Source organism: Streptomyces sp. AA1529 (genome assembly GCF_000280905.1).
Lineage (GTDB): Bacteria > Actinomycetota > Actinomycetes > Streptomycetales > Streptomycetaceae > Streptomyces.
On the sequence record NZ_ALAP01000008.1, the window covers coordinates 55874 to 113544 of the forward strand.

The 57671-nt window shown below is 72.4% G+C and carries 48 protein-coding genes (2 of these 48 running past the window's edge); 34 read left to right on the forward strand and 14 right to left on the reverse strand.

What is annotated here, in order from left to right; all coding sequences use genetic code 11:
* The 4 genes from A949_RS0100990 to A949_RS32005 form a co-directional block, all read right to left on the reverse strand.
* A protein-coding gene (locus tag A949_RS0100990; protein ID WP_019354142.1) for a 3-hydroxyacyl-CoA dehydrogenase NAD-binding domain-containing protein crosses the window boundary here: on the reverse strand, nucleotides 1-888 show its 5' portion. It extends 69 nt beyond the left edge of the window; the window shows 888 of its 957 coding nt (coding positions 1-888); the start codon lies at nucleotides 886-888; its stop codon lies beyond the left edge, outside the window.
* 115 nt (nucleotides 889-1003) lie between these two features.
* Complete coding sequence (locus A949_RS0100995; protein ID WP_019354143.1) at nucleotides 1004-1900, reverse strand: 3-keto-5-aminohexanoate cleavage protein; 897 nt, start codon at nucleotides 1898-1900, stop codon at nucleotides 1004-1006.
* A 90-nt stretch (nucleotides 1901-1990) separates the two neighbouring features.
* Nucleotides 1991-2920, reverse strand: coding sequence for a TetR/AcrR family transcriptional regulator (locus A949_RS0101000; RefSeq protein ID WP_019354144.1), 930 nt, complete (start codon nucleotides 2918-2920; stop codon nucleotides 1991-1993).
* Nucleotides 2921-3044: 124 nt separating this feature from the next.
* Nucleotides 3045-3305 carry a hypothetical protein gene (locus A949_RS32005; protein ID WP_019354145.1) on the reverse strand — a complete coding sequence of 87 codons (261 nt, stop codon included), beginning with the start codon at nucleotides 3303-3305 and terminating at the stop codon, nucleotides 3045-3047.
* Nucleotides 3306-3447: 142 nt separating this feature from the next.
* Between A949_RS32005 and A949_RS32010 the strand changes: the two genes are divergently transcribed.
* A complete protein-coding gene (locus A949_RS32010) occupies nucleotides 3448-4107 on the forward strand; it encodes a TetR family transcriptional regulator (RefSeq protein ID WP_019354146.1) in 660 nt (219 codons plus the stop codon).
* Nucleotides 4108-4135: 28 nt separating this feature from the next.
* On the opposite strand, the gene A949_RS36005 is transcribed toward A949_RS32010, so the two are convergent.
* Nucleotides 4136-5278, reverse strand: a complete 1143-nt coding sequence (locus tag A949_RS36005; RefSeq protein WP_019354147.1) for a helix-turn-helix transcriptional regulator — start codon at nucleotides 5276-5278, stop codon at nucleotides 4136-4138.
* Between the two features lie 106 nt (nucleotides 5279-5384).
* Between A949_RS36005 and A949_RS0101020 the strand changes: the two genes are divergently transcribed.
* Complete coding sequence (locus tag A949_RS0101020) at nucleotides 5385-5801, forward strand: DUF3224 domain-containing protein (protein ID WP_019354148.1); 417 nt, start codon at nucleotides 5385-5387, stop codon at nucleotides 5799-5801.
* A gap of 96 nt (nucleotides 5802-5897) precedes the next feature.
* On the opposite strand, the gene A949_RS0101025 is transcribed toward A949_RS0101020, so the two are convergent.
* Together A949_RS0101025 and A949_RS0101030 are read right to left on the reverse strand one after the other, a co-directional pair.
* Entirely contained in the window at nucleotides 5898-7220 is a 1323-nt protein-coding gene (locus tag A949_RS0101025; RefSeq protein WP_019354149.1) for an MFS transporter, read from the reverse strand.
* A 233-nt stretch (nucleotides 7221-7453) separates the two neighbouring features.
* Nucleotides 7454-8239: a DeoR/GlpR family DNA-binding transcription regulator gene (locus A949_RS0101030; protein WP_019354150.1), complete on the reverse strand. Its 786-nt coding sequence runs from the start codon at nucleotides 8237-8239 to the stop codon at nucleotides 7454-7456.
* A 148-nt stretch (nucleotides 8240-8387) separates the two neighbouring features.
* Here A949_RS0101030 and A949_RS0101035 point away from each other — a divergent pair, with 148 nt between their 5' ends.
* The 5 genes from A949_RS0101035 to A949_RS0101055 all read left to right on the forward strand — a co-directional run bounded on the left by A949_RS0101035 (nucleotide 8388) and on the right by A949_RS0101055 (nucleotide 14046).
* Nucleotides 8388-9077, forward strand: coding sequence for an HAD family hydrolase (locus A949_RS0101035; protein ID WP_026004228.1), 690 nt, complete (start codon nucleotides 8388-8390; stop codon nucleotides 9075-9077).
* A complete protein-coding gene (locus A949_RS0101040; RefSeq protein ID WP_019354152.1) occupies nucleotides 9074-10177 on the forward strand; it encodes a 2-hydroxyacid dehydrogenase in 1104 nt (367 codons plus the stop codon). The genes A949_RS0101035 and A949_RS0101040 overlap by 4 nt, the downstream gene beginning before the upstream one ends.
* Complete coding sequence (locus A949_RS0101045) at nucleotides 10174-11658, forward strand: FGGY-family carbohydrate kinase (RefSeq protein ID WP_019354153.1); 1485 nt, start codon at nucleotides 10174-10176, stop codon at nucleotides 11656-11658. Before A949_RS0101040 ends, A949_RS0101045 begins: the two co-directional genes overlap by 4 nt.
* Nucleotides 11659-11752: 94 nt before the next feature.
* On the forward strand, nucleotides 11753-13507 hold the full coding sequence (locus A949_RS0101050; protein WP_019354154.1) for a dihydroxyacetone kinase family protein: 1755 nt from the start codon (nucleotides 11753-11755) through the stop codon (nucleotides 13505-13507).
* Between the two features lie 47 nt (nucleotides 13508-13554).
* On the forward strand, nucleotides 13555-14046 hold the full coding sequence (locus A949_RS0101055; RefSeq protein WP_019354155.1) for a ribose-5-phosphate isomerase: 492 nt from the start codon (nucleotides 13555-13557) through the stop codon (nucleotides 14044-14046).
* A gap of 248 nt (nucleotides 14047-14294) precedes the next feature.
* Here the strand turns inward: A949_RS0101055 and A949_RS0101060 are convergent, their stop codons facing one another.
* Nucleotides 14295-14498, reverse strand: a complete 204-nt coding sequence (locus A949_RS0101060) for a cold-shock protein (protein WP_019354156.1) — start codon at nucleotides 14496-14498, stop codon at nucleotides 14295-14297.
* Nucleotides 14499-14803: 305 nt separating this feature from the next.
* On the opposite strand from A949_RS0101060, the gene A949_RS0101065 reads away from it, so the two are divergent.
* The 6 genes from A949_RS0101065 (at nucleotide 14804) to A949_RS0101095 (ending at nucleotide 24144) form a co-directional block, all read left to right on the forward strand.
* A complete protein-coding gene (locus tag A949_RS0101065; protein ID WP_019354157.1) occupies nucleotides 14804-15643 on the forward strand; it encodes a menaquinone biosynthetic enzyme MqnA/MqnD family protein in 840 nt (279 codons plus the stop codon).
* A 147-nt stretch (nucleotides 15644-15790) separates the two neighbouring features.
* Nucleotides 15791-17596: a serine/threonine-protein kinase gene (locus A949_RS0101070; RefSeq protein ID WP_019354158.1), complete on the forward strand. Its 1806-nt coding sequence runs from the start codon at nucleotides 15791-15793 to the stop codon at nucleotides 17594-17596.
* 52 nt (nucleotides 17597-17648) lie between these two features.
* The gene (gene mqnC / locus A949_RS0101075) at nucleotides 17649-18890 is read left to right on the forward strand and encodes a cyclic dehypoxanthinyl futalosine synthase (RefSeq protein ID WP_051019351.1); all 1242 of its coding nucleotides are present in this window, start codon (nucleotides 17649-17651) and stop codon (nucleotides 18888-18890) included.
* 58 nt (nucleotides 18891-18948) lie between these two features.
* A complete protein-coding gene (locus A949_RS0101080) occupies nucleotides 18949-19647 on the forward strand; it encodes a demethylmenaquinone methyltransferase (RefSeq protein ID WP_019354160.1) in 699 nt (232 codons plus the stop codon).
* Between the two features lie 759 nt (nucleotides 19648-20406).
* Complete coding sequence (locus A949_RS0101090) at nucleotides 20407-22710, forward strand: hypothetical protein (RefSeq protein ID WP_158687522.1); 2304 nt, start codon at nucleotides 20407-20409, stop codon at nucleotides 22708-22710.
* Between the two features lie 183 nt (nucleotides 22711-22893).
* Nucleotides 22894-24144 carry a geranylgeranyl reductase family protein gene (locus A949_RS0101095; protein WP_051019355.1) on the forward strand — a complete coding sequence of 417 codons (1251 nt, stop codon included), beginning with the start codon at nucleotides 22894-22896 and terminating at the stop codon, nucleotides 24142-24144.
* A gap of 77 nt (nucleotides 24145-24221) precedes the next feature.
* Here the strand turns inward: A949_RS0101095 and A949_RS0101100 are convergent, their stop codons facing one another.
* Both A949_RS0101100 and A949_RS0101110 read right to left on the reverse strand, forming a co-directional pair.
* On the reverse strand, nucleotides 24222-25271 hold the full coding sequence (locus A949_RS0101100; RefSeq protein ID WP_019354163.1) for a DUF5954 family protein: 1050 nt from the start codon (nucleotides 25269-25271) through the stop codon (nucleotides 24222-24224).
* 238 nt (nucleotides 25272-25509) lie between these two features.
* The gene (locus tag A949_RS0101110; protein WP_026004231.1) at nucleotides 25510-26313 is read right to left on the reverse strand and encodes a C40 family peptidase; all 804 of its coding nucleotides are present in this window, start codon (nucleotides 26311-26313) and stop codon (nucleotides 25510-25512) included.
* A gap of 754 nt (nucleotides 26314-27067) precedes the next feature.
* Here A949_RS0101110 and A949_RS0101115 point away from each other — a divergent pair.
* The 16 genes from A949_RS0101115 (at nucleotide 27068) to recQ (ending at nucleotide 46093) form a co-directional block, all read left to right on the forward strand.
* Nucleotides 27068-27427 (forward strand): NADH-quinone oxidoreductase subunit A, encoded by a 360-nt coding sequence (locus A949_RS0101115; protein ID WP_019354165.1) that lies wholly within the window; start codon nucleotides 27068-27070, stop codon nucleotides 27425-27427.
* Between the two features lie 14 nt (nucleotides 27428-27441).
* Nucleotides 27442-27996 (forward strand): NuoB/complex I 20 kDa subunit family protein, encoded by a 555-nt coding sequence (locus tag A949_RS0101120; RefSeq protein ID WP_026004232.1) that lies wholly within the window; start codon nucleotides 27442-27444, stop codon nucleotides 27994-27996.
* Nucleotides 27997-28171: 175 nt separating this feature from the next.
* Complete coding sequence (locus A949_RS0101125; protein ID WP_019354167.1) at nucleotides 28172-28921, forward strand: NADH-quinone oxidoreductase subunit C; 750 nt, start codon at nucleotides 28172-28174, stop codon at nucleotides 28919-28921.
* Nucleotides 28922-30253: an NADH-quinone oxidoreductase subunit D gene (locus tag A949_RS0101130; protein WP_019354168.1), complete on the forward strand. Its 1332-nt coding sequence runs from the start codon at nucleotides 28922-28924 to the stop codon at nucleotides 30251-30253. It begins immediately after the preceding gene.
* 11 nt (nucleotides 30254-30264) lie between these two features.
* Nucleotides 30265-30984, forward strand: a complete 720-nt coding sequence (gene nuoE / locus A949_RS0101135) for an NADH-quinone oxidoreductase subunit NuoE (protein ID WP_078534612.1) — start codon at nucleotides 30265-30267, stop codon at nucleotides 30982-30984.
* A 5-nt stretch (nucleotides 30985-30989) separates the two neighbouring features.
* Nucleotides 30990-32378, forward strand: coding sequence for an NADH-quinone oxidoreductase subunit NuoF (nuoF, locus tag A949_RS0101140; RefSeq protein ID WP_192817114.1), 1389 nt, complete (start codon nucleotides 30990-30992; stop codon nucleotides 32376-32378).
* Nucleotides 32375-34888 (forward strand): NADH-quinone oxidoreductase subunit G, encoded by a 2514-nt coding sequence (locus tag A949_RS0101145; RefSeq protein ID WP_019354171.1) that lies wholly within the window; start codon nucleotides 32375-32377, stop codon nucleotides 34886-34888. The genes nuoF and A949_RS0101145 overlap by 4 nt, the downstream gene beginning before the upstream one ends.
* Complete coding sequence (nuoH, locus tag A949_RS0101150; protein WP_019354172.1) at nucleotides 34885-36309, forward strand: NADH-quinone oxidoreductase subunit NuoH; 1425 nt, start codon at nucleotides 34885-34887, stop codon at nucleotides 36307-36309. Before A949_RS0101145 ends, nuoH begins: the two co-directional genes overlap by 4 nt.
* A gap of 37 nt (nucleotides 36310-36346) precedes the next feature.
* Nucleotides 36347-36973 carry an NADH-quinone oxidoreductase subunit NuoI gene (gene nuoI, locus A949_RS32025; protein ID WP_237735705.1) on the forward strand — a complete coding sequence of 209 codons (627 nt, stop codon included), beginning with the start codon at nucleotides 36347-36349 and terminating at the stop codon, nucleotides 36971-36973.
* Nucleotides 36970-37902 (forward strand): NADH-quinone oxidoreductase subunit J, encoded by a 933-nt coding sequence (locus A949_RS0101160; RefSeq protein ID WP_019354174.1) that lies wholly within the window; start codon nucleotides 36970-36972, stop codon nucleotides 37900-37902. Before nuoI ends, A949_RS0101160 begins: the two co-directional genes overlap by 4 nt.
* Entirely contained in the window at nucleotides 37899-38198 is a 300-nt protein-coding gene (gene nuoK, locus A949_RS0101165; RefSeq protein ID WP_019354175.1) for an NADH-quinone oxidoreductase subunit NuoK, read from the forward strand. The genes A949_RS0101160 and nuoK overlap by 4 nt, the downstream gene beginning before the upstream one ends.
* A 13-nt stretch (nucleotides 38199-38211) precedes the next feature.
* Complete coding sequence (gene nuoL / locus A949_RS0101170) at nucleotides 38212-40107, forward strand: NADH-quinone oxidoreductase subunit L (RefSeq protein ID WP_026004233.1); 1896 nt, start codon at nucleotides 38212-38214, stop codon at nucleotides 40105-40107.
* Between the two features lie 3 nt (nucleotides 40108-40110).
* Nucleotides 40111-41769: an NADH-quinone oxidoreductase subunit M gene (locus A949_RS0101175; protein ID WP_019354177.1), complete on the forward strand. Its 1659-nt coding sequence runs from the start codon at nucleotides 40111-40113 to the stop codon at nucleotides 41767-41769.
* Between the two features lie 5 nt (nucleotides 41770-41774).
* Nucleotides 41775-43454, forward strand: coding sequence for an NADH-quinone oxidoreductase subunit NuoN (nuoN, locus tag A949_RS0101180; protein WP_026004234.1), 1680 nt, complete (start codon nucleotides 41775-41777; stop codon nucleotides 43452-43454).
* A 172-nt stretch (nucleotides 43455-43626) separates the two neighbouring features.
* Complete coding sequence (locus A949_RS0101185) at nucleotides 43627-44010, forward strand: cupin domain-containing protein (RefSeq protein WP_026004235.1); 384 nt, start codon at nucleotides 43627-43629, stop codon at nucleotides 44008-44010.
* A 178-nt stretch (nucleotides 44011-44188) separates the two neighbouring features.
* Entirely contained in the window at nucleotides 44189-46093 is a 1905-nt protein-coding gene (recQ, locus tag A949_RS32030; RefSeq protein ID WP_019354180.1) for a DNA helicase RecQ, read from the forward strand.
* 56 nt (nucleotides 46094-46149) lie between these two features.
* On the opposite strand, the gene fahA is transcribed toward recQ, so the two are convergent.
* A complete protein-coding gene (fahA, locus tag A949_RS0101195) occupies nucleotides 46150-47373 on the reverse strand; it encodes a fumarylacetoacetase (protein ID WP_019354181.1) in 1224 nt (407 codons plus the stop codon).
* Between the two features lie 293 nt (nucleotides 47374-47666).
* Between fahA and A949_RS0101200 the strand changes: the two genes are divergently transcribed.
* The 4 genes from A949_RS0101200 (at nucleotide 47667) to A949_RS0101215 (ending at nucleotide 52157) form a co-directional block, all read left to right on the forward strand.
* Nucleotides 47667-48680 carry a polyprenyl synthetase family protein gene (locus A949_RS0101200; protein ID WP_019354182.1) on the forward strand — a complete coding sequence of 338 codons (1014 nt, stop codon included), beginning with the start codon at nucleotides 47667-47669 and terminating at the stop codon, nucleotides 48678-48680.
* 318 nt (nucleotides 48681-48998) lie between these two features.
* Nucleotides 48999-50216, forward strand: a complete 1218-nt coding sequence (locus A949_RS0101205) for a LolA family protein (protein WP_026004236.1) — start codon at nucleotides 48999-49001, stop codon at nucleotides 50214-50216.
* Nucleotides 50217-50308: 92 nt separating this feature from the next.
* Nucleotides 50309-51271 carry an ABC transporter ATP-binding protein gene (locus A949_RS0101210; RefSeq protein WP_019354184.1) on the forward strand — a complete coding sequence of 321 codons (963 nt, stop codon included), beginning with the start codon at nucleotides 50309-50311 and terminating at the stop codon, nucleotides 51269-51271.
* Entirely contained in the window at nucleotides 51258-52157 is a 900-nt protein-coding gene (locus A949_RS0101215; RefSeq protein ID WP_019354185.1) for an ABC transporter permease, read from the forward strand. Before A949_RS0101210 ends, A949_RS0101215 begins: the two co-directional genes overlap by 14 nt.
* Nucleotides 52158-52510: 353 nt before the next feature.
* On the opposite strand, the gene rarD is transcribed toward A949_RS0101215, so the two are convergent.
* From rarD to A949_RS0101230, 3 genes are all read right to left on the reverse strand, one after another.
* Nucleotides 52511-53515, reverse strand: a complete 1005-nt coding sequence (gene rarD / locus A949_RS0101220; RefSeq protein WP_019354186.1) for an EamA family transporter RarD — start codon at nucleotides 53513-53515, stop codon at nucleotides 52511-52513.
* Nucleotides 53516-53806: 291 nt separating this feature from the next.
* A complete protein-coding gene (locus A949_RS0101225; RefSeq protein ID WP_019354187.1) occupies nucleotides 53807-54940 on the reverse strand; it encodes a thiamine pyrophosphate-dependent enzyme in 1134 nt (377 codons plus the stop codon).
* Nucleotides 54933-56861, reverse strand: a complete 1929-nt coding sequence (locus A949_RS0101230; RefSeq protein ID WP_019354188.1) for a 2-oxoacid:acceptor oxidoreductase subunit alpha — start codon at nucleotides 56859-56861, stop codon at nucleotides 54933-54935. The genes A949_RS0101225 and A949_RS0101230 overlap by 8 nt, the downstream gene beginning before the upstream one ends.
* A 480-nt stretch (nucleotides 56862-57341) precedes the next feature.
* Here A949_RS0101230 and A949_RS0101235 point away from each other — a divergent pair, with 480 nt between their 5' ends.
* Nucleotides 57342-57671, forward strand: partial view of an NADH-quinone oxidoreductase subunit A gene (locus tag A949_RS0101235; RefSeq protein ID WP_019354189.1) — the 5' portion only. The gene runs 42 nt beyond the window's last position; only the first 330 of its 372 coding nucleotides appear in the window; the start codon lies at nucleotides 57342-57344; its stop codon lies off the right edge, out of view.

Sequence of the window (57671 nt, forward strand, 5' to 3'; positions counted from 1 at the left end):
GGCGACCAGGTCGGCGATGCTGCGCCCGGCGGCGGCCTCCTCGCAGCCCGCCACCATCGCGTCCCGCAGCGCGCGGTCCAGTTCGGGCGCCTCCAGCCTGGTCCACGGCGACTTCAGGGACGGCCCGAAGTGGTCGAGCATATGGCCCATGCCCCCTTCGCCGCCCGCGAGTGCGAACGTCAGGCAGGGACCCATGAACGCCCAGCGCAGCCCGGGGCCCTCGGTGATCGAGTCGTCGATCTCCCGCACCGTCGCCTCGCCGTTGGCGACCATGTGCAGCGCCTCCCGCCACAGCGCCTCCTGCAGCCGGTTGGCGATGAAACCGGGCAGCTCCCGCTCCATCGTGATCACCGACTTGCCGGCCGCCTCGTAGAACCGCGACGCCCACTCGACGGCCGACCGGTCGGTGCGCTCGCCGCCGACCACCTCCACCAGCGGGATCAGATAGGGCGGGTTGAACGGGTGGCCCACCAGCAGCCGCTCGGGATGTGCAGCCTCGGTCTGCATGTCGGTCATCGGGTAGCCCGACGTGGAGGAGGCGATGACGACGCCCTCGGGCGTCGCCGCGTCCAGCTCGGCCAGCAGGCCGCGCTTGAGCTCCAGCTTCTCCGGTGCGCTCTCCTGCACGAACTGCGCGTCCGCGCAGGCTTCTTCGAGGGTGGCGGCGAACCGGAGCCGCTCCGGGGAGGCGCCCTCGGCGAGGCCCAGCCGGGTGAGCGCGGGCCAGGCGGCGTCCACCAGGCGGCGCAGCTTCTCGGGTGCGTCGGGCGCGGGGTCCCAGGCGGTCACGTCGTAGCCGCGCGCGAGGAAGTGCGCGACCCAGCCGCCGCCTATGACGCCGGCGCCGACGCACGTCACACGGGACACGTCGGTCGGAGGGGTGCTCATCAGGGTGCTCCTTGGGGGTGGGGAGGAGGTTCGGCGGGGCCGCCGTCGGGGAGGGGTCCGCCGGTGCGGGAGGGGCGGGCGGAATCCGCCGGCGCCGGGGAGGTGGTGCGACCGCTCAGGCGGTGCGGGGCTTGAGCCCCAGCCGGGCCCGGGCCTCGTCGGGGGAGGCGACCGTGGCGCCGAGGGACTCGGTGATCTGCACGGCACGTTCCACGAGCTGCCCGTTGGTCGCCTTGACCCCGCGGCTCAGGTAGAGGTTGTCCTCCAGCCCGACCCGCACGTTCCCGCCGAGCAGGATCGACTGCGCGACCCACGGCATCTGCATCCGGCCCAGTGCGAAGGAGGCCCACTGCGCGTTCGGCGGCAGGAAGTTGACCATGGACTGGAGCACGCCCGGGTCGGCCGGTGCGCCCCACGGGATGCCCATGCACAGCTGGAAGAGGGTCGGCTGGTCCAGCAGCCCCTCCTCCAGCAGCTGCTTGGCGAACCAGAGCTGCCCGGTGTCGAAGATCTCCAGCTCCGGCTTGACGCCGAGCTCCTGGATCCGGCGCGCACCCTTGCGCAGCATCTCCGTGGTGGAGATGTAGAGCTGGTCGCCGAAGTTGAGCGACCCGCAGTCCAGGGTGCAGATGTCCGGCAGCAGGTCCTCCACGTGCGGCAGCCGGTCCAGGCCGCCCACCAGGTCCGTACCGTCCAGCGCGCCCTTCTCCAGCGGCTGGTCGGCGTCGAGCACCAGGTCGCCGCCCATCCCGGCGGTCAGGTTGATGACGACGTCGGTACCGGTCTCCTTGATCCGCTCCAGCACCTCGCGGTACAGCTTCCGGTCCCGCGAGGGCGCACCGGTCTGCGGGTCGCGGACGTGGATGTGCACGACGGCGGCGCCGGCCTCGGCGGCCTCGACCGCCGAGGCGGCTATCTGCTCGGGGGTGACGGGCACGTGCGGGCTGCGCCCGACGGTGTCACCGGCGCCGGTGAGGGCGGCGGTGATGATGACGTTCTCGGTGATGGGCACGGTGATACCTCCGGGGGGAAGGGCGGGTCTGTCTATGTCTGTGTCTGTGTCTGTCGGCGTCGGTCGGCGTCGGCCGCGGGCCGGGTGTCGTCAGTCGGCGGTCGGGGCGAGCAGTTCGGTGCGTACGTACGCGAGCAGCGCCGCGTGCATGTCGTCCGGGCCGGTCCCGTCCTCGGCGCCGGCGGCGCTGGCCAGCACCTGCGAGGCCAGCCCGTCGACGAGGGCGGTGAGCCGCAGCGCGCTGGACTCGGGGTCGACGCTGCGGAAGACGCCCTGCGCGATGCCGCGCCGTACGACGTCGGCGACGGTGCTGCGCCACTGCCGGTAGTACTCGACGTGCAGCCGTCCGATGGCGGTGGAGCGCGCCGCCTCGGCCCACAGGTCCAGCCACACCAGCCACTGGCGTCGCTGCTGTTCGGTCCGCGGGGTCTGCAGGGCGAGGAGTTCGGCCAGTTCGGCGGCGGCGTCCTCGGTGGCCCCGGTCTCGGAGATCCGGGTCGCGCGGCTGGCGGTGTCCTCGTCCATGCACCAGCGCACCGCCGCCTCCAGCAGTTCGGCGCGGCCGGGGAAGTGGTAGTGGATCGCGGCGGTGCTGGTGTCGCAGGCGGCGGCGATGTCGGCCACCCGTACGGCGTGGAAGCCGTGTTCCGCGATCAGCCGCACCGTCTCGCGCACGATCTGCAGCGGTCGTCCGGCGGCCGGGAGCACGGCGGTCCGTGTCCCGCCGCCGGGAGCCGGTGCGGCGCTCGGGGGCTTCGGTGCGTCGGGCGCGGTGACCGCGGCGCCGCCGGAGCCCAGCAGCCAGCCGGCGTCGACCCGGCCCGCGTCGGCGATCCGGGCCAGCTCGGCCACGGTGAAGCGGCGCGAGCCGCCGAGCGAGCGGGAGAGCTTCGAGGGGTCCATCACGATGCGCCGGGCGAACTCCCGCTGGCTGCATCCGGTGGCTTCGAGGACCTCGCGGACGCGCTCGGCGATCTCGCCCGCACCGTCCTGGATCCGGTCGCCCGCTGTGTTCGGCATGCGGGCCACCGTACGAGAGTGTTGAGATAACCGCAATGAGCGGTGTGCTTTTCGCTCGGTTCTATTCCGATATTTCTGGGTGTTGCGCCTACTGACTGATGCATAAGTCAGTAGGCGCAACAGGTCATCGCCGCGGCGCGGGCGAGGGGGCCGCCGCGCCGCTCAGCCGGGCGTTCGTCCGGAGCAGTGCCGGTATCAGGGCGTAGGTGGCGACCGGTACGACGATCAGCGTGAGGATCAGCGTCCGCACCGGGAGCGGCAGGGTCGCGGTGGGCGGTCCGAGCACTCCGAGGGTGACGGTGATGGTCGGGTAGACGGCGAGCCAGGTGATCAGTGCCCGGCGGTGCGTGGACGGAGCGGATGCGGGCGGGGGAGTGACGGACATGCTTCCTCCTGGGCGCGAGAGAGGGCTGGAGCGGGACGGCGGGGTCCGGGCGGACCAGAATTCCAACCGTCTGGTTGGAGTTTGGCACCCCGGGCCTCCGGTGTCCAACCATTTGGTTGGAGTTCTCGGTTAGGCTGTCCCCATGGCCTGGGACACCGCACGCACCAAGCAGCGCCTCCTCGACGCGGCCGTGGAGGAATTCGCCGCATGCGGCCCCGAAGGCGCCCGCATCGCCCGGATCGCGGCCCGGGCCGCGATCAACAAGGAGCGCATCTACCAGTACTTCGGCAGCAAGGAGCAGCTGTTCGTCGCCGTGCTGCGGAGCGAACTGGAGCGGGTGGCGGCCGCCGTGCCGCTCGACGGCGACCAGGCCGCCGATCTGGGCGACTACGCGGGCCGGCTCTTCGACTACCACCGCGACCACCCGCATCTGGCCCGGCTGCTTGCCTGGGAGGGACTCCAGTACCAGGACCGGGTGGTCTCCGAGGCCGAACGCACCGGGCGCTACCGGGAGAAGGCCGCGGCCCTCGCCGAGGCCCAGCGCGCGGGCGCGCTGACCACCGGCGCCGCACCCGGCGCCCTCACCCACGCCGTCATCGCGCTGACGGCGTCCTTCTTCACCCTTCCGCAGGTGGCCCGCATGCTCGTCCCCGGGGACGGCGGTGCGGACGGAGCCGACGACGTGGGGGGAACCGCCGGAGGAGACGCCGCCGAAGGAGCGGCCGACCCCGACCCCTACCCCGGCGCCGCGCAGCGCGCCGCGCTGGTCGCGGTGGTGCGGCTGATGGCGGGGCAGGGCTGAGCGGCCCCGCGGAGCGCCCGGCCGGCCGTCAGGCCCCGGACGGGTAGCGGGCCGAGAGCGCCCGGACGGCGTCGACCATGGCGGCGCGCAGTGCGGGCGGCCCCACCACCTCCGCCTCGGCACCCAGGCCGAGCAGATCGGAGACGGCGACCGGCTGCGATTCCACGGCCAGCTCGACCTCCACCCATCCGTCCGCGTCGGGCGGTCCCGCCCGCTCCAGCGCACGCTCACCGGATGCGCCGAACTTCGCCGGGAGCAGCCGCAGACCCGCGGGGGAGAGCCGGACCAGGGCGGTGTACCGGCGGAGCAGCTCCTCCAGCCGGCGGGCCGACGCCTCCCAGGAGGCGGCCAGGTCGAAGCCCGCAGGCCGCTCGAAGACATCGTCGCCGAGTGCGGCCTCCAGCAGCCGGGAGATCCGGTAGGTGCGCACGTTCCCCGGCAAACCGCCCTCGTCGGCTGTGCCGCCGTCCGCGGTGCCCCGGGCCGGGCTTCCGCCGTCCGCGGGTCCCGCCCCTGCGGCTGCCTCCCTGCCCGCGGCCACCCGCTCTCCGTCCGGCTCCCCGACCGGCTCGGTGTCCGGCTCGGTGTCCGGCTCGGTGTCCGGCTCGGCGGTCACCGCCACCGCGTACCAGATGCCGCCCTTGAGGACGATGCCCAGCGGGCGCAGCGTGCGCCGTGCCTCGCCGCGCCAGCGCCGGTAGCGCACCCGCAGCTCCCGCTGTTCCCACACGGAGCGGGCGACCGTCGGCAGGAACGGCACCGGGTCCGGGTCCCGGAACCAGGCGGGCGCGTCCAGGTGGAACCGGTCCTGGACCAGCCGGCTGTGCTCGGCGAGCGGTGCGGGGAGCGCGGCGCGCACCTTGAGCTGCGCGGTCGCCAGCACGGCTCCGAGCCCCAGTTCCCGCACCGGGCCCGGGAGTCCGGAAAGGAAGAGGGAGCCCGCCTCGGAGCCGGTCAGTCCGGTGAGCCGGGTGCGGTACCCGGCCAGCAGGCGGAAGCCGCCCGCCGGGCCGCGGTCGGCGTGCACGGGGACGCCCGCGCCGCTGAGCGCCTCGATGTCCCGGTAGACGGTGCGCACGGAGACATCCAGCTCGGTGGCGAGTTCGGGTGCCGTCATCCGGCCGCGGTTCTGCAGCAGGAGGAGCAGCGAGAGAAGCCGGTCGGCGCGCATGCGGCACATTCTCCCGCTGCCGGTTCCGGTACCTGACACAAGATGTCAGGTACGGCCGCCAGGATGACCGGACACCGAGCACCACCGTCCACCGAAAGGCTTTCTCATGGCCGAGCGCACCACCACCGCCGTCTTCACCGGCTCCTCCTGGGACGAGAAGGACGTCACCGACGCCGACCGCAGCCCCCGCCTCGCGCACGCCGCCGTCGTCAACGACTACAGCGGGGGCATCCAGGCGGTGGGCACCACATGCCAGTACGTGCTCACCTACACGGCCGGGGGCGACGGCTCCTTCTGCGGTACGGAGCTGCTGACCGGCTCGGTCGACGGGCGGGAGGGTTCCTTCGCCGTCCAGCAGCGCGGCACCTTCGACCGGGAGGGCGTCATCCGCTGCGCCTTCGAGGTCGTCCCGGGCTCGGGCACCGCGGCGCTGACCGGCCTGACCGGCACCGGCGACTACGAGGTCCGTGAGGGCGAGAAGGCGGTGGAGGTGGCTTTCCGGTACCGGATCGACGGGGACTGAGACGCGGCCGGCCGCCGCCGCTGCCCCTCGTCGGAGAGGGGCAGCGGCGGCGGCCGCAGCGGAGGATCCGTGGGTCTGCCGTCCGGGCGGCGGACCCTAGGCGGGTGTGGGAGCCGAACTCTTGTCCGGAGCCGCGGCGGGATCCGGGGTGCCGGGGCCGCTCTGCTCCTCCGGCATCTTCAGGAAGAAGGTCAGCACCATGGCGATCAGGTAGAGGACGAGGAAGACGATCGTCACGCCCCCGGCGCCGACGAGCGGCAGGAACAGCGAGGCGACGGCCGGGCCCACGAAGGCGGCGCCGCCCGCGCCGAGGTTGAGGAGCGCCATGGAGCCGCCCTTGTTGTCGGGGGCCATGTTGGGGATCAGCGCCGAGATGGGGACGAAGCCCGCCAGCGTGGCGCCGTAGAGCATCCCGGCGAGCACGGCGACCCAGTAGTAGTCGGGGCCGAGCCAGGTCGGCACGAAGTACAGCACCGTCACGCTGATCGCGCAGCCCAGGGCGCCGAAGGTGGCGATGGTCGTGCGCCAGCCGATCTTGTCCGAGACGGCTCCGAAGATCAGGTTGAAGAAGATGTTGGTGCCGTAGATGATCGCCAGCAGCTGGAGCCACTTGTCGGTGCCGAAGCCGACGTCGTCGGAGAAGATCCGCGGCAGGTAGACGAGCATGCCGAACTCGGGCGCCGTGTTGATGATCCGCACCAGGCAGCCGACCAGCACGCGCGGGTGGGTCCAGATGATCGAGACGCTGTTGAACAGGGACTCGCCCGTGGTGACGCCGGGGTCGGCCAGCCGGTCGCCGCCCTCCCGCCGCTTGGCGCCGACCAGCGCGATGGCGCCGCCGACCAGGATGAGGCCGAGCGCGGTCCACAGGGTGCCCAGTTCGCCGATGGCGGGGATGGTGAAGCTGGACCAGAGGGAGCCGAGGGTGGGCAGGCCGCCGGTGAAGGCGAAGTAGAACCAGCCCACGGCGGTGCCCAGCCGGGCCTTGGGGGCGCTGCCGGTGATCCAGACCAGGAACCCGAAGGCGAAGAGCGGATAGCCGAAGCCCCGGATGCCGTAGAGGATCAGCATCATCGGGTAGTTCTCGGTGCCGAGTGCGAAGAGCAGGTAGAGCGCGTCGAAGACGGCCCAGATGGCCAGGCCGACCCACATCACCTTGCGCGGGCCCCACACCTGGGAGAGCGCGCCGGAGAACCAGGAGGCCAGCATCACGGCGACGCCGTAGGCGGTGATGACGTAGCCGGCCTTCACATCGGTGCCCGCGCCGTGGTCGGCCATGTAGGGCGCGATGAAGCCGCTCTCGACGCCGTCGCCGATCATGAACAGCAGTACGCCGACATAGCCGAGGACCAGGGGTTTCGGCAGCCCTATGCGATCGAGTAGCCCTCTCTCGGCAGCTCGGTTCGCTGGATCCGTCATCGGGGGGCCTCCGCTCTGAGGTATCCGGTTGGTGCACCGCAGATCCTCAGCCCGGCTCCGAGAAATATCAAGAGCTATGTTAAAAGTAACGGTCAAGTTCGTTACTGCGTAACAGCGCGGCTCGGCTCGGTAGCCGCACCGGGGCCCGGGGGCGGCCCCTCCGGCGACCGTCACCCGGCACCCACCCGGCACCCACCCGGCACCCGCCCGCCGGCTGCCCGGCCGGACGCCCGCTAGGCCGGCACCACCCGCACGTCCGTCAGCTTGCGCAGCTCCGCCACCAGGTCGTCCTCGACCGGCCGGGACAGCACCACGTGGTCGAACTCCTGCACGGGGTCCAGCCGATGCAGGGCGCTGCGGCCGACCTTGCTGTGGTCCATCAGCAGCATGCTCACCGAGCCGGACTCCCGCATCGCACGCTTGAGCGCGACGATCTCCTGCTCCTGGTGGTAGGTCATGGTGCCGGTGATCGCGGAGGTGGAGACGACGGTCAGGTCCACCGAGAAACTCTTGATCATCTCCAGTGCGGAGAGCCCGATCCAGGAGTCGTGGGTGCGCGAGTACTCGCCGCCGATCGCGATCAGCCGCACGTCCTCCACGTGCCGCAGCTCCTCGGTGATCAGCCGGTAGTTCGTCACCACGGTCAGCGGTCCCACCTGCGGCAGCAGCTTCGCGAAGGCGAGCGCGGTGGTCGAGTCGTCCAGCATCAGCGACATCCCGGGCGCCACGAACTCCAGCGCGGCCCTGGCCAGCGCCTCCTTCTCGCCCGTGTGCGCGTGCAGCCGGAAGTCCGAGCTGGACTCGAAGACGGTGGAGGGCTGGGCCGAGACCCCGCCGTGGTATTTGCGCAGGATGCCGCGGTCGGCGAGTTCGGCGATGTCCCGGTGCACGGTCATCACGCTGACGCCGGTCAGCTCCGTCAGCTCCGCCACCGAGGCGTCACCCTTGGCCAGCACGTGGTCGACGATCTGCTGCTGACGCTTCTGGCGCGCCGCGCGCGCCGCTGAGTGGGCGGTCATGGGGACCATCCTGCACCCCGTACCGTGCGTTCCGGTCCGCAGGCCGTCGGCGGCCTCACACCGCCCCCGATGCCCGTACCAAGTGATGAGTGACAGATAACAGAACCAGTGTTAATTTTCAGGGAGCCGAAGGTGAGGAGTTCCGGCCGTGGCCGATGCAGTGGTGTTTGACATGGACGGAGTGCTCGTCGAGAGCGAGCATCTCTGGGAGCGGCTGTGGACCGCGTTCGCCGCCGAGCGAGGCAAGCAGTGGGGACCCGAGCAGACCAAGAGCTGCCAGGGGATGAGCGCCCCGGAGTGGGCCGCCTTCCTCACCGAGTTCGCCGGTGCGGGCGACAGCGCCCCCGACACCGAGCGCACCGTCGTGGACGGCATGATCAAGGCGCTCGAGGACGGCGAGATCGAGCTGCTGACCGGCGCCCGCGCGATGATCGCCGACACCGCGGCCCGCGGCCCGATCGCACTCGCCTCGTCCGCGCCGCGCCGCGTGATCGACGCCGTCCTCGCGCACCATGGAGTCGACCACCACTTCAAGGCCACCGTCTCCAGCGCCGAGGTCCCGCGCGGCAAGCCCAGCCCGGACGTCTACCTGGCGGCCGCCGACAAACTCGGCGTCCCCGCGGCGGACTGCCTGGCGGTCGAGGACTCCAGCAACGGACTGCGGGCCGCGGCGGCAGCCGGGATGACGGTCGTCGCCATCCCCAACCCCGGCTACCCGCCGGCCGAGGACGCCCTGGCCGGGGCCGCCCACGCCTCGTCCGACCACGACGACGTACGCCGCTACCTGCTCTCCCGGCTCACGGAGGGCGCCCCGCTCCAGGAAGGAGACCCGGCATGACGGACCCGACAGCCGAGCCGACCCGAGTGCTGGCCTCCGGCGACCACTTCATCGCCCCCGGGCTCTTCGTCGACGCGCTGGAGACAGCCCTGCGGGAGACGGCGCCCGGCGTCCGGCTGGAGTTCCGCACCCAGACCACCCCGTGGCCGCACACTCCCTTCGGCCCGGTCGGCAACGTCAAGGAGGCCAGCGGCACCGAGGACGAGCTGCTCGAAGCGCTCGGCGACGCCCGGGTCGCGCTCGTCCAGATGGCACCGTTCACCGAGCGGGTGATCCGCGAGGCGCCGAACCTGGAGCTGATCTCGGTGGCCCGCGGCGGCCCGGTCAACGTCGACGTGGCGGCGGCCACCCGGGCGGGCATCCCGGTCACCTTCGCCCCCGGCCGCAACGCCGCGGCCGCCGCCGAGTTCGCGCTCGGGCTGATGCTCGCCGCGCTGCGCCGCATCCCCGCCTCCGACGCGGAGCTGAAGAAGGGCACCTGGCGCGGCGACTACTACGCCATCGAGAACGCCGGGATCGAGCTGGACGGCACCACCGTCGGACTCGTCGGCTACGGCGCCATCGGCGCGATCGTCGCCCGCGTGCTGCGCGCCTTCGGCTCCACGGTGCTGGTCGCCGACCCCTACGCCGACCCGGCGAAGGCACAGGCGGACGGCGTGGAACTGGTGGCGCTGGAGGAGCTGCTGCGCCGCAGCTCCGTGGTCAGCCTGCACGCCCGGGTCACCCCCGAGACCCGGCACCTGCTCAACGCCGACAACCTCAAGCTGCTGCCCGAGGGCGCCGTCCTGGTCAACTCGGCGCGCGGCGAACTCATGGACTACGCGCCGCTGCCCGCGCTGCTCGAGTCCGGCCGGCTGGGCGCGCTGGCGCTGGACGTGTACGACGTCGAGCCGCCGCCCGCCGACTGGCCGCTGCACCGCGCGCCGAACGTCATCACCACCCCGCACCTGGCGGGCGCCACCCGGCAGACCGCCGGCCGCGCCGCGGCCGTCACCGCGGCCCAGGCGGCGGCGTACCTGCGCGGGGAGCGTCCCGAGTTCGTCGTGAACCCGGAGGTGTTCGAGACCACCGGGGCCGCAGGGCGAGGACCGCGGTCATGATCGTCGGGGTCGACGTCGGGACCTCGGTCACCAAGGCGCAGCTCATCGCCCGCGACGGGCGCACCGGCCCGGCGCACGAGGCCCGCAGCACGCTGTACACGCTGCCGGGCAACCGCGTCGAGCAGGACATGGACGAGGTCATCGGCACCGTCGTCACCGTCGTACGGGCGGCCGTGGCGGACGCCGCGCAGTTCTCCCCCGACGAGCCCGTCGAAGCCCTCGCGCTCACCGGCCAGGGGGACGGGCTGTGGCTGCGGGACGCCGACGGCCGCCCCGTGGGCCGCGCGCTGTCCTGGATGGACGGCCGCGCCGCCCCCGTACTGGACGCCTGGGCGGCCGACGGCACGGCGCGCGAGGTCCACCGGCGCACCGGGGCCGGAATGTTCCCCGGCGCCGCCGGTCCGCTCCTCGCGCATCTGGCCGAGCACGAGCCCGAGCGGCTGGCCGCGGCCGACGTGGCCGGGTACTGCGTCGACGCCATCGCGCAGCGCTTCACCGGCGCCCGGACCGTCGACGCGTCCGACGCCTCGGTCCCGTTCCTGGACGCGGCCCGCCGCACCTACGACGACGAGGCCCTGGAACTGTGCGGGCTGAGCCGCTGGCGCGGGCTGCTCGCCGAACCGGCGCCGCCCGGCGCGCTGTTCGGACTGCTGCCCAAGGTCGCCGCGGAACTCGGACTCCCCTCCGGGCTTCCGGTCAGCGCCGGCCCGTTCGACATCCCCGCCTGCGGATTCGGCTCCGGCCTGGAGCAGGTCGGCCAGGGCAACCTCATCATCGGGACCACCCTCGCCTGCCAGGTCCTCAGCTCCGACCCCGCGCCCGGCGCGGGGGACGAGGCCGCGGGCATGGTGCTGGCCACCCCGTACGAGGACCGCTATCTGCGGGTCATGCCCGCCATGATCGGCACCGCGGGACTGGACTGGCTGCTGGGCATGCTCGGGGTGCGGATCGAGGAACTCGACGCGCTGCTCGCCCGGTCCCCCTACGGCGCGGCCGGGGTCACGGCGCTGCCGTTCCTGTCCACCAGCGGCGAGCGGGCCCCCTTCGTGGACGCCCGCGCCCGCGGGCGGCTCGACGGGCTCTCCCCGCTGACCAGCCGCGCCGACCTGGTGCGGGCGCTGTGCGAGGCCGTGGCCTACTCGGCCCGGCACTGCCTGGAGACCCTCGGCGTCGACGGTGCGATCACCGCCTGCGGCGGCGGCGCCCGCTCCGGTGAGTGGGGGCGCATCTTCGCCGGTGTCCTCGGCCGGGACGTGCACGTACGCGAGGACGCCGTGGGCATCCGCGGCGCCGCGCGGGTGGCCTGGCGCGCCCTGGGCGCGGACGCTTCCGCCGGGTCCGGCGGAGACGGTGGCGGGGCCGCCGGGCCGGGCGGGGACGGCGGCCGGGTCGCCCGGGCCGACGCGGAGGCCGTCGCCTTCTACGAGGACGGCTACCGCCGCTACCTCGACACCCTGGAAACCGCCCGCCGGTCCTGGTGAGCCCGGCCCCGCCGGCCCGGCCCGCGGCCCGCGCCTCCCGGCGCCCGGGCCGCCCGGGCCGCCGCGGAGCCACCCCAACCCGCTGGAGTCCCCCATGACACGTGTATTCAACGACCCGGCCCGCTTCGCCGAGGACATGGTCCACGGCTTCACCGCGGCCCACCCCGATCACGTCCGCGCGGTGCCCGGCGGCGTGGTGCGGGCACACCGCCCCGGCACCGCCAAGGTCGCGGTGCTGACCGGCGGCGGCTCCGGCCACTACCCGGCCTTCTGCGGTGTGGTCGGTCCGGGGTTCGCCGACGGTTCCGTGATCGGCAACGTCTTCACCTCGCCGTCCGCCGCGCAGGCGTACTCCGTCGCGGCGGAGGCCGAGACCGGCGCGGGCGTGCTGTTCATGTTCGGCAACTACGCGGGCGACGTCATGAACTTCGGCCAGGCGGCCGAGCGGCTGACCGGCGAGGGCATACCGGCCCGCTGCTTCGCCGTCACCGACGACGTCGCCAGCGCCCCCGCAGCCGAGCCGGAGCGGCGCCGCGGCATCGCCGGCGGGTTCACCGTCTACAAGACGGCCTCGGCGGCTGCCGAGGAGGGCGCGAGCCTGGACGAGGTGGTCCGGGTCGCGGAACGCACCAACGAGCGCACCCGCTCGCTCGGCGTCGCCTTCGCCGGATGCACGCTGCCGGGACAGCGCGAGCCGCTGTTCACCGTCCCGGACGGCCAACTGGGCCTCGGCCTGGGCATCCACGGCGAACCCGGGGTGGCCGAGAGCGAACTGACGACGGCCGCCGACCTGGCCCGCACCCTGGTGGAGGGGCTGCTGGCCGAACGGCCCGCCGCCGCGGCCGGCGGCAACCGGGTGGCGGTCCTGCTCAACGGGCTGGGCGCCACCAAGTACGAGGAGCTGTACGTCCTGTGGGCGTCGGTGGCCGGACTGCTGGCCGAGGCCGGGCTGGAGCCGGTGCGCGCCGAGGTGGGCGAACTGGTCACCTCGCTGGACATGGCGGGCTGCTCGCTGACCCTCACCTGGCTGGACGACGAGCTGGAGCGGCTGTGGCTCGCGCCCGCCGACACCCCGGCCTACCGCCGGGGCCGGCTCGACGCAGCGGTCCCGTCCCGGGCCGGCGAGGTGGTGGCCCCGCGCCGGGCCGCCGCCGCCCGCGCCCACGACGAGCCCGCCACCGCGACCGGGGAGGCGGTCGCCGCCGCGACCGCCGCGGTGCGGGCCCTCCGGGCGGCCCACACCCTGCTGCACGAGGAGGAGGAGACCCTCGGCCGGCTCGACGCCGTCGCCGGGGACGGCGACCACGGGCGCGGCATGAGCAAGGGCGTGGACGCCGCGCTCGCCGCCGCCGAGCAGGCGCGGGAAGCGAACGCGGCACCGGCCGCGCTGCTCGGTGCCGCCGGGGACGCCTGGGCCGCGGACGCGGGCGGCACCTCCGGGGCGCTGTGGGGCGCGGGCCTGCGCGCGTTCGGCTCCGCGCTGCCCGCCGACCGCGCCCCCGAGGCTGCGGAGCTGGCGGCGGGCGCGCGCGCCGCGCTGGCGGCCGTCACCTCGCTGGGCAAGGCCGAACCGGGCGACAAGACGCTGGTCGACGCGCTCGACCCGTTCGTGACGGCCTTCGAGGAGCGGCTGGCGGCTGGCGGCTCCCCGGCCGAGGCCCTCGCCGCCGCTGCGGAGAGCGCCCGCGCCGCCGCCGAGGCCACCGCCGAACTGCGCCCGAAGCTGGGCCGCGCCCGGCCGCTCGCCGAGCGCAGCGTCGGCACCCCGGACCCCGGTGCCACCTCGCTGGCGCTGGTCCTGGGCGCGGTCGCCGCCACCGCCGGACCCGCCGCAGAACCCGCCCGCTGAGCGGCGCCGCGCCCGCGGACCGCCCACCCCCGTCAGGAGGAACCACGATGAGCAGCACCCCCGCAGCGCCCCGGCCCCTCCGTGTCGTCGTGGGCTGCGACGACGCGGGCCTCGACTACAAGGAAGCTCTCAAGAAGGACCTGCTGGGCGACGCCCGGGTGGCCGAGGTCACCGACGTCGGGGTCGGCGGCGACGGTACGGACCGCGGCCGGGCCTATCCGCACGTCGCCGTGGAGGCGGCCCGCCGGGTCGCCGAGGGCGAGGCCGACCGGGCGCTGCTGGTCTGCGGTACCGGACTGGGTGTCGCCATCAGCGCCAACAAGGTGCCCGGTATCCGGGCCGTCACCGCGCACGACAGCTATTCGGTGCAGCGCTCCGTCCTGAGCAACAACGCGCAGGTGCTCTGCTTCGGCCAGCGGGTCATCGGCCTGGAACTCGCCCGCACCCTGGCCGACGAATGGCTGGACCAGCACTTCGACGAGGGGTCGGCCTCGGCGGCGAAGGTCGCCGCGATAGCCGAGTACGAACAGGGCTGCTGACCGCATCCGGGGGCGCCGCATCCCGCGGGGGGAGGTGCGGCGCCGCCGGATGCCGATACCCGGATGCCGGCCGACCGGGTGCCGTCCGCCCGGGGCCGGGGCGCGCATGTCCCGGCCCCGGGCGGTCGCGGTTCCGGCCGCACGGGGCCGCCTCGTCCCGTAAGGCCGCCTCGTTCCGGAAAGGCACCGGAAAAGGCAGGAGCCCCCGCCGTGGGCGGGGGCTCCTTGGATACTGCAGGAGTCAGGGACTACTGCGCAGTGACGTTCTCCGCCTGCGGGCCCTTGGGGCCCTGCGTGACATCGAACGAGACCATCTGGTTCTCCTCGAGGGAGCGGAAACCGGATGCGTTGATCGCGGAGTAGTGGACGAAGACATCGGGACCGCCGCCGTCCTGGGCGATGAATCCGAAGCCCTTTTCGGCGTTGAACCACTTAACGGTTCCGGTAGCCATAAGCCCTCCTTGGGCCTATAAGGGTGTCCCTGCTCCCAGAACCCACAAAGAAGCCTGAAAACGACGAGAGCCCGCGGTCACATGCTCCGCAGGCTCTGTACTGCAAGGGAAACCAAACTGCAACTTGGCTCTGAGCCTAGCACGGTGGGGCCCGGGGTGGAAGGGCTGCGGATCATGCGCCACGCCAGCGGAAAATCCTGTACAGCCCGGTGCGGAGGAATCCGCCCGGCCGCGCCGCGGGACCCGGCGCGAGGGGGTGCGGACCGGGGCGTACTCTCCGGAGAGTGACTGCGAAACCGAGGCATGTGCGCACCCGCCCCCGCGTCGCGCACATCCAGTTCCTCAATTGTCTTCCGCTGTACTGGGGCCTGGTCCACACCCACACGCTGCTGGACCTGGATCTCACCCGGGACACCCCCGAGAAGCTCAGCGAGATGATCATCGACGGCCGGCTCGACATGGGGCCCGTCACCCTCGTGGAGTTCCTGCGCAACGCCGACGACCTCGTCGCGCTCCCGGACATCGCCGTCGGCTGCGACGGCGACGTGATGTCCTGCGAGATCGTCTCGCGGGTCCCGCTCGACCAGCTGGACGGCGCCCGGGTCGCGCTCGGCTCCACGTCGCGCACCTCCGTACGGCTCGCCCAGCTGCTGCTCGCCGAGCGCTACGGCGTCCGGCCCGAGTACTACACGTGCCCGCCCGACCTGGAGCGGATGATGAAGGAGGCGGACGCCGCCGTCGTCATCGGCGACGTGGGGCTGCGCGCGTATCTGCGGCAGCTGCCCGAGCAGGACCTCCAGGTGCACGATCTGGGGCGGCTGTGGAAGGAGTGGACGGGACTGCCGTTCGTCTTCGCGGTCTGGGCCGTGCGCCGCGACTTCCTGGAGCGGGCCCCGGAGACCGTGCGCGAGACGCACCGGGCCTTCCTGGCCTCCCGCGACCTGGCCATGGAGCAGGTCGACCAGGTCGCCGAGCACGCGGCGCGCTACGAGATCTTCGAGCCGGCCACGCTGGAGCGGTACTTCACCACGCTCGACTTCCGGTTCGGCGAGCGCCAGCTCGAAGGCGTCGCCGAGTTCGCCCGCCGCACCGGTGCGACCACCGGGTTCCCGCCCGACGTCCGGGTGGAGATGCTGCGCCCCTGAGCCCCGTCCGGCCGCCCGCGGACCGCAGCGCGCGCAGCCGCGCGGCCGGCCCCTGCGCATAGGCTGGAGCTGTCCGCCGACGTCCGCGCCGACGCGCGCGCGGACACCCGGGGGCGGGGGCGGAGGCAGCGACGAGGGGGGACGTGCATGCAGCCGCTGGAGCCGGAGGACCCGCGGCAGCTCGGCGAGTACCGGCTGCTGCGCCGGCTGGGCGCGGGCGGCATGGGCCGGGTGTATCTGGCCCGCTCGGGCACCGGCCGCACCGTGGCCGTGAAGGTCGTGCACCCGCACCACGCGGTGGACGAGGAGTTCCGGCGCCGGTTCCGGCGCGAGGTGGAGTGGGCCCGCCGGGTCGGCGGCGCCTGGACGGCCCCCGTGCTGGACGCCGGGACCGAGGGCCCGGTGCCGTGGGTGGCCACCGGCTATGTGGCGGGCCCTTCGCTGACGCGGGCCGTGGCCGAGCACGGCCCGCTGCCGGAGGCGACGGTGCGGGCACTGGGCGCCGGGCTGGCCGAGGCGCTGGCCCATGTGCACGGTCTGGGGCTGGTGCACCGGGATGTGAAGCCCTCCAACGTGCTGCTGACCCCGGACGGCATCCGGCTGATCGACTTCGGTATCGCGCGGGCCGTGGCAGGTGCCGCCTCGCTCACCTCGACCGGCGTCTCGGTCGGTTCGCCCGGCTACATGGCACCGGAGCAGATCCTCGGCCGGGGGGCCACCGCCGCCTCCGACGTCTTCGCGCTCGGCGCGGTGCTCGTGTTCGCGGGGACGGGCGAGAACCCCTTCCCCGGCGACACCTCGGCCGCGCTGCTCTACCACGTGGTGCACGGCGAGGCCCGGCTGGACGGCCTCCCCGAGGCGCTGCGCGGGACGGCGGCCCGCACGCTGGGCAAGGACCCCGCCGAGCGTCCGGCGCCGGACGCGCTGGCGGCCGAACTGGCGGGCTCCGCGGGCGGCGCCGGGGAGCTGCTGCGGAGCGGCTGGCTGCCGGCGCCGCTGGTGGAGCAACTGGGCAGGCGGGCCGCCGAACTGCTGGAGCTGGAGCCGCAGGTGTCGCAGGCCTCGGGCCCGGTTCCCTTCACCACGCCCGCCTACGGCCCGGGTGCGGCCGACGGCCGGCCCGCGCCGCTCCTGCCGCACGCCCCGCTTCCGCCGCCCGACGCCGTACCGCCGGGCTTCGGCCCGCCGGACCCCTCGTACGGGAAACCCGCCGGCGGCCTGGCGGCCGCCGCCGGACCGGCGGCGGTCCCCCCTCCGGCCGACGGCCCCGGGCCGGAGCAGTACGGCAGGCGCTCCCGGATCGTCCTGGGAACCGGTCCACCCGCCGACGGCCCCGGCGGTGCGGCAGCCGGCGGGGGAGCGGCGGAGGCGGAGGGCGGGCCGCGGCGGCGGGTGAGCTGCACGCTGGTGGTCACGCTCGCCTGTGTGGTCGCGGCGGCACTGCTGGGCACCGGCTATGTCGCCGGGCTGCTGCCGGGTCTCCGCGACTCCGGCCACGACAACACCGCCGAGCCGCCCCCGGCGGCGACGAAGCCGCCCGGCAAGGGGACGAAGGAGCCACCGGACGGGGGAGGATCCGGGGGCGGCCCGGACGGCGCCGGCGCCGGGGTGCCGGAGGAGTTCGTCGGCACCTGGCGGGGCGACCTCACCTCCCGGAAGGGGGTTCCGCTGGGCACCCTGACGGTGACGGTGAAGGAGGGCGATCCGGGGGACACCGTCGCCACCGGCAGTTCGAAGCTGGTGGGCACGGAGTGCGCGGGGCGCTGGAAACTGGTGTCGGCCACCGACGACCGGCTGGTGGTCGACGCCTCGGGCACGGAGCCCGGCTCGAAGCTGTGTGCGCGGGGCGGCTCCGCCGAGGAGTTCAGGCTGGGCGAGGACCATCGGCTGCGCTACGCGTCGCACGAGGAGAGCAGCGGATACGCGGTGGGGACACTCCGGAAAATCGGCTGAGCACCCCTGGCGTAGGCTGGTCCGGCGCCGCTGTGCTGTGGTAAGCGGCGAGATGTGTCGATTGCGCGACCTTTGGAGGGACGCCACGGTGACAGCGCACGTGTCGGAAGCCGACCTGCTCTCCGCCCTCGACCGCGCCGCCACCGGCGGGCGCGTCACCCCCGAGGAGGCCCTCGACCTCTACCGCTACGCGCCCCTGCACGCGCTGGGCGCCGCCGCCGACAAGGCGCGCCGCCGCCGGTACGCCGGGAGCGAGCACATCGCGACGTACATCATCGAGCGGAACATCAACTACACCAACTCCTGCGTGACGGCCTGCAAGTTCTGCGCCTTCTACGCCTCGCCCAAGAGCGACAAGGTGTGGATCCGCGACCTGGACGACATCCTGCGCCGCTGCGCGGAGACGGTGGAGCTGGGCGGCACCCAGATCATGTTCCAGGGCGGCCACCACCCGGACTTCGGCGTGGAGTACTACGAGGAGCACTTCGCCGCGATCAAGAAGGCGTTCCCGGAGCTGGTCATCCACTCGCTGGGGGCCAGCGAGGTCGAGCACATGGCGCGGATCTCCGGGGTGACGCCGAAGGAGGCGATCGAGCGCATCCACGCGGCCGGGCTCGACTCCTTCGCGGGCGCCGGTGCCGAGTTGCTGCCCGCGCGGCCCCGGAAGGCGATCGCGCCGCTCAAGGAGTCGGGCGAGCGCTGGCTGGAGATCATGGAGATCGCCCACGACCTCGGTGTCGAGTCCACCTCCACCATGCTGATGGGCACCGGCGAGACCAACGCCGAGCGGATCGAGCACCTGCGGATGATCCGCGACGTGCAGGACCGCAGCGGTGGCTTCCGGGCCTTCATCCCGTACACCTACCAGCCGGAGAACAACCACCTGAAGGGGCAGACGCAGGCGACCGTCTTCGAGTACCTGCGGATGATCGCCATCGCGCGGATCTTCCTGGACAACGTCGCCCACATCCAGGGCTCCTGGCTGACCACCGGCAAGGACATCGGGCAGCTCTCGCTGCACTACGGCGCCGACGACCTCGGCTCGGTGATGCTGGAGGAGAACGTCGTCTCCTCGGCGGGCGCCAAGCACCGCTCCAATCGGATGGACCTGATCGACCTGATCCGCAAGGCGGGCCGGGTCCCGGCGCAGCGCGCCACCACCTACGAGCACCTGGTGGTGCACGACGACCCGGCGAACGACCCGGTGGACGACCGGGCCGTCTCGCATCTGTCCTCCACGGCCATCGACGGGGGTACGGCCCACCCCGAGCTCGCGCTCATCGACGCGAACTGACCAGCGGGCCGGGCATGCCGACGGGCGGCGAACGAGCGGACGAGCGGACGGACGAGAAGTGACGCGGGCATCCCTGGAGAAGAAGCCGCACGAGGTCGCGGCCATGTTCGACGACGTGGCGGCCAGGTACGACCTCACCAACGACGTGCTCTCGCTCGGCCAGACCCGGCTGTGGCGGCGGGCGGTCGCCGACGCCGTGGACGCCCGCCCGGGTGAGCGGGTGCTGGACCTGGCGGCCGGCACCGGCACCTCGTCGCTGCCGTTCGTGGAGGCCGGCGCGTTCACCGTGCCGTGCGACTTCTCGCTGGGCATGCTGCGCGAGGGGAAGCGGCGCCACCCCTGGATGCCGTTCACCGCGGGGGACGCGACCCGCCTCCCGTTCGCCGACGCCGTGTTCGACGCCGTGACGATCTCCTTCGGGCTGCGCAACGTCAGCGCGGTGGACACGGCCCTCGCCGAGCTGCTGCGGGTCACCAAGCCCGGCGGCCGGGTGCTGATCTGCGAGTTCAGCCACCCCACCTGGGCGCCGTTCCGCACCGTCTACACCGAGTACCTGATGCGTGCGCTGCCGCCGCTCGCCCGGCGCGTCAGCAGCAGCCCGGACGCGTACGTCTACCTCGCGGAGTCGATCCGCGCGTGGCCCGACCAGTCCGCGCTCGCGGCGCGGCTGCAGGACGCGGGCTGGGGCCGGGTGGCCTGGCGCAACCTGAGCGGCGGCATCGTCGCGCTGCACCGCGGATTCCGCCCCGCCGGCTGACACGGCGGGAGGCGCGCGGCGCGTTCGGCGTCCGCCGCGCCCCCGCAGCCGGTGCCGGGTTGCGCTTGGATAAATCTGCTTCCGTCGCGTGGAGTTCGGCGGAACGATGGAGACGCCCCCCGTATCCGTCCGCGCACGCGCGGTGCCCACGGGTGCCGTTTCGTCCCGCCGAACCCACCGGAGCGCGCCATGCCGTCCCCTCCGCCGTCCCCGCAGCGCTGTCCGCAGTGCGGCACGGCCTCTCCCGCCGAGGCCCGCTTCTGCATGTCGTGCGGCGCCCCCACGGCACCGGCCACCCCACCCGAGGCCCCGACGGTTGCGGGGGAGCGGGGAGCACCTCCGGCCGGTTCGGGGTCCGCAGAGCCGGAAAGCTCCGCCGGTCCGGCTGCTGCTGACGCGCCGGCTGCTGCTGACGCGCCGGCTGCCGCTGACGCGGCGTCCGTGCCGGGCAGCACGCCGGTTTCTGAGGCCCCGTCCGCGCCGGGCGCTGCCCCGCCTGCTGACGTCCCGGCCGCTCCTGGCGCTCCGCCGGCCCCCGCGGCCCCGCCTGCCCCAAGTGCTCCGCCTGCCCCCGGGACACCCCCCGCGCCGGGTGCCGCGCCCACTCCACCCACTCCACCCATCCCGCCCGGCCCGCCCGGCCCGCCCGGCCCGCCCGGCCCGTCCGGCCCGTCCGACCCGTCGGCCTACGTTCCGACCCGGACCTCCCTGCCGGCCCAGCCCGCGCCGCCGGGCACGCCACCGACCGCCACCCGTCCCGTGCCGCCGACGGCTCCGCCCGCCGCCCCGCCCGCCGCGGCTGCCTGGGCACCGCAGCCTCCGCCCCCGCCGGGCACGCCCGGCGGACCGACGCCGCTCGGACTGTTCCTGGCCCGGACCGTGAAGGGCGACTGGGCCGCGGCCCTGCGGGTCGCCGCCTGGCCGCTGGGGCTGCTGCTGGTGGCCGCCTGTGCGCTCGGTCTCTGGTCCGACGACGACCTCGACGACCTCGACATCGGCTGGGGCACCCGGATGCGGGTCGCGCTGGCCGCGCTGCTGCGGGGCATCGGCGGCGGGCTCGGACTCGCCACCGACGGCACCGCCGACATCGGGGGCGGAAGCGTGGTCGGCGAGGTCGAGGTCTCCGGACTGCCGCTGCTGGCCACGGTGCTGTGGATCGGCGCGCTCGCCGTCGCGGCCCGCGTCGTGAGCCGCCGGACGGCCCCGGCCGGGCCGTCGGCCGCGCTGGAGGCGGCGCTGCGGATCGGTGCGCTGTGCGGGGCCGGCGGACTGCTCCTGGGGCTGTACGCGGCCCCGTCGTACGAGGGGCTCGAACTGAACTCCGCGCCGGGGCTCACCCTGCTGTGGGCGTTCCTGCTCTCCACCCTGGTGGCGGCGCTCGTGCTGACCCGCGGCGGGACCGGCGCCGTGACGGCCGCGGGGCCCGGAGTGCGCGCCCTGGTGGGTGCGTTGCGGACGGCGGGGCTCGCGCTGGTGTGCGTGCTCGCGCTGGCCTCCGTCGTCCTGCTCGTCGTCCTGCTCGCCTCCGCCGACGAGCTCACCGCGGACGACGTGTGGGCACTGCTGATGATGCTCCCCAACATCGGCGCGCTCGGCCTCGCCCTGGCCTGGGGCGCGCCGCTCGACGTGCGCTGGGACTTCGGCAGTTGGAACAGGGGCCGCGAGTCGCTGGGATACGGAGAGCTGAGCGACCTCGCCGGCGGCTGGGCGGTGGTGGGCGCCCTGGCCGGGGGGCTGGCCTGCGCGCTGCTGCTGGGCACCCTGGTCGCCCGCCGGTGCGCCGACCGCCGCGAGCAGCTCCTGGCCACCGGGTTCTTCGTGCTGGGCCTGCTGCTGGTCGTCGCGGTGGCCGGGGTGGGCTTCGAGGCCCGCTTCCACGAGGCGTCCGGCACCGCGGGCGGCGGCCTCGGCGACGGCGGCCTCGGTGGCGGCGGTCTCTGGGACGGTTACGGCGGCGACCCCGGCAGCGCCTCCGACGGCTTCGGCAACGACGTGAACCCCGGCGAGTCCGTCGCCTCCGGTGCCGAGGTCGGCGCAGGCATCGCCGAACTGCTGCTGTTCGCGCTGCTGTGGTCCTACGGCGGCGCACTGCTGGTCCCGTTCCTGCGCGCCCGCTTCGGACGCGGGGGCGGCCCGGGCGGCCCGCCGCGTGCGGACGCCCCGGTGCCGGGCGCCCACCACGCCCCGTACGGTGCCCCGGCCGGAGCGCCGTGGCCGGCCGGATACGCCGCCGCCCCGCAGCAGGGCGGTCCGGGCGGCGGATATCCCGCGGGCGACACGCTCGCCGGTCCCGTCCCCGGCGGCGGCGGTCCGGTGCCGCCGCCGCAGCGCCGCCGCGGTCTCACCTGGGCGGGTCTGGTCCTGGCGGCGTTCCTCGTCGTGGGCGCCGCGACCGGCGGCATTCTCCATCTGGCGGGCGGCGACGGGAAGGACGGCGACGGCACCGCGGCAGCAGAGAAGTCGGCGGCGGCCGAGAAGTCGTCCCCGTCCGCCGCACCGGAACCCGGCGACGCGAGCAGCCGGGATCCCGAACCCACCCCCTCGGCGAGCGCGTCCGGCGCCGATGCCGAGGAAGGCGGAGCGGGCGGAACCCCCGGTTCCCCGCCGCGCACCTCGCTGCCCGAGGGGTTCACCAGGGCCGACGATCCGGAGGGGTTCTCCGTCGGGGTGCGGGAGGGCTGGCAGCGTTCGGTGCAGGGCACCCAGGTCGACTACGAGGCGCCGGGCAGCGACGACTACCTGCGCATCGGGGTCATCCGCAACACGGGCCAGACCTCCTACGAGAACTTCCGCACCCTGGAGAAGGGCGCGGCCAAGCGCGACGGCTACCGGCGGCTGGAGCTGACCGCGAACACCTTCCGGGGACGGCCCGGCGCCCGCTGGGAGTTCGTCTACACCTCCGACGACACGGGCCGCACCATCCACGCCGTCGACCAGGCGTACGTGGCCGAGGACGGCACCGAGTACAGCATCTACGCCGAGAGCGGCTACGACACCTGGGACCCGGGCCGCGAACAGGTCTTCAGCACCGCGCTGCGCACCTGGGACGAGAACGGCGCCTGAGGCGGGGGCGGGGCCGCGGACGGGACCGCGCCGAGGCGGTCCCGCCCGCGCCGCATAGACTGGCGCTGTCAGCCAACCAGCCAGCATGCGGGAGTCCTCGTGGCCGACCCCCAACCCCAGGCGCACTCCGAGTCCAAGGCGCGGTCCCGGCCGGAGGCGGCCGCCTCCGAGCGGTCCGCCGATGTGATCGTCGTCGGCGCCGGGCCCGCGGGCGCCACGACCGCCTACCACCTCGCCCGCAGCGGACTGGACGTGCTGCTGTTGGAGAAGACGGCGTTCCCCCGCGAGAAGGTGTGCGGTGACGGGCTCACCCCGCGTGCCACCAAGCAGCTCGTGGCCATGGGCATCGACATCTCCGAGGAGGCCGGCTGGCTGCGCAACAAGGGGCTCCGCATCATCGGCGGCGGCCACCGGCTGCAGCTTCCCTGGCCCGAGCTGGCCAGCTACCCGGACTACGGGCTGGTCCGCAGGCGGGACGACTTCGACGAGCAGCTCGCCCGGCAGGCGGAGAAGGCGGGCGCGCGCCTGCACGAGCGCTGCAACGTCACCGAGCCGATCGTGGACGAGCGCACCGGACACCTCACCGGCGTGCACGCCAAGCTGGGCGAGGAGAAGACGCCCGTCACCTTCCACGCGCCGATCGTGGTGGCGGCGGACGGCAACTCCACCCGGCTGTCGCTGAAGATGGGCCTGCACCGCCGCGAGGACCGGCCCATGGGCGTCGCCGTGCGGACCTACTTCACCTCGCCCCGGCACGACGACGACTATCTGGAGTCCTGGCTGGAGCTGTGGGACCGGCGGGGCGCCGAGGACCGGCTGCTGCCCGGCTACGGCTGGATCTTCGGCATGGGCGACGGCACCTCCAACGTCGGGCTCGGGGTGCTGAACACCTCCGCCGCGTTCAAGGAGCTGGACTGGCGCGAGGTCCTCAAGGCGTGGTGCGCCTCGATGCCCGAGGAGTGGGGCTACACGCCGGAGAACATGACGGGCCCGATCCGCGGCGCGGCGCTCCCCATGGCGTTCAACCGCCAGCCGCACTACACCCGCGGCCTGCTGCTGGTCGGGGACGCCGGCGGGCTGGTGAACCCGTTCAACGGGGAGGGCATCGCCTACGCCATGGAGTCCGGCGCGATCGCCGCCGAGACCATCGTCCAGGCCCATGCGCGCGCCACCCGGGCCCAGCGCGAGCTGGCCCTGCGGCGCTACCCGAAGGTCCTCAAGGACACCTACGGCGGCTATTACACGATGGGCCGCGCCTTCGTGAAGCTCATCGGCAACCCGAAGGTGATGAAGCTGGCCACCGAGCGCGGCCTCTCGCACCCCGTGCTGATGCGCTTCACCCTCAAGATGCTCGCCAACCTCACCGATCCCACCGGTGGCGACGCCATGGACCGCATCATCAACGGCCTCACGAAGGTGACCCCGCGGGCCTGACGGCCCCCACTGCTCCACGGCCCCGCGGACGGGCGCGCCGGTCCGCGGGCGCGCAGGTCCGCGGGATCCGCGCCACCTCACTCGTCGCCGAACGAGATGTTCCCCCACTCATCCATCGTGGGGTGAATCTTCGACGGCTCCTGGTGGTCCTCGTCCGAGGGGCGCGGCGGCTCCGGCCCGTCCGGGCCGATCCGCATCATCCGCTCGACGCGCACGATCTGGAACGTCCGCCCGCGTGCGCGCAGTTCGTTGGCGCCGCGCCGGCTCATGAACCGCTCGGCCGCTTTCGCGAAGACGGCCACGTCCCGCTCCGAGTACTCCGACTCCCACCCCGGGATCTCCCGCGCCAGGGGCACGCTCTTGGTGAGGTGGCCCACCAGCCCGCGCCGCGCCGCTTGCGGCGTGGGGAACTGTTCGGCCAGGAACATCGACCAGGACCCCGCCTCCCGCTCCAGCACACGGAACGCCGGGGGCAGCAGCACCAGCCCCGGATGGCTGCGCAGCGCGCGCCGGGAGTCGGCGAGGACGTCCGCGGGGAAGCGCTCCGAGTGGTAGACGCTCTCGCGCAGCCCGAGCCGCTCCAACCCGTTCGTGGGCTGCACCTCGGCCGCGTGGTCGACCACGAACCCCTCGGCGTCGGACGGCGTGTCCTTCTTCTCCAGCTCCCAGTGGTCGTCCTCGGGATGATCGGTGGGACGGGGCGGTTCCAGCGAGCCGTCGCCGATCCGGGCGAACTCGTCGGCCCGTACGATTCGGTAGCGGTCGGATCCGACGGACAGCTCGTCTATCCGCCTCTTCTCCAGCCGTGCCACGCCGTCCAGCAGCCGACGCCGCTCGCGGTGGTCCGCGGCCTGATCCTTGGCGTAGGACCACAGATACGAATTCAGCTCGTCCCGTGCGTCCTGTGGGAACCCGGTGTCCAACTCGCCCAGCAGCCGCCACCGCGGCCGGTCGGCGGGCGTCTGCACGGCGCACCCGAACAACGGCCCGCGCACCACGATGTGCGGATACCGCTGCCCGCTCCGGAACGCGTCGAGTTCGGTCACTTGCGAGACGGGGTCGTCGCGCTGGGCGATGCGGATGGTCAGGTGATCCGGCGCCGGATATTGCTTGTCGTGTTCCCGCATGCACCGAGTGTGCTGGGGTGCGTGGCACCGTGCCGGGCACTTTCGGGAATATGGCCGGTACGGGCGGGGCATGCAGGGCGCGGCCTCCCCGTCACAAGGTGAGGCTTCGGCGAACCCGCGTGATCACCCGCTGGGCACGGCGGTGTGCCATCGCGACCACGATCCCGCAGCGTCGCCGCGCCAACGCGGAAGGGGCCCACCGCGGGCGGTGGGCCCCTTCCTGGCGAGTGCGGCCGGCTCAGAGGACGCGGACCGCGCCGGTGGGCTGGTCGTAGCTCAGGGGACGCTCCACGATGCCGGTGGAGGAGTTCTGGGCGCCGATGAATTTGCCGCCGCCCACGTAGACGGCCACGTGGTAGGCGCTGCCGGCGCCGCCCCAGTAGAGCAGGTCGCCCGGCTGGAGGTTGTCCAGCGAGACGGGGGTGCCCGCGGTGGACTGCGGCTGCGAGGTGCGCGGCAGGTTGACGCCGACCTGCTTGTAGGCCGCCTGGGTCAGGCCCGAGCAGTCGTACGCGGAGGGGCCGGTGGCGCCCATGACGTAGGACTTGCCGACCTGGGCCCGCAGGAAGCTCAGAAGGGTGGCCACGTTGCCGCCCTGCGGCGCGGCGGCGTTGGTGGTGAGGGAGGAGCGCTCCGTGGAGCGGGAGGCGCGCTCCTTGGCCTCGGCCGCGGCCTTGCGGGCGGCTTCGGCCTTCTTCTTGGCCTCGGCCTTGCGCTTCGCCTCGGCCTCGGCCTTCTTCTTGGTCTCCTTGGCCTCCTGCTTGGCCTCGGTGGCCGCGTCCTGCTGGGCCTGCTGGAGGCTGTACTGCTGCGCGGAGTGGTGGAGGGACTCCGCCGCGAGGGCGTTGGAGTCGGCCGTGGAGAGGGTGGGCATCTCCACCGTGTCGGCCGGTGCGTTCTTGTCGGCCGCCAGGGCCGGTGCCGCCGCCGCGGTCAGGGCGATGGTGCCCATGACGCCACCCGTCATACCCGCACGCAGTGCCGTGTTCATCTTGCTGGAGCGGGGCTTCCGGTGGCTGGGAATCTGAGCTTTCGGGGACATGAGGGAATGCCTAGCAGGCCGGAAACCCTCGCCTCAACAATCGTGCGATGCACCACAGTGGCCGCTCGGACGGCCACTTGAGCCCTGCGGATGCTCTCCGGAGGGGTTTCCCGGACGTGATCATTGCCCAACTACGGGGCCGTGACCACGTTGTTGTCCGCATTGCCGGAATTCCCGCGGCGTGTACCACGGTGAAAAGACCCGCGCAAAGAAGTCAGCCACTGACGGGAACGCGCGTGGCGCAGTTCACATTCCCGGCCGGAGGGTGAAACCAACTCTTGGTGCAAATGGGATGTTGGGCGCCTATCGCCCATCCCGTTCGGTCACGGGCAGGACTCGGCCGGGTCGCGCGTGGATCTCGCCGCTTGTGCCGGGCTTCACAAGTGCACGATCACCAGTGGTTCGCGCATAGCAGGTGAAACCGTCCAGCGCGAATTTGCCCTTGCAGCCGAGTGCTTGGTACAGCGACCCGCCTCCGACGGCTGTGAGCACGCCTGCATGTCACCTCAGGTGATCATCCATGGGCTTTGCGTATGAAGATTGACGCCGATCCGATCGGATGATCGGGCGTCAGGTGGTGGAGATCACAAACCAGTTGGCCGCACCCGTGTCGCAGATCACAGAGGGGCGGGCTTAAGATGCCTGCGAACAGGGCTTGTGAACTGCCTCACATAGGAGCGATCTTCGTGGGGGTGCGCAGCGGCCCAGCGGTCTGCCGGCAGTCAGAGTCGACGCCTGGAAGGAGACGGGAGCGGTGAACGTCTACACACCAATCCTCGTACTGGGAGCGATCGCGGCCGCGTTCACGGTGTTCTCCGTGGTCGTGGCGTCGATCGTCGGCCCCAAGCGCTACAACCGGGCAAAGCTGGAGGCGTACGAGTGCGGCATCGAGCCGACGCCGCAGCCGGCCGGAGGCGGCCGCTTCCCGGTGAAGTATTACCTGACGGCGATGCTCTTCATCATCTTCGACATCGAAATCGTCTTCCTCTACCCGTGGGCCGTGCATTTCGACTCACTCGGGATGTTCGGGCTCGTCGAAATGCTGGTCTTCGTCGCCCTCATCGGTATCGCGTACGCCTATGACTGGCGGCGCGGCGGCCTGGAATGGGACTAGGGGCAGGATAAGCAATGGGACTTGAAGAGAAACTGCCGAGCGGTTTTCTGCTCACCACGGTCGAGAAGATGGCCGGGGCGGCACGTAAATCATCCATGTTCCCGGCGACGTTCGGGCTCGCCTGCTGCGCCATCGAGATGATGACGACCGGCGCCGGGCGCTACGACCTCGCCCGGTTCGGCATGGAGGTCTTCCGCGGCTCGCCGCGCCAGGCCGACCTGATGATCGTGGCGGGCCGGGTCAGCCAGAAGATGGCACCGGTGCTGCGCCAGGTGTACGACCAGATGCCGAACCCCAAATGGGTCATCTCCATGGGGGTGTGCGCCTCGTCCGGCGGAATGTTCAACAACTACGCCATCGTGCAGGGCGTCGACCACATCGTGCCCGTCGACATTTATCTGCCCGGTTGCCCGCCGCGCCCCGAAATGCTGCTCGATTCCATTCTCAAGCTGCACGAGAAGATCCTGCACTCGAAGCTCGGCGTCAACCAGCAGGAAGCGGCCCGCGAGGCCGAGGAGGCGGCGCTGAAGGCGGTACCGACGATCGAGATGAAGGGGCTGCTCCGGTGAGCGGCGCACAGGCGGCTGCCGGGCCGCGGGGCGGAGACGAGGCGGGACGTGTGCCGCCCGGGCGGAGAAGCGAGCGGGGTGGCGGCGTGAGCGACGCACCGGCGGCTGCCGGGCCGCGGGCGAGGACGAGGCGGGACGTGTGCCGCCTGGGCGGAGAAGCGAGCGGGGTGCGGGAATGAGTGACGAGAAGCGTCCCAAGGCGCCGTTCGAGAACGATCCGGCCCAGCGTGCCGAGGAGTCGCTGCCCGTGCCGCCGGGGGACACCGGTGAGGTCATCGCGGTGCGGCGCGGCATGTTCGGCGCCCGCAACGGCGGGGACACCTCCGGCTACGGCGGACTGGTGCGCACCGTGCGGCTGCCCGGCGGCAGCTCCCGGCCCTACGGCGGCTGGTTCGACGAGGTCGCCGACGAGCTGGAGGGCGCCCTGGAGGAGCAGGGGCTGGACCCCGAGGAGGTCATCGAGCGGACGGTGGTGGACCGCGGCGAGCTGACCTTCCACGTCGCCCGCGGCCACCTGTCGCGCACGGCCCGCATCCTGCGGGACGACCCGGCGCTCCGCTTCGAGCTGTGCACCGGCGTCAGCGGCGTCCACTACCCGGAGGACGCGGGGCGCGAGCTGCACGCCGTCTACCACCTGCGCTCGATCACCCACAACCGGCTGATCCGCATGGAGGTCACCGCGCCGGACGCGGATCCGCACATCCCCTCGACCGTCGACATCTATCCGACGAACGACTGGCACGAGCGCGAGACCTACGACTTCTTCGGTCTGATCTTCGACGGCCATCCGGCGCTGACCCGGATCCTGATGCCCGACGACTGGCAGGGCTTCCCGCAGCGCAAGGACTATCCGCTCGGCGGTATCCCCGTCGAGTACAAGGGCGCCCAGATTCCCGCTCCTGACCAGCGGAGGTCGTACAGCTAAATGTCCTCTACAACCCACGCACCCGCAGGCATTCGGGAGACCACCGAAGGCACCGTCTACGACGTCACCGGAGGGGACTGGGACGAGCTGGCCGCGCACGCCGCCAAGAGCGACGACGAGCGGATCATCGTCAACATGGGTCCCCAGCACCCCTCCACGCACGGGGTGCTCCGGCTGATCCTGGAGATCGACGGCGAGACGGTCACCGAGGCCCGCTGCGGCATCGGCTACCTGCACACCGGCATCGAGAAGAACCTCGAGTACCGGACCTGGACCCAGGGCACCACGTTCGTCACACGCATGGACTATCTGACGCCGTTCTTCAACGAGACGGCGTACTGCCTGGGCGTGGAACGGCTCCTGGGCATCGAGGACGAGGTGCCCGACCGCGCCAACGTCATCCGGGTGCTGCTGATGGAGCTCAACCGGCTCTCCTCGCACCTGGTCGCCATCGCCACCGGCGGCATGGAACTGGGCGCGACCACGGTCATGATCTTCGGGTTCCGGGACCGGGAACTGGTCCTGGACCTGTACGAGCTGATCACCGGGCTGCGGATGAACCACGCCTACATCCGCCCCGGCGGGCTCTCCCAGGACATCCCGCCCGGGACCGTGGACGCGCTGCGCGAGTTCCTCAAGAAGATGCGCAAGAACCTGCCGGAGTACGACGCGCTCGCCACCGGCAACCCGGTCTTCAAGGCCCGGCTGAAGGACATCGGCTACCTCGATCTGGCCGGCTGCATGGCGCTCGGCGCCACCGGCCCGGTGCTGCGCTCCGCCGGGCTGCCGCACGACCTGCGCAAGGCGCAGCCGTACTGCGGCTACGAGACCTACGACTTCGAGGTCCCGACCGTCGACACCTGCGACTCCTACGGGCGGTTCCTGCTGCGGCTGGAGGAGATGCGCCAGTCGCTGCGGATCATCGAGCAGTGCGTGGACCGGCTGGAGCCGGGCCCGGTCATGGTCGCCGACAAGAAGATCGCCTGGCCCGCGCAGCTCGCCCTGGGCCCCGACGGACTCGGCAACTCGCTCGACCACATCAAGAACATCATGGGCACCTCGATGGAGGCGCTGATCCACCACTTCAAGCTGGTGACCGAGGGCTTCCGGGTGCCGCCGGGCGAGGCGTACGCGGCCGTCGAGTCGCCCAAGGGGGAGCTGGGCGTGCACGTCGTCAGCGACGGCGGCACCCGCCCCTACCGGGTGCACTTCCGCGACCCCTCCTTCACCAATCTGCAGTCCATGGCGGCGATGTGCGAGGGCGGCCAGGTGGCCGACGTCATCGTCGCCGTCGCGTCCCTCGACCCCGTGATGGGAGGCGTCGACCGGTGACCAGCATCGAGATGGGCATCCCCGAGATGCCCGCGCCCGACTACCCCGCCGAGGTACGCGAGCGGCTGGAGGCGGACGCGCGCGAGATCGTCGCCCGCTACCCGGACAGCCGCTCCGCGCTGCTGCCGCTGCTGCATCTCGTGCAGTCCGAGGAGGGGCATGTCACCCGCACCGGACAGCGCTTCTGCGCCGAGGTGCTGGAGCTGACCACGGCCGAGGTCAACGCGGTCGCCACCTTCTACTCCATGTACCGGCGCAAGGCGTCCGGCGACTACCAGGTCGGGGTGTGCACCAACACCCTGTGCGCGGTCATGGGCGGCGACGCCATCCACGCCGCGCTCCGCGAACACCTGGGGGTGGGCGAAGGGGAGACCACCGAGGACGGCAAGGTCACCCTGGAGCACATCGAGTGCAACGCGGCCTGCGACTTCGCACCGGTCGTGATGGTCAACTGGGAGTTCTTCGACAACCAGACCCCCGACAGCGCCCGCACCCTCGTCGACGACCTGCGCGCGGGCCGCGAGGTCACCCCCACCCGCGGTGCCCCGCTGTGCACCTTCAAGCAGACCGCGCGGGTGCTGGCCGGCTTCCCCGACGAGCGGCCTGGCGCGGTGGAGGCGTCCGGCAGCGCCGGCCCCGCTTCGCTGGCCGGGCTGCGGCTGGCCAAGGGCGAGAGCACCCCGGGCGTCGTCGCCCCCCGCGAGGCGGCATCCGACGAGGAGGGGAAGTGACGGCAGTGACTCACGACGGCGGACAGGACGGGGCCTCCCCCCAGCCGGGCGGCGGCGCGGCCGATCCGCAGAAGCTGCTCACCCCGGTGCTGTCCGCGCACTGGGACGAGTCGGACTCCTACACGCTGGCCGGCTACCGGCGGCACGGCGGCTACCGGGCGCTGCCCAAGGCGCTGGCCATGGACCCCGACGACCTGATCGCCTACGTCAAGGACGCGGGCCTGCGCGGCCGCGGCGGCGCCGGCTTCCCGACCGGGATGAAGTGGCAGTTCATCCCGCAGGGCGACGGCAAGCCGCACTACCTCGTCGTCAACGCCGACGAGTCCGAGCCGGGCACCTGCAAGGACATCCCGCTGCTGTTCGCCAACCCGCACTCGCTGATCGAGGGCATCGTGATCGCCTGCCACGCGATCCGCTCCCACCACGCCTTCATCTATCTGCGCGGCGAGGTCGTCCCCGTGCTGCGCCGGCTGCACCTGGCCGTGCGCGAGGCGCGCGAGGCGGGCTACCTCGGCCCGGACGCGCTGGGCCCGGGCAAGGACCTGGAACTCACCGTGCACGCGGGAGCCGGCGCCTACATCTGCGGCGAGGAGACCGCGCTCCTCGACTCGCTCGAAGGCCGCCGCGGCCAGCCCCGGCTGCGTCCCCCCTTCCCGGCCGTCGCCGGTCTGTACGCCTGCCCCACGGTGGTGAACAACGTCGAGTCCATCGCCTCGGTTCCCGCGCTCGTGGACCACGGCAAGGACTGGTTCCGCTCGCTGGGCAGCGAGAAGTCCCCCGGCTTCACGCTCTACTCGCTCAGCGGGCACGTCGCCCGCCCCGGCCAGTACGAGGCGCCGCTGGGCGTCACCCTGCGCCAGCTGCTGGACATGAGCGGCGGCATGCGGCCCGGCCACCGGCTGAAGTTCTGGACCCCCGGCGGCTCCTCCACCCCGATGCTCACCGACGAGCACCTGGACGTGCCCCTCGACTACGAGGGCGTCGGCGGCGCCGGTTCCATGCTCGGCACCAAGGCGCTCCAGTGCTTCGACGAGACCACCTGCGTGGTGCGGGCCGTCACCCGCTGGACCGAGTTCTACGCGCACGAGTCCTGCGGCAAGTGCACCCCCTGCCGGGAGGGCACCTACTGGCTCGTCCAACTGCTCCGCGACATCGAGGCGGGCAAGGCGGCCCGGGCCGACCTGGACAAGATCGCCGACATCGCCGACAACATCAACGGCAAGTCCTTCTGCGCCCTCGGCGACGGAGCGGCGTCCCCGATCTTCTCCTCGCTGCAGTACTTCCGCGACGAGTACGAAGCCCACCTCGCGGGCCGCGGCTGCCCCTTCGACCCCGAGAAGTCCACCGCGTGGGGCGACGACCCCAGCTCCGCTCACCTGGAGGTGAACGCGTGACCGTCACCACTCCTGCTGCCTCCGGAGGGGGAGGGGAGGTCGCTCCGCAGCCCGAGGACCTCGTGTCGCTGACCATCGACGGCGCCCAGCTCTCCGTCCCCAAGGGCACCCTGGTGATCCGCGCCGCCGAGCAGCTCGGCATCGAGATCCCCCGCTTCTGCGACCACCCGCTGCTCGATCCCGCCGGGGCCTGCCGGCAGTGCATCGTGGAGGTGGAGGGCCAGCGCAAGCCGATGGCGTCCTGCACCATCCAGTGCACCGACGGCATGGTCGTCAGGACGCACCTCACCTCCGAGGTGGCGAGCAAGGCCCAGCACGGGGTGATGGAGCTGCTGCTCATCAACCACCCGCTGGACTGCCCCGTCTGCGACAAGGGCGGCGAGTGCCCGCTGCAGAACCAGGCGATGTCACACGGCCAGGCCGACTCCCGGTTCGAGGGCCGCAAGCGCACCTTCGCCAAGCCCGTCGCGGTCTCCACCCAGGTGCTGCTGGACCGCGAGCGCTGCGTGCTGTGCGCGCGCTGCACCCGCTTCTCCAACCAGGTCGCGGGCGACCCGATGATCGAGCTGCTGGAGCGCGGGGCGCTCCAGCAGGTCGGCACCGGCGAGGACGAGCCCTTCCAGTCGTACTTCTCCGGGAACACCATCCAGATCTGCCCGGTCGGCGCGCTCACCTCGGCCGCCTACCGGTTCCGCTCCCGCCCCTTCGACCTGGTCTCCTCGCCCGGGGTCTGCGAGCACTGCGCGGGCGGCTGCGCCGTCCGGCACGACCACCGGCGCGGCAAGGTCATGCGGCGGCTGGCCGAGAACGACCCGGAGGTCAACGAGGAGTGGCTGTGCGACAAGGGCCGCTTCGGGTTCCGCTACGCGCAGCGCCCCGACCGGCTGCACACCCCGCTGGTCCGCGGCGCCGACGGCGAACTGGCCCCCGCGAGCTGGCCGGAGGCGCTGGCGGCCGCGGCCCGCGGTCTTGCCGGGGCGCGCGGCCGGGCCGGGGTGCTGACCGGCGGCCGGGTCACCGTCGAGGACGCCTACGCGTACGCGAAGTTCGCCCGGGTGGCGCTGCGCACCAACGACATCGACTTCCGCGCCCGGCCGCACTCGGCCGAGGAAGCGGCGTTCCTCGCCGCCCAGGTGGCGGGCCGCGGCCGTGATCTGGACGGCACCGGGGTCAGCTACACGGCGCTGGAGGCCGCGCCCGCGGTGCTGCTGGCCGGACTCGAGGCGGAGGAGGAGGCGCCCGGCGTCTTCCTGCGGCTGCGCAAAGCCTGGCGCAAGCACGGGCAGCGCACCTTCGCGCTGGCGAGCCACGCCACCCGCGGACTGGAGAAGGCGGGCGGCACCCTGCTGCCCGCCGCGCCCGGCACCGAGACCGAGTGGCTGGACGCGCTCGCGGGCGGCGTCGGGCTGGAGGAGCAGGGCGCCGCGGCGGCCGAGGCGCTGCGCGGCGAGGGCTCGGTGATCCTGGTCGGAGAGCGGCTGGCCACCGTGCCGGGCGCGCTGACCGCCGCCGTGCGCACCGCGGCCGCCACCAACGCCACGCTGGTGTGGGTGCCGCGCCGGGCGGGTGAGCGGGGCGCGGTCGAGGCCGGCTGCCTGCCGGGGCTGCTGCCCGGGGCCCGGCCGGTCGGGAGCGAGGAGGCGCGTGCGGAGGTCGCCCGCGCCTGGGGCGTCGCCGAACTGCCCGCGGAGCCGGGCCGCGACACCGCGCAGATCGTCGAGGCAGCCGCCGAGGGTGAGCTGTCCGCGCTGGTCGTCGGCGGGGTCGGGGTGGAGGACCTGCCCGACCCGGTGCGGGCCCGGCAGGCGCTGGAGGCCGTGGGCTTCCTGGTCAGTCTGGAGCTGCGGCCCGGCGCCGTGACCGAGCTGGCCGATGTGGTGCTGCCGGTGTCGGCGGCGGCGGAGAAGTCCGGCACCTTCCTCAACTGGGAGGGCCGCCTGCGGCTGTTCGAGGCGGCGCTCAAGCCCGACCAGATGACCCGCCGGCACGCGCAGCCCGACGCCCGGGTGCTGCACATGCTCGCGGACGCGCTCGATGTGCATCTCGGGCTGCCGGACGTGCGCACGGTGCGCGGCGAACTCGACCGGCTCGGTCACCGCGCCGGCGGTGCGGGCGGCGCCGGCGCGGCCCCCGGGACGCGGAGCGTGCCGCAGCCGCGCGCCGGCGAGGCGGTGCTCTCCGGGCACCGGCTGCTGCTCGACCAGGGGCGGCTCCAGGAGGGCGACGAGGCGTTGGCCGGTACCCGGCACGCGGCGCTCGCCCGGCTGTCCGCGGCGACCGCCGAGGAGGTCGGCGTCCGGGACGGCGACCTGCTGTCGGTCAGCGGTCCGCGCGGTGCGGTGCGGCTGCCGGTCCAGGTGACCGGGATGCCCGACCGGGTCGTGTGGCTGCCGCTCAACTCGGTCGGCTCCGGTGTCCCGGCCGACACCGGGGCGCTCCCCGGTGACGTGGTGCGGATCACGCCGGCGGACGCCGCCGAGCGGGAGAACACGCAGGAGGTGGGCGCATGAGCGCCGCGATGCTGAGCCCGCAGGATCCGTTCGCCGGAATGCCGCGGCTGGCCGCCGAGGACCTGTCGATGTTCGGCACGGACCCGTTCTGGCTGGTCGCCCTGAAGGCCGTCTTCTGCTTCGCGTTCATGATGCTGACGGTGCTGATCTCCATCGTCTTCGAGCGGAAGATCGTCGGCTGGATGCAGCTGCGCGTCGGCCCGAACCGGCACGGCCCCTGGGGCATGCTCCAGTCGCTCGCCGACGGCGTGAAGCTGATGCTCAAGGAAGACATCATCGTCAAGGGCAGCGACAAGCTGGTCTATCTGCTGGCACCGGTGATCGGCGCCGTGCCGGCCTTCATGGCGATCGCGGTCATCCCGTTCGGGCCCGCGGGCAACGAGATCTCGATCTTCGGCCACCGTACGCCGATGCAGCTCACCGACATGCCGGTGGCCGTCCTGTTCATCCTGGCCACCGCGTCCATCGCCTCCTACGGCGTGGTGCTGGCCGGCTGGTCGTCCGGTTCGACGTATCCGCTGCTGGGCGGCGTCCGGGCCACGGCCCAGATCATCAGCTACGAGATCGCGATGGGGCTCAGCTTCGCCGCGGTCTTCCTCTACTCCGGCTCGATGTCCACCTCGACGATCGTCGGCGAGCAGGCGGACGGCTGGTTCGCCTATCTGCTGCCGGTCTCCTTCCTGATCTACCTGGTCTCGATGGTGGGCGAGGCGCACCGCGCGCCCTTCGACATGCCGGAGTCCGAGGGCGACCTGGTCGCGGGCTTCCAGACCGAGTACAGCTCGATCAAGTTCGCGATGTTCATGCTGACCGAGTACATCCACGTGGTGACGGTCTCCGCGCTCGCGGTCACCCTCTTCCTGGGCGGCTGGCGCGCCCCGGCGCCGATCTCCACCTGGTGGGCGGGCGCCAACCACGGCTGGTGGCCGATCCTGTGGTTCACCGCCAAGCTCATGGTGCTGATCTTCGTCTTCATCTGGATCCGCGGCACGCTGCCCCGGGTGCGCTACGACCAGTTCATGAAGCTCGGCTGGAAGGTGCTGATCCCGGTCGCGCTGGTGTGGCTGATGCTCGTGGCCACCGTCCGCGCCATGCGCAACGAGGGCTGGGACTACAGCGAGGTCGTCTACTGGGTCGCGGGGACCGCCCTGGCGCTGCTGCTGATCACCTTCGTCGTGGACTTCTTCCGCGGCGGTGCCGAGGAGGAGCAGGACGAGGCTGCCGTCCCCGACAAGCCGTTCGACCCGATGGCGGGCGGCTATCCCGTACCACCGCTGCCGGGGCAGACGCTGCCGCCGGTGCCGCGGCGCCCCTCGCGTGCCGAACGCGGCCGGGAGCCGGAGCCGGTCGGAGCCCAGGCAGGCGGGACGACCACCGCTACTGACGCAACCACCGAGAGCAAGGGGGCTGACGGTGCCTGAGAACCCCGTGGCCGGCTTCGGCGTGACCTTCACGGACATGTTCAAGAAGCGGCTGACCGAGCAGTACCCCGAGTACAAGAAGCCCACGGCGCCCCGCTTCCACGGCCGCCACCAGCTCAACCGGCATCCGGACGGGCTGGAGAAGTGCGTGGGCTGCGAGCTGTGCGCCTGGGCCTGCCCCGCCGACGCGATCTACGTCGAGGGGGCCGACAACACCGACGAGGAGCGCTACTCGCCCGGCGAGCGCTACGGCCGCGTCTACCAGATCAACTATCTGCGCTGCATCCTGTGCGGCCTGTGCGTCGAGGCGTGCCCCACCCGGGCGCTGACCATGACGAACGAGTACGAACTGGCCGACGACAGCCGCGAGTCCCTCATCTACACCAAGGAGGAGCTGCTCGCCGGTCTGGAGGACGGCATGGTCGACTCGCCGCACGCCATCCACCCCGGCATGACGGAGAAGGACTACTACCGCGGACTGGTCACCGAGGCGTCGCCCGGGACCGTGCGGCAGACCGTCACCGACACCGGGGTGCCGCAGGAGTCCGCCGACACCTTCGGGGCCGACGAACCGGCCGCCGCCGGTGACGCCACCTTCGACGCGGCGCCGCACGGGGAGCAGACCGGCGGCACCGTGACCGCCAGCGGGGAGGGCGAACGATGACCGCGCTCGCCGCCACCGCCGCCACCTCGACCGGTGAGGCCGTCCAGTTCTGGGTGCTGGGCACGGTCGCCGTGCTGGGCGGGCTCGGCACCGTGCTGCTGCGCCGGGCCGTGCACAGCGCGCTCTGCCTGGCCGGCACCATGATCATCCTGGCGCTGTTCTACCTCGCCAACGGCGCCTACTTCCTGGGCGTCGTGCAGATCGTCGTCTACACCGGCGCGGTCATGATGCTGTTCCTGTTCGTCCTGATGCTCGTCGGCGTCAGCGCCGCCGACTCCCTCAAGGAGACCCTCAAGGGCCAGCGCTGGATGGCGGCCCTGTGCGGCCTGGGGCTCGGCACGCTGCTGATCGTCGGGATCGGCCAGGTCTCGGTCGGCGGCTTCAACGGTCTGGCGGCGGCGAACGCGCAGGGCAACGTCCCGGCGCTGGCCTCGCTGCTGTTCACCAAGTACGTCGTCGCCTTCGAGGTCGTCGGGGCGCTGCTGACCGTCGCCGCGGTCGGTGCCACGCTGCTCACCCACCGGGAGCGGGTGGAGAAGACCAAGTCCCAGCGCGAGCAGGCCGTCGAGCGGGTGCGCGGCGGCACCCAACTGCCGCCGCTGCCCGCGCCCGGCGTCTACGCCCGGCACAACGCGGTCGACCGCCCCGCGCTGCTGCCCGACGGCTCGCCCGCCGAGCTCAGCGTCAGCGCCACCCTGCGCAGCCGCGGTCAGATCCGCGAGGTCAGCTCCGAGCAGCTGGCCCGGCTCGCCGCCATCGAGCAGCGCACCGCCGAGTACCAGGGCCGCCCCACCTACCCCGGTCCCAAGGACCCGGGCGAACGCGCCCTGGAACGGGAGACGGCGGGCGAGGAGGAGGCCGCACGGAACGGGCAGCCGTCCGAGCCCGAGGACGCGGCCGGGACCGAGCGCGAGGAGGCCGCCAAGTGAGCCCGATCAACTACGTCTATCTCGCGGCGCTGCTGTTCACCATCGGCGCCGCCGGAGTCCTCATCCGGCGCAACGCCATCGTGGTGTTCATGTGCATCGAACTGATGCTGAACGCCGCCAACCTCACGCTGGTCGCCTTCTCCCGGATGCACGGCAACCTCGACGGCCAGATCATGGCGTTCTTCGTCATGGTCGTCGCCGCCGCCGAGGTCGTGGTCGGCCTGGCGATCATCGTCATGCTCTACCGCGCCCGCCACTCGGCCTCGGTCGACGACGCCAGCCTCATGAAGCTGTAAGGGGTACGAACCAGTGGAGTCAATGATCGGACTGCTCGTCGGGGTGCCCCTGCTCGGCGCCGCCGTGCTGCTGTGCGGCGGGCGGCGCCTGGACCGCGGAGGGCACTGGCTGGGCACACTGCTGGCCGCCGCGTCCTTCGCGATCGGCGCGGCGCTGTTCCTCTCCATGCTGGGGGAGGGCGCCGAGGACCGGGCCATGCACAGCAAGCTGTTCTCCTGGGTGCCGGTGGAGGGCTTCCAGGCCGATGTGGCCTTCCAGCTCGACCAGTTGTCGATGACGTTCGTGCTGCTGATCACCGGCGTGGGCACGCTCATCCACATCTACTCGGTCGGCTACATGGAGCACGACCCGGGGCGCCGGCGCTTCTTCGGCTACCTCAACCTGTTCCTGGCCGCGATGCTGCTGCTCGTGCTGGCCGACAACTTCCTGCTGCTGTACGTCGGCTGGGAGGGCGTGGGGCTCGCCTCGTATCTGCTGATCGGGTTCTGGCAGCACAAGCCGAGCGCGGCCACCGCGGCGAAGAAGGCGTTCCTGGTCAACCGGGTCGGTGACGCCGGGCTGGCCGTCGCGATCTTCCTGATGTTCACCACCTTCGGCAGCTTCGCCTTCGCGCCGGTCCTCTCCTCCACCGGGGAGGCGGGCGAGGGCACGCTCACCGCGATCGGGCTGATGCTGCTGCTGGCGGCCTGCGGCAAGTCCGCGCAGGTGCCGCTCCAGTCCTGGCTGGGCGACGCGATGGAGGGCCCGACCCCGGTCTCGGCCCTCATCCACGCGGCGACGATGGTGACCGCGGGCGTCTACCTGATCACCCGGTCCGGTGCCATCTTCAACGGCGCCCCGGACGCGCAACTCGTGGTGGTCGTCGTCGGCGGCGTCACGCTGCTCTTCGGTGCGATCGTCGGTTGTGCGAAGGACGACATCAAGAAGGCGCTGGCCGGCTCGACCATGTCGCAGATCGGCTACATGATCCTGGCCGCCGGGCTGGGGCCGATCGGCTACGCGTTCGCCATCATGCACCTGGTCACCCACGGCTTCTTCAAGGCCGGGCTCTTCCTCGGGGCCGGTTCGGTGATGCACGGCATGAACGACGAGGTCGACATGCGGCGCTACGGCGGACTGCGCAAGCACATGCCGGTCACCTTCGTGACGTTCGGGCTGGGCTATCTGGCCATCATCGGCTTCCCGGGCCTGTCCGGGTTCTTCTCCAAGGACCAGATCATCGAGGCCGCGTTCGGCAAGGGCGGCACCGAGGGCTGGATCCTGGGCGCGGTCACCCTGCTGGGCGCGGCGCTCACCGCGTACTACATGACGCGCGTGATGCTGATGACCTTCTTCGGCGAGAAGCGCTGGCAGCCGGACGCCGAGGGCCGCGAGCCGCATCCGCACGAGTCCCCGAAGATCATGACGATCCCGATGATCGTGCTGGCCTTCGGCTCCGTCTTCGCGGGCGGTCTCTTCAAGGCGGGCGACGCGTTCGTGGACTGGCTGGAGCCGGTGACGGCGTTCGAGCACGGGAACTCCCCGGTCTCGGCCACCGCGGTGACGGCCTCGACGATCGTCTCGCTCGTCCTGGGCGTGGGCGTGGCCTGGTTCCAGTACGGGCGCAAGCCGGTCCCCGCCCTCGCCCCGCGCGGCAGCCTGCTCACCCGTGCGGCCCGCCGGGACCTGCTGCAGGACGACTTCAACCACGTGGTGCTGGTCAGCGGCGGTACGCATCTGACCCGCAGCCTGGTCTACGTCGACAACAAGGTCGTCGACGGCGCCGTCAACGGCACGGCCGCCGGCTTCGGCGGCCTCTCCGGACGGCTGCGGCGGCTCCAGAACGGGTTCGCCCGCTCCTACGCGGTCTCGATGTTCGGCGGCGCGGCTGTGCTGATCGCCGCGACCCTGCTGATGAGGGCGGTCTGAGTTATGTCATTTCCCCTGCTGACGGTCACGGCAGCGCTGCCCGCCGTCGGGGCCGTCGCCACGGCGGCCGTTCCGGCGACCAGGCGCACCGCCGCCAAATGGCTGGCGCTGGCCGTCTCACTGGCCACGCTGGTGCTCTCGGGCGTGGTGCTGGCCCGCTTCGACCCGGGCGGCGCCCGCTACCAGCTGACCGAGTCGCACGCCTGGATCTCCGACTTCGGGGTCCGCTACGAACTGGGCGTCGACGGGATCGGCGCCGCGCTGATGGCGCTGACGGCGCTGCTGGTGCCGTTCGTCATCGGCGCCGGCTGGCACGACGCCGACCAGGTCGAGGAGCGGGAGAACAGCCGCTGGCGGCCCACTCAGGGCTTCTTCGCGCTGATCCTCGCCGTCGAGGCGATGGTGCTGGTCTCGTTCGCCGCCACCGACGTCTTCCTCTTCTACATCTTCTTCGAAGCGATGCTCATCCCGATGTACTTCCTCATCGGCGGCTTCGGGGACCGGGCGCACGCGGCCGGTGAGGAGGAGGGCGCCAAGCAGCGCTCGTACGCGGCGGTGAAGTTCCTGCTCTACAACCTGGCGGGCGGGCTGGTGATGCTGGCCGCCGTCATCGGGCTGTTCGTCGTCAGCGCGGACAGCCTGGGCGAGGGCACGTTCTCGCTGCCGGAGCTGCTCAGGGCGCGGGCCAGTGGCGATCTGACGATCTCGACGACGACCGAGCGGCTGCTGTTCCTCGGCTTCTTCGCCGCGTTCGCCGTCAAGGCCCCGCTGTGGCCGCTGCACACCTGGCTGCCGAACGCGATGGGCGAGGCCACGGCCCCGGTGGCGGTGCTCATCACCGCCGTCGTCGACAAGGTCGGCACCTTCGCGATGCTCCGCTTCTGCCTGGGCCTGTTCCCGAACGCCAGCGAGTGGGCCACCCCGGTGGTGCTCGGCCTGGCGCTGGTGAGCGTGCTGTACGGGGCGCTGCTCGCGGTCGGACAGCGGGACATGAAGCGGCTGATCGCCTACGCCTCCATCTCGCACTTCGGCTTCATCGTCCTGGGCGTGTTCGCGATGACCAGCCAGGGACAGGGCGGCGCCACGCTCTACATGGTCTTCCACGGCATCTCGACGGCCGCGCTGATGCTGGTCGCCGGGTTCCTCATCTCGCGCCGCGGCTCGCGCCTGATCGCGGACTACGGCGGAGTGCAGAAGGTGGCGCCGGTGCTGGCGGGCACCTTCCTGGTGGGCGGGCTGGCGACGCTCTCGCTGCCCGGTCTGGCGCCGTTCGTCAGCGAGTTCCTGGTGCTGGTGGGCACCTTCAGCCGCTACCCGGTGGTCGGGATCATCGCCACCGCGGGCATCGTCCTGGCCGCGCTGTACGTGCTGGTGCTCTACCAGCGCACCATGACCGGCCCGGTGCGCAAACCCGAGATCGAGGGGATGCCGGACCTGAAGGTGCGGGAGCTGGCCGTGGTGGCGCCGCTGGTCGCGCTGCTGCTCTTCCTCGGTGTCTTCCCCAAACCGCTCACCGAGATCGTCAACCCCGCGGTGGAGCACACCCTCTCGGACGTACAGAAGAAGGACCCCGAGCCCCAGCATCCCGTGGCCGACCACACTGATCCCTCGGCGTGGTTCGACTACAAGCCGGCCGGACACGGCGGAGGTGACCACGAGTGATCGGTATGACAGACGCGGCGTCGGCGGGCGGTGCGTCCGCGGCGTCCGATGTCCCCAGCCTGTGGACGGTCGCGGCGGGCGCGGGCGACACACTGCAGGCCCCGAGCATCGAGTACGGCAAGCTCTCCCCGGTGCTGATCGTCCTGGGTGCGGCCGCCCTCGGCATCCTGATCGACGCGTTCGCGCCGCGCCGGGGCCGCTACAGCGCCCAGTTGTTCGTCGCGCTGGCCGGACTGGCCGCCGCGTTCGCCGCCGTCATCGGGCTGGCGGCGAGCGGCGCGGCCACCACGAAGGCGCAGATCGCCGGAATGGGTGCGCTGGCCGTCGACGGGCCCGCGCTCTTCCTCCAGGGCACGCTGCTCCTGGTGGGGATCGTGGGCGTCTTCACCTTCGCCGAGCGCAGGCTGGAGCCGGCCGCGCACGGCAGCCGGGTGGACTCCTTCGCGGCGCAGCCGGCCTCGGTGCCCGGCGGTGAGGGGGAGCAGCAGGCGGTCAAGGCGGGCTGGACGACGACCGAGGTCTTCCCGCTGCTGATGTTCGCGGTCGGCGGCATGCTGCTGTTCCCGGCGGCGAACGACCTGTTGACCCTCTTCATCGCGCTGGAGGTCTTCTCCCTCCCGCTGTACCTGCTGTGCGCGCTGGCCCGCCGCAGGCGGCTGCTGTCCCAGGAGGCGGCGGTCAAGTACTTCCTGCTGGGGGCGTTCTCCTCGGCGTTCCTGCTGTTCGGCATCGCGCTGCTGTACGGGTACGCGGGTACCGTCAACTACTCCTCCATCGCCCGGGTGGTGGCCGGGACCGACGCGGTCAGCGACCCGGTGCTGGCGGACACCACGGGCAACGACGCGCTGCTGCTGATCGGCAGTGCGCTGGTGGTGATGGGTCTGCTGTTCAAGGTCGGTGCCGTGCCCTTCCACATGTGGACCCCGGACGTGTACCAGGGCGCGCCGACGCCGGTGACCGGATTCATGGCGGCGGCCACCAAGGTGGCGGCGTTCGGCGCGCTGCTGCGGCTGCTGTACGTGGTGCTGCCGGGGCTGCGCTGGGACTGGCGGCCGGTGATGTGGGGCGTGGCGATCCTGACGATGCTCGGCGGTGCCCTGGTCGCCATCACCCAGACGGACATCAAGCGGCTGCTGGCCTACTCCTCGATCGCGCACGCGGGCTTCCTGCTGGCGGGTGTCATCGCCACCTCGGAGGACGGCATCTCCTCGGTGCTGTTCTACCTGGCCGCCTACTCCTTCGTGACGCTGGGCGCCTTCGCGGTGGTCACGCTGGTGCGGGACGCGGGCGGCGAGGCGACGCACCTGTCCAAGTGGGCGGGGCTGGGGCGGCGCTCCCCGCTGCTGGCCGCGGTCTTCGCGGTCTTCCTGCTGGCGTTCGCGGGTATCCCGCTCACCTCCGGGTTCGCCGGGAAGTTCGCGGTGTTCAAGGCGGCGGCCGAGGGCGGCGCCGGTGCGCTGGTCGTGGTCGGTGTGATCGCCTCGGCCATCGCGGCCTTCTTCTATCTGCGGGTCATCGTGCTGATGTTCTTCAGCGAGCCGCGGGCCGACGGGCCGAGTGTGGCGGTGCCGAGTGTCATGACGACGTCGGCGATCGCGCTCGGTGTCGTGGTCACGGTGGTGCTGGGGGTGGCGCCGCAGTACTTCCTCGACCTGGCGGGGCAGGCGGGGGTGTTCGTGCGGTGACGCGAGGAGCGACCGCGCGGCGGCCCCGTACGGCCCGCTGTTCCACGACGTAGCCGCCGGTCGTACGAACCGACCGGGGAGATGCCGCCAGAGACCCACGACCGGGCCTCTGGCGGCTTCTTGTGAGGTTGTCGGTGACAACAGGCGCGCTGAAACGGTAGGAATTCCAGTCATGGGTTGTGTGATTCTCCGCCGGGAGAACGGCGGTTACGAGGGGAAGCAGGGCGGCGTCTTCACCGAGGGGGTGTCAGCCGAGTCGGTGGGGGCCAAGGGGCTGTGTCTGCACGTCCTGCACATCCCGGCCAACTCCCGTGGGGAGCCCCATCTGCACGCGGGTCACGAGTCGGCCATATATGTCGTCAGCGGGGCGCATGAGATCTGGCACGGGGAGGATCTCTCGCACCGCGACACCCTCCATCCGGGCGACATGGTCTACGTGCCCGCGAACATGCCGCACATGCCGGTCACCGGCGAGGAGCCGGTGACCGTGGTGGTGGCCCGTACCGATCCCCGCGAGCAGGAGTCGGTGCACCTGCTCTCGCCGCGCGATCCCTGAGGGACGCTCTTCGGGGGGTGCCCCGCGCGGCCCGGGCTGCCGGGACGGTGCGGGGTGCCGCGGGCGCCGGACGGTGACCGTGTGTGCAGGTACACGACAAATGAGGGCAGTGGGCTCCGGCAGCGGCTCTCCCCGGGAGCCGGCACCGGATGTCGGCCATCCGGCTTATCGTGGCGGCATGCTTCAGGAGAGTGCCGAGAGGCCGGGTGGGACGTCCGAGACGGCGGCGCTGCGGGTGCTGCGCAAGGTCTTCGGCTACGACGCCTTCCGCGGACAGCAGGAAGCCGTCATCGACCACGTCGTCGCGGGGGGCGACGCGGTGGTGCTGATGCCGACCGGTGGCGGCAAATCCCTGTGCTACCAGATCCCCGCACTGGTCAGACGGGGTACGGGCGTGGTGATCTCGCCGCTCATCGCCCTGATGCAGGACCAGGTGGACGCGCTGAAGGCGCTGGGCGTCCGGGCCGGGTTCCTCAACTCCACGCTCGACCTCGACCAGCGCCGGGTGGTGGAGGCCGAGTTCCTGGCGGGCGAGCTGGACCTGCTCTACATCGCCCCCGAGCGGCTGCGGCTGGAGACCACGACGGCGCTGCTGGAGCGCGCCGAGGTGTCGGTCTTCGCGATCGACGAAGCGCACTGCGTCGCCCAGTGGGGCCACGACTTCCGGCCCGACTATCTGAACCTGTCGATGCTCGGCGAGCGCTGGCCCGACGTGCCCCGCATCGCGCTGACCGCCACCGCCACCCGCGCCACCCACCAGGAGATCGTCCAGCGGCTCGGGCTCCCCGCGGCACGCGACTTCGTCGCCAGCTTCGACCGGCCCAACATCCAGTACCGCATCGTGCCCAAGCGCGACCCCAGGAAGCAGCTGCTGCGCTTCCTCAAAGAGGAGCACGAGGGCGACGCGGGCATCGTCTACTGCCTGTCGCGGAACGCGGTCGAGCGCACCGCCGAGTTCCTGTGCGCCAACGGTGTCGAGGCGGTGCCCTACCACGCGGGGCTGGACGCGGGCACCCGCGCCGCGCACCAGGCCCGTTTCCTGCGCGAGGACGGGCTGGTCGTGGTGGCCACGATCGCCTTCGGCATGGGGATCGACAAGCCCGACGTGCGGTTCGTCGCACATCTGGATCTGCCCAAATCGGTCGAGGGCTACTACCAGGAGACGGGTCGGGCCGGGCGGGACGGACTGCCCTCGCACACCTGGCTCGCCTACGGCCTCCAGGACGTCGTCCAGCAGCGCAAGCTGATCGAGAGCGGTGAGGGCGACCCGGCCTTCCAGCGCCGGGCGCGGTCGCATCTGGACGCGATGCTCTCGCTGTGCGAGACGGTCCGCTGCCGGCGCGGCCAGCTCCTCGCGTACTTCGGCCAGGAGCCGGCCGAGGGCGCCGCCGAGCTCTCCTGCGGCAACTGCGACACCTGCCTGTCCCCGCCCGAGTCGTGGGACGGCACGGTACCCGCGCAGAAGGTGCTCTCCGCCGTCGTCCGGCTCAAGCGGGAGCGCGGCCAGAAGTTCGGCTCCGGCCAGCTCGTGGACATCCTGCTGGGCCGCAGGACGGCCAAGGTCATCCAGTTCGACCACGACGGGCTGTCGGTCTTCGGCATCGGCACCGAGCTGGCCGAGGGTGAGTGGCGCAGCGTCATCCGGCAGTTGATCGCCCAGGGGCTGCTGGAGATCGAGGGCGAGCACGGCACGCTGGTGCTCACCGACGCGAGCGCCACCGTGCTGCGGGCCGAGCGGGAGGTGCGGATGCGCAAGGATCCGGTCCCGGCCCGGTCCCGCGCGGCCGGGTCCGCCGGGAGCCGGTCGGGCGGCGGCTCCTCGGGCAGGGCGGCGGTGGCCGCCGAGCTCCCCGAGGAGGCCGTACCGCTGTTCGAGACCCTCCGCGGCTGGCGGGCCGAGCAGGCGCGGGAGCAGGGCGTCCCCGCCTATGTCGTCTTCCACGACGCGACGCTGCGCGAGATCGCGGTGCGGCGGCCCGGGACCCTGGGCGAGCTGGGTGAGATCACCGGTGTCGGGGAGAAGAAGCTGGCGACGTACGGGGAAGGAGTGCTGGCGGCACTGGCGGGCGTACCCCCGGAGTGAGGGCGCGTGCGGCCGGCCGCCGCGCCCGGCACGGGCACCGGACGCGGCGGGGTGGCTCAGGCGGCGTCGGCGGCGGGCTCCACCCGCCCGCGGACCTCGCCCAGGCCGACGCGGGTGCCTTCCGGGCCGGGGGCCCAGGCGGTGAGCACCACCTCGTCGCCGTCCTCCAGGAAGGCCCGCTTCCCGTCCGGCAGCTCCAGCGGCTCGCGCCCGCCCCAGGTCAGTTCCAGCAGGGAGCCGCGCTGCGCGGGCTCCGGGCCGCTCACGGTGCCGGACGCGTACAGGTCGCCGGTCCGCAGGGAGGCCCCGTTCACCGTCATGTGTGCGAGCTGCTGCGCCGCGGTCCAGTACATGGTGGAGAACGGCGGCTCGGCGATCACATGGCCGTTGAGCCGCACGGTGATCCGCAGATCGAACCCGCCCGGCTCGATGCCGTCGGCCCCGTCGGCCCCGTCGTCGAGGTACGGCAGCAGCGGGGCGTCGCGCCGCGGGGGCGCCACCCGTGCGGCGTCCAGTGCGTCCAGCGGGGTGATCCAGGGCGAGACGGAGGTGGCGAACGACTTGCCCAGGAAGGGGCCCAGCGGTACGTACTCCCATGCCTGCAGGTCCCGTGCGGACCAGTCGTTCAGCAGCGTCACACCGAACACATGGTCGCGGAATCCCGCCATCCCCACCGGGGCGCCCAGCGGGCTCGGGGCGCCGACGACGAAGCCGACCTCCGCTTCGATGTCCAGCCGCCGCGAGGGGCCGAAGACGGGAAGCGGCTCGTTCGGGGGCTTGCGCTGGCCCTGCGGACGTACCACGGGTGTCCCGGAGACGACGACCGTCCCGGCGCGCCCGTGGTAACCGATGGGCAGATGCTTCCAGTTGGGCGTCAGGGCGTCGCCGTCCGGACGGAAGATCCGGCCGACGTTGGTGGCGTGGTGTTCGCTGGCGTAGAAGTCGACGTAGTCGGCGACCTCGAACGGCAGGTGGAGCCGCACCTCGGAGAGCGGCAGCAGATGGCGGGCCGCGGTCTCGCGGTGCGTGTCCTCGGTCAGCCATGCGCGGAGCTGCGTCCGCACCTCCTGCCAACCGGGCCGGCCCAGCGCCAGCAGCGGGTTGAGCGAGGGCGCTCGCAGCACGTCGGCGTGCGCGGAGCCGAACGCGGCGGCCGCGGCGCCCAGGTCGAGCACGTCGTCGCCGAACCGGACGCCGATCCGGCGGTGGCCGGGCCGGTCCGGGGTGCTGAAGAGGCCGTACGGAAGGTTGTCCGGGCCGAAAAGGGCACTGTCACTCATGGGGGTCAGGCTATGTGCCCGGTGCCTGCCCTGGCCCTACCCGATTCCGCGAAAGAACGGCCCGATCGTGCCGGGGTGTCCCGCGCGGGAGGCGGCTGATGCGGGACGCGGTCCCTATCCGGTATATACCGGCATGGCGTGTCAGGAGTGTTCTGCTGGGCGGGCGCCGACCGTGATCGTTATGTGACCGGCTACGCTGCCACGGGAGGGTGCACCTGGCCGACAGTGGCATCCGGCCGGTGCCGCACCATCCGGACCCGTTCGTTCCACGTACGCAGACAGGAGTACCCCTCGTGACCGTCGTCGGGCCCTTCGGGCTGAGCGTGCGGGACCAGGCTGTCGAAGCAGACGTCCTGGCCGGGTTGGCGGCCGTCGATGAGGGCCTCATGGAGGCCACCAAGAGCGACGTCGCCTTCATAACGGAAGCGGCGCAGCACCTGGTGCGGGCCGGTGGCAAGCGCTTCCGGCCACTCCTGGTCATGCTGGGGGCCCAGTTCGGCGATCCGCATGCGCCCGGGGTGGTGCCCGCCGCCGTCGTGGTCGAGCTGACCCACCTCGCCACGCTCTACCACGACGACGTGATGGACGAGGCCGACGTACGGCGCGGGGTGCCCAGCGCCAATGCCAACTGGGACAACTCCGTCGCCGTCCTCACCGGTGACTTCCTCTTCTCCCGCGCCTCGCACATACTGGCCGACCTCGGCCCCGAGGCCGTCCGGGTCCAGGCCCAGGCGTTCGAACGGCTCGTGACCGGCCAGATCATGGAGACCGCGGGCCCCGCCGACGGCCACGACGCCATCGACCACTACCTCGAGGTGATCGCGGGCAAGACCGGCTCGCTGATCGCCGTCGCCGGGCGCTTCGGCGCCATGATGTCCGGTGCCGACGAGCGGACCGTCTCGGTGCTCACCCAGTACGGGGAGCGGGTCGGCGTCGCCTTCCAGCTCGCCGACGACGTCCTCGACATCGCCAGCGACGAGCACGAGTCCGGCAAGACGCCCGGCACCGATCTGCGCGAGGGCATCCCCACGCTGCCGGTGCTGTACCTGCGCGCGCGTGCGGCGAGCCCCGAGGCGACCCGCGAGGACCGCGAACTGTGCGCACTGCTCGACGGGGACCTCGGCGACGACGGGCGGCTGGCCGAGGCGCTGGCCGCGCTGCGCGTCCACCCCGCACTGGAGCAGGCCCGCCGGGCGACCGTCCGGTACGCCGACGAGGCCCGCGAGATGCTCGCCCCGCTGCCCGACAACGCCGCCAAGGCCGCCCTGGCCGGGCTGTGCACGGCCGTGGTGGACCGGGCGGGCTGACCTCACGCGCCGGGCGGACCGCCCGGGCCACCGGTCTGCCCGGCCCCGGAGGACCCCGGCTCCGCGGGCCCCTGACCGTGGGGTTCCGGGCATCGGCCCGCACACGACCCTGAGTCGGAGACGTGCGGCACCAACCCGGAGGCGGAGCACGGTCATCCCGGGGGAGTAGCGGAATGTGCCTCCGACGGCTGACGCGGTGGAGCCCAGGATTTGGTGCCATGGAAGCACCACCCCGCACCGATTCGGGTGAGAATGGCGGCAAGGGGTGGACGAGTGCGACCTATGGAGCCGCCGCCGACACGGAGGTAGGACAGACAGATGGCACAGATCCAACCGAGGAAGCCCCGGCGCCGGGCGGTGCGGTACGGCGTACCGGTAGCCGTCGCCGGAGTCGCCGCCGCGACCGTCGGCCTGGTCCCCGCGCTCGCCAGCACGGGCGACCCCGATCTGCCGAAGATCACGGCGGAGGACCTGGTCGCCAAGGTGGCCGCGTCCGACGTCGACCAGCTGTCCGGCACCGTCCGGGTGAAGACCGATCTCGGCCTGCCCTCGCTGCCCGGTGGCAGCGGCGGGAGCGGCGGCTTCGGCGGCGGAGCGCACGGCTCCGGCGACGGCACGGAGGACAGGACCGAGCAGCCGGACGCCGCTCCCGGGAAAAAGCTGGCCGAGCTGGCCTCGGGGGAGCATCTCCTGCGCTTCGCCGCCGACGGCCCCGACCGGCAGCGCGTCTCGATCATGGAGGACGCCGCCGAGTACAGCCTGGTGCACAGCGGACGGGACCTGTGGGCCTACGACAGCGGCAGCAACGCGGCCTGGCACGCCGAGGCGCCCGAGGGCGCCGGGCCTGCGGGGAAGCACGACGGGCCGGCCGGCCCGGACGCGGTCACCCCGCAGAAGGCCGCGAAGCAGCTGCTGAAGAACCTCGACTCGTCCACGTCCGTGGCCGTCGACGGGACGGCGAAGGTCGCCGGGCGGGACGCCTACCAACTGGTCGTCAAACCCAAGGGGGCGAACGACTCCACCATCGAGTCGGTCCGTATAGCGGTGGACGCGGACAAGGGGCTGCCGCTCAGGTTCACCGTCGATCCGAAGAAGGGCGGCGATCCCGCGATCGACGTGGCCTACACCAAGGTGGACTTCGGGAAGCCGGACGCGAGCAGCTTCACCTTCCGGCCGCCCAAGGACGCCAAGGTCACCGAGGCGAAGCCGCACGGCGACCGGCCGGCTCCGAAGGGTCCCGGCGGACTGTCCGGTCTGGAACTCCTGGGCGGGTCGGCGGGCGACTGGGGCAAGGTCGCCACGTTCGACAGCGGGATGCCCGGTGGGCCGGGCGGCGGGAAGTCCGGCGGCGACGAGCGCGCCGACGAGCTGCTGGACAACTTCACCGACAAGGTGAAGGGCGACTTCGGTACCGGACGGGTCTTCAGCACCCGCCTGGTGAACGCCCTGATGACCGAGGACGGCCAGGTCTACGTCGGTGCCGTCACCAAGGAGGGCCTGGTCAAGGCCGCCGACGAGCACGTGGGCGCCGAGTAGCGGCTCCGAGGTGCCGGCCGCACCGGTGAACCACCGGTGCGGCCGGCATCCGCTGAACCACCGGCGGCACGACGAGGAAGGGCAGGACACGGATGGCCGAGCAGACCGCCGTGGCGCGGGACACCGGTGCGGTGATCGCCACCCAGGGACTCACCAAGCGCTACCGGGGTGGTCAGCTCGCCGTCGACGCGCTCGACCTGTCCGTCCCGCGCGGCAGCGTCTTCGGCTTCCTCGGGCCCAACGGCTCGGGCAAGACCACCACCATCCGGATGCTGCTCGGCCTCATCGAACCCACCGGCGGTGCCGCGCATCTGCTCGGCGAACCGATGCCCGGCTCCGGACGCCGGGTGCTGCCCCGGGTGGGCGCCCTCATCGAGGGGCCCGCGCTCTACGGCTTCCTCTCGGGGCGGGACAATCTGCTGCGGTACGACGCCGCCGACCCCACCGCCGACCCGCGCACCCGCACGTCCCGGGTGGACCGGGCACTGGAACGGGTGGGCCTCTCGGGGGCCGCCGCGAAGAAGGCACGGGCCTACTCGCTGGGCATGAAGCAGCGCCTGGGGCTGGCCGCCGCGCTGCTTCAGCCACGCGAACTGCTCGTCCTGGACGAACCGACCAACGGGCTCGACCCGCAGGGCATGCGGGAGATCCGCTCGCTGGTCCGGGAGCTGGCGGAGGACGGCAGCACGGTCTTCCTCTCCTCCCATCTGCTGGACGAGATCGAACAGGTGTGCACTCACACGGCCGTCATGCACCACGGCCGGCTGGTCACCCAGGGGACCGTCGCGGAGATGTCGGCAGGCGCCCGCGGCCGGCTGACCGTCACCACCCCGGACCCGGGCGAGGCCGCCCGGGTCCTGAAGGAGCACGGGGTGTCCGACCTGAGCACCGCCGGGGAGGAGCTGAGCGGCGATCCGCCGCCGGGCGACCCCGCGGAGCTGAACACCGCCCTCGTCCGGGCCGGAGTACGGGTCCGCGCCTTCGGGGTGCGGCAGGCGTCGCTGGAGGACGTGTTCGTCTCACTCACCGGGGAGGGCTTCGATGTCGCGGGCTGAGCCGGTGTACGACCCGACGGAGGCCGCACGTTCCGCTCCGCGGGTGTCGCCGCTGTGGCTGCTGGGCCTGTTCCGCAGCGAACTGCTGGTCACCTTCCGGCGCTGGCGCACCCTGGCACTGCTGGGCGTGCTGGCGGCGGTCCCGGTGCTGGTCGGGGTGGCGGTGAAGGTCGAGACCAGCGACGGCGGGTCCGTCGGGTCCGGCGGCGGAGAGGGCCCGGCCTTCATCTCCCAGGTGACCAACAACGGGCTGTTCCTGGTCTTCACCTCGCTCGCCGCCACACTGCCGTTCTTCCTGCCGATGGCGGTCGGTGTGGTGGCCGGGGACGCGGTGGCCGGAGAGGCGGGTGCGGGCACCCTCCGCTACCTGCTCGTCGCCCCGGCGGGCCGCACCCGGCTGCTGCTGGCGAAGCTGACCACCGTGGTGGCCTTCTGCCTCGCGGCGACACTGACGGTGGCGGTCGCCGCATTGCTGACCGGGGCGCTGCTCTTCCCCACCGGAGAGGTCACCCTGCTGTCCGGTACGGCGGTCTCCTTCGGGGAGGGGCTGCTGCGCGCGGGCGCCATCGCCGTGCTGGTCGCCGTCAGCCTGCTCGGCCTGGCGGCCCTCGGGCTGTTCGTGTCGTCCCTGACCAACAGCGGCATCGCCGCCATGGCCACCACGGTCGGGCTGCTGATCACGGTGCAGATCCTCAACGCCATCCCGCAGCTGGACGCGTTCCACCCGTATCTGTTCCCGCACTACTGGCTCAGCTTCGCCGACCTGCTGCGGGACCCTGTCTACTGGGACGACATCCTGAAGAACCTGGGCCTCCAGGGCCTCTACACGGCAGTCTTCGCCTCCGCGGCGTGGGCCGCCTTCACCAGCCGCGACGTAACAGCCTGACAGCCCGCTGCGACTCCCTTCGCGGGGGGCGTCTTCGCGGGGGCAGTACCCCTCCGCGGGGTGCGGTGCTTGTGTGGAGGGGTACGCCCCCTGGCGTTTTCGGCTATCCCCTTCGCGGGGTGCGTTGCCTTGTGGGGGCACGCCCCCGTCGTTCCCGGCTGCCGCCGAGCGGTCGTGTCGGGGGGCGGAGCCGCCCCAACGCCCGTCCGGCGAGGACAGAGGGGGCTCGGGGGCGAAGCCCCCGACAACGGCGCCGCACCGAGGCGAACAACGGACGGGGGCACCCAGCGAAGGGGGGAGACGGCGCCCCCGCGAGGGGGCGCCGGACCAGGAGGGGCGAGCGACCCGCAGCGTCAGCGTTCGGCCGCCCCCGCGACGGGCGTACCGCCGGTCGGACCCGCGGCAGCCGCGGCAGCGGCCTCCGCGGCCTCCTCACGAGCCCGCAGCGCAGCAGCCCGCAGTTCGGCGCGCCCCCGCCGGGCGTTGCGCAGTGCGTCCCAGGTGAGGATGGTCAGCGCCACCCACACCAGGCCGAAGCCGGCCCACCGCTCGGGGGGCATCTCCTCGCCGAAGACGGTGAGGCCCAGCAAAAACATGAAGGCGGGGGCCAGATACTGCAGCAGCCCGAGCGTCGAGAGCGGCAGTCGCACCGCCGCGCTGCCGAAGAAGATCAGCGGCAGTGCGGTCGCGACACCGGCGAAGGCCAGCAGCACCGTGGTGCCGAGTCCGCCGGTGGCGAAGGAGGAGTCGCCGCGCGAGCCGAGGTAGAGCAGGAAGCCGAGGGCCGGCAGGAACTGCACGGCGGTCTCCGCGCTGAAGCCGGCCACTCCGTCGAGCTTGACGTGCTTCTTGATCAGCCCGTAGGTGGCGAAGCTGAATGCCAGGCAGAGGGAGAGCCAGGGCAGTTTGCCGTAGGCGACGGTCATCACGACGACGGCCGTGGCACCGACGGCGACGGCGGCCCATTGGGCGAGGCGCAGCCGTTCCCGCAGCAGCAGGACGCCGAAGGCTATGGAGACCAGCGGGTTGATGAAGTAGCCGAGGGAGGATTCGAGCACTTTGTCGGTGCTGACCGCCCAGATGAACAGTCCCCAGTTGAGCGAGATCACGGCGGAGGCCAGCACCACCATTCCCAGCTTCTTGGGCTGGCGCACCAGCGCGGCAACCCAGGACCAGCGGCGCAGCAGGGCCAGGATCAGCAGCGCTGTGGGCAGCGACCAGACCATGCGGTGGGCGAGGACTTCGCCGGCGCCGATGTCGGAGAGCGCGTGCCAGTAGAGGGGCAGCAGGCCCCACATCCCGTACGCCGCGAAGCCGAACAGCAGCCCCGTGCGCTGTGTACTACTCGGTGTCTGCATGACCCTCCCTGCCTTCTGCCCGGATGTGTGGTGCAAGCTCTCCGCAAGGTAACGGGAGCCGACCGTCTTGTCATTCCCGTTCCGAGCTTTGGTCCTGTCGCCGGACTCCGCGGAGCAGGCGCCGCGACACGGGTACGGCGGAACGGCCGTAGTCCGAGTCGGCACGCCACGCAGCGAACGACGCGCAGCGAACGGCACGCAGCGGAAGACGCACAGCGGAAGACGCACAGCGGAAGACGCACAGCGGCCCGGCACCCAGGGAGGGTGCCGGGCCGCCGGGGCGCGCGGGGGTCAGCCCACGACCGTCCAGGTGTCGTTGCCGTGCAGCAGCGCGGACAGGTCGCCCTTGCCGTTCTGTTCGACGGCACGTTCGAGCTGGTCGGCCATCTCCGTGTCGTACACCGGGCGCCGCACGTCGCGCAGCACCCCGATGGGGGTGTGGTGCAGCGTGTCCGGGTCGGCGAGCCGGGAGAGCGCGAACGCCGTGGTCGGCGAGGCGGCGTGGGCGTCGTGCACCAGCACCTCGGCGGTGCCCTCGTCGCGGACGTCCACGATCCGCAGGTCGCCGGTCGCCCGGTCGCGGACCACGCCCTGGGAGCCGAGGCCGTCCTCGGCGGGGGCGCCGAAGCGGATCGGCTCCCCGTGCTCCAGCCGGATCACGGCCTCTCTCGCCTGTTCCTGGTCCTTGAGGACCTCGAAGGCGCCGTCGTTGAAGATGTTGCAGTTCTGGTAGATCTCCACCAGCGACGAGCCCGGGTGGTCGGCCGCCGCTCGCAGCACACCGGTGAGGTGCTTGCGGTCCGAGTCGACCGTGCGGGCCACGAAGGACGCCTCGGCGCCCAGCGCCAGCGAGACCGGGTTGAACGGCGCGTCCAGCGATCCCATGGGCGTGGACTTGGTGATCTTCCCGGCCTCCGAGGTCGGGCTGTACTGCCCCTTCGTCAGACCGTAGATCCGGTTGTTGAACAGCAGGATCTTCAGGTTCACATTGCGCCGCAGCGCGTGGATCAGGTGGTTGCCGCCGATGGAGAGCGCGTCCCCGTCACCGGTCACCACCCAGACGCTCAGGTCGCGCCGCGAGGCCGCCAGGCCGGTGGCGATGGCCGGGGCGCGGCCGTGGATGGAGTGCATCCCGTAGGTGTTCATGTAGTACGGGAAGCGGGAGGAGCAGCCGATACCGGAGACGAAGACGATGTTCTCCTTCGCCACGCCCAGCTCCGGCATGAACCCCTGGACGGCCGCGAGCACCGCGTAGTCGCCGCAGCCGGGGCACCAGCGGACCTCCTGGTCGGACTTGAAGTCCTTCATCGACTGCTTGCCGACCGCCCGCGGCACCAGCGACAGCGCCTCGGACACGGGTGCGGGGGCGCCGTTCTGCTGGGTCCGGGCGGTCTCCGCAGCGGGACCGGGGGACGTCTCAGCCATGTGCGATGGCCTCCTTGAGTGCGGTCGCGAGCTGCTCGGCCTTGAACGGCAGGCCGCGGACCTGCGTGTACGACTGCGCGTCGACCAGGTAGCGGGCGCGGAGCAGGGTGGCGAGCTGGCCGAGGTTCATCTCCGGTACGACGACCTTCTCGTAGTGCCGCAGCACCTCGCCGAGGTTCTCCGGGAACGGGTTGAGGTGGCGCAGATGGGCCTGCGCGATCTCGACCCCGGCGTTGCGGACGCGGCGTACGGCGGCCGTGATCGGGCCGTAGGTCGAGCCCCAGCCGAGCACCAGCAGCGAGGCGTTCCCGCCCGGGTCGCTGACCTCCAGGTCCGGCACCTCGACGCCGTCCACCTTGGCCTGCCGGGTGCGGACCATGAAGTCGTGGTTGGCCGGGTCGTAGGAGATGTTGCCGGTGCCGTCCTGCTTCTCGATGCCGCCGATGCGGTGCTCCAGCCCGGGTGTGCCGGGCACGGCCCACGGGCGGGCGAGGGTGTGCGGGTCGCGCTTGTAGGGCCAGAAGACCTCGGTGCCGTCGTCCAGCTCGTGGTTGGGCCCGGTGGCGAACAGGGTGCGCAGGTCGGGCAGCTCGTCCACCTCGGGGATCCGCCACGGCTCGGAGCCGTTGGCCAGATAGCCGTCCGAGAGCAGGAACACCGGGGTCCGGTAGGTGAGTGCGATCCGCGCCGCGTCCAGGGCCGCGGTGAAGCAGTCGGCCGGCGTGGCCGGGGCCACGATCGGCACCGGCGCCTCACCGTTGCGCCCGTACATGGCCTGTAGCAGGTCGGCCTGTTCGGTCTTGGTCGGCAGGCCGGTGGAGGGGCCGCCGCGCTGGATGTCGACGACCAGCAGCGGCAGCTCCAGTGAGACGGCCAGGCCGATGGTCTCCGACTTCAGCGCCACACCGGGCCCCGAGGTGGTGGTGACGGCGAGCGAACCGCCGAAGGCCGCGCCGAGCGCGGCGCCGATTCCCGCGATCTCGTCCTCGGCCTGGAAGGAGCGCACGCCGAAGTTCTTGTGCTTGCTCAGCTCGTGCAGCACGTCGGAGGCCGGGGTGATCGGGTAGGAGCCGAGGAAGAGCGGCAGGTCCGCCTGCTGGGACGCGGCGATCAGCCCGTAGGACAGCGCCAGATTGCCGGAGATGTTCCGGTACGTCCCGGCGGGGAAGGCGCCGGAGGCGGGAGCGACCTCGTAGGAGACGGCGAAGTCCTCCGTCGTCTCGCCGAAGTTCCACCCGGAGCGGAAGGCCGAGATGTTCGCCTCGGCCACCGTCGGCTTCTTGGCGAACTTCGTCCGCAGGAACGCCTCGGTCTGCTCGGTCGGCCGGTTGTACATCCACGACAGCAGGCCCAGCGCGAACATGTTCTTGGACCGCCCGGCCTCCTTGCGGCCCAGCTCGTAGTCCTTGAGCGCCTCGACCGTCAGCGTCGTCAGCGGCACGGGGTGGACGCTGTAGCCGTCCAGCGAGCCGTCCTCCAGCGGGCTGGCGTCGTAGCCGACCTTCGCCATGGCGCGCTTGGTGAACTCGTCCGTGTTCACGATGATCTCGGCGCCGCGCGGCACGTCGGCGATGTTCGCCTTGAGCGCGGCGGGGTTCATCGCCACCAGCACGTCCGGGGCGTCGCCCGGCGTCAGGATGTCGTGGTCGGCGAAGTGCAGCTGGAAGCTGGAGACGCCCGGCAGGGTGCCCGCGGGGGCGCGGATCTCGGCCGGGAAGTTCGGCAGCGTCGACAGGTCGTTGCCGAACGAGGCCGTCTCGGATGTGAAGCGGTCTCCGGTGAGCTGCATGCCGTCGCCGGAGTCTCCCGCGAACCGGATGATCACCCGGTCCAGGCGCCGGACCTCTTTGTCCCGTCCGCTGTCCCGGCCCCCCTCGGGGTCGGACTGTGGCCCGGCTGGGCTGCTGACCTGACTGGTCACGGTGGATCGGACCTCCCTCAAGGCGGCGGCTCGCCTGCCATCGTACGTTGCTAAGGGTTGCCTTCCCGTGGCTGTTCCCATCGTGGACAGATTTTTTGAGACATCTGGCTGCGCTGCTGCCGCCACGGAGTACGCCGTGCCGCCAGACTCCGCCTCCCTGCTGGAGTGCTCCTCGAACGGGCGGCGGGCCGCACCCCGCCCCGACGTGACGCGGATCACCATCGGAAAGAGCGAACGCTGCGGGGCGGAGCCGGGGAGGCCACCGGGCACGGGTGCCGGAGACGGCGCCGGAGACGGCGTCGGAGCGCCACCGGAGGCGGCGGCTCCGGATCCGGGCCGGCGGGGCCGGGCGGCGTCGGCCGGGCCCCGCGGGAGAGGCCCGCGAGTGTGACGCGGCCGTCCTCGGCGACTCCCGTAGGGCCTACACTCCGTGCGTACAGATCCTCGAACGTACACACCGACACTCAGGACGGGGCAGGCGTGCCGGACTACTTCCACGGCTACACGGTCGTCGGGCTGGTAGCCGTCGTCGGCGTGCTCTTCGTCGGCGCGGCATTCGCCGCCGGACGGCTGCTGCGGCCGGTGGTCCCCACCCCCGAGAAGATGCTGACCTACGAGTGCGGTGTCGACCCCGTCGGCGAGGGCTGGGCGCACACCCAGGTCCGCTACTACGTGTACGCCTTCCTCTACGTCGTCTTCGCCGTCGACTCCGTCTTCCTGTTCCCCTGGTCGACGGTGTTCGCAGCGCCCGGCTACGGCGCCACCACGCTCGCGGAGATGTTCGTCTTCCTCGGCTTCCTGGCCGTCGGC

Excerpts from the sequence above, each read along its gene's own strand:
- A949_RS0101125 (WP_019354167.1), top strand. The coding sequence starts at position 28,172 with ATGAGTGACGAGAAGCGTCCCAAGGCGCCGTTCGAGAACGATCCGGCC.
- A949_RS0101070 (WP_019354158.1), top strand. The coding sequence starts at position 15,791 with ATGCAGCCGCTGGAGCCGGAGGACCCGCGGCAGCTCGGCGAGTACCGG.
- A949_RS0101215 (WP_019354185.1), top strand. The coding sequence starts at position 51,258 with ATGTCGCGGGCTGAGCCGGTGTACGACCCGACGGAGGCCGCACGTTCC.
- A949_RS0101210 (WP_019354184.1), top strand. The coding sequence starts at position 50,309 with ATGGCCGAGCAGACCGCCGTGGCGCGGGACACCGGTGCGGTGATCGCC.
- A949_RS0101000 (WP_019354144.1), bottom strand. The coding sequence starts at position 2,920 with ATGCCGAACACAGCGGGCGACCGGATCCAGGACGGTGCGGGCGAGATC.
- A949_RS0101020 (WP_019354148.1), top strand. The coding sequence starts at position 5,385 with ATGGCCGAGCGCACCACCACCGCCGTCTTCACCGGCTCCTCCTGGGAC.
- rarD (WP_019354186.1), bottom strand. The coding sequence starts at position 53,515 with ATGCAGACACCGAGTAGTACACAGCGCACGGGGCTGCTGTTCGGCTTC.
- nuoN (WP_026004234.1), top strand. The coding sequence starts at position 41,775 with ATGACAGACGCGGCGTCGGCGGGCGGTGCGTCCGCGGCGTCCGATGTC.
- A949_RS0101205 (WP_026004236.1), top strand. The coding sequence starts at position 48,999 with ATGGCACAGATCCAACCGAGGAAGCCCCGGCGCCGGGCGGTGCGGTAC.
- A949_RS0101025 (WP_019354149.1), bottom strand. The coding sequence starts at position 7,220 with ATGACGGATCCAGCGAACCGAGCTGCCGAGAGAGGGCTACTCGATCGC.
- A949_RS0101175 (WP_019354177.1), top strand. The coding sequence starts at position 40,111 with ATGTCATTTCCCCTGCTGACGGTCACGGCAGCGCTGCCCGCCGTCGGG.
- A949_RS0101030 (WP_019354150.1), bottom strand. The coding sequence starts at position 8,239 with ATGACCGCCCACTCAGCGGCGCGCGCGGCGCGCCAGAAGCGTCAGCAG.
- A949_RS32010 (WP_019354146.1), top strand. The coding sequence starts at position 3,448 with ATGGCCTGGGACACCGCACGCACCAAGCAGCGCCTCCTCGACGCGGCC.
- fahA (WP_019354181.1), bottom strand. The coding sequence starts at position 47,373 with ATGAGTGACAGTGCCCTTTTCGGCCCGGACAACCTTCCGTACGGCCTC.
- mqnC (WP_051019351.1), top strand. The coding sequence starts at position 17,649 with ATGTGTCGATTGCGCGACCTTTGGAGGGACGCCACGGTGACAGCGCAC.
- A949_RS0101110 (WP_026004231.1), bottom strand. The coding sequence starts at position 26,313 with ATGTCCCCGAAAGCTCAGATTCCCAGCCACCGGAAGCCCCGCTCCAGC.
- A949_RS0101050 (WP_019354154.1), top strand. The coding sequence starts at position 11,753 with ATGACACGTGTATTCAACGACCCGGCCCGCTTCGCCGAGGACATGGTC.
- A949_RS32005 (WP_019354145.1), bottom strand. The coding sequence starts at position 3,305 with ATGTCCGTCACTCCCCCGCCCGCATCCGCTCCGTCCACGCACCGCCGG.
- A949_RS0101120 (WP_026004232.1), top strand. The coding sequence starts at position 27,442 with ATGGGACTTGAAGAGAAACTGCCGAGCGGTTTTCTGCTCACCACGGTC.
- A949_RS36005 (WP_019354147.1), bottom strand. The coding sequence starts at position 5,278 with ATGCGCGCCGACCGGCTTCTCTCGCTGCTCCTCCTGCTGCAGAACCGC.
- A949_RS0101060 (WP_019354156.1), bottom strand. The coding sequence starts at position 14,498 with ATGGCTACCGGAACCGTTAAGTGGTTCAACGCCGAAAAGGGCTTCGGA.
- nuoE (WP_078534612.1), top strand. The coding sequence starts at position 30,265 with ATGGGCATCCCCGAGATGCCCGCGCCCGACTACCCCGCCGAGGTACGC.
- recQ (WP_019354180.1), top strand. The coding sequence starts at position 44,189 with ATGCTTCAGGAGAGTGCCGAGAGGCCGGGTGGGACGTCCGAGACGGCG.
- A949_RS0101100 (WP_019354163.1), bottom strand. The coding sequence starts at position 25,271 with ATGCGGGAACACGACAAGCAATATCCGGCGCCGGATCACCTGACCATC.
- A949_RS0101225 (WP_019354187.1), bottom strand. The coding sequence starts at position 54,940 with ATGGCTGAGACGTCCCCCGGTCCCGCTGCGGAGACCGCCCGGACCCAG.
- A949_RS0101130 (WP_019354168.1), top strand. The coding sequence starts at position 28,922 with ATGTCCTCTACAACCCACGCACCCGCAGGCATTCGGGAGACCACCGAA.
- A949_RS0101040 (WP_019354152.1), top strand. The coding sequence starts at position 9,074 with ATGACGGACCCGACAGCCGAGCCGACCCGAGTGCTGGCCTCCGGCGAC.
- nuoI (WP_237735705.1), top strand. The coding sequence starts at position 36,347 with ATGTTCAAGAAGCGGCTGACCGAGCAGTACCCCGAGTACAAGAAGCCC.
- A949_RS0101160 (WP_019354174.1), top strand. The coding sequence starts at position 36,970 with ATGACCGCGCTCGCCGCCACCGCCGCCACCTCGACCGGTGAGGCCGTC.
- A949_RS0101185 (WP_026004235.1), top strand. The coding sequence starts at position 43,627 with ATGGGTTGTGTGATTCTCCGCCGGGAGAACGGCGGTTACGAGGGGAAG.
- A949_RS0101055 (WP_019354155.1), top strand. The coding sequence starts at position 13,555 with ATGAGCAGCACCCCCGCAGCGCCCCGGCCCCTCCGTGTCGTCGTGGGC.
- nuoH (WP_019354172.1), top strand. The coding sequence starts at position 34,885 with ATGAGCGCCGCGATGCTGAGCCCGCAGGATCCGTTCGCCGGAATGCCG.
- A949_RS0101045 (WP_019354153.1), top strand. The coding sequence starts at position 10,174 with ATGATCGTCGGGGTCGACGTCGGGACCTCGGTCACCAAGGCGCAGCTC.